The organism is Ketogulonicigenium vulgare WSH-001, assembly GCF_000223375.1.
GTDB lineage: Bacteria > Pseudomonadota > Alphaproteobacteria > Rhodobacterales > Rhodobacteraceae > Ketogulonicigenium > Ketogulonicigenium vulgare.
In genome coordinates this window covers 172,236-228,299 of record NC_017386.1, presented here as the reverse complement: position 1 = coordinate 228,299, position 56,064 = coordinate 172,236, and the positions used below count along the sequence as shown (strand labels likewise).

Genomic DNA, 56,064 nt, shown 5'->3' with positions numbered 1-56,064 from the left:
AACGCCTCAGCGCAAATCACGGCACGCCTTGCCTGCTGGTCGAGATCGGCGATTCCCGTCATGTGCGGGTGTTCGGCGATGACAGCCTGTTCGGCGGCATCCTAACGCGTCTGGGCCTCAGGAACGCCTGGGCCGAGGGCACGCAGTTTTCCTTTGCCGCGCCAGTGCCCATCGCCAGCCTTGCGCGGTTTACACAGGCGCGGATCATCACCGTCGGGGATATCCCGCCGCAGGTGACGCGCGGCCTTGGTGCCTCCGCGCTGTGGAACGCGCTGCCCGCGGTGCAAGCCGGCCGTGTCAGCCATCTGCCGGATATGAACGGCTTTGGCGGGCTGCCATCGGGCCTGTTCTTTGCCGATCGCCTGACCGCCGCACTCGAGGCGCAGCTATGAGCCTGCGTCCGCTTTATGCCGCCGTTGCGCTGGTGCTGGCGCTGTGGGCCGCTGTCTTTGCCGCCGCCCTGCCCCTGCCGCAGTGGCCGATGCTGCCATGGCGCGCAGGCGATATGAATATTGACCAGATCCTGCTGGCCTTTGGCCTGATGCCCCGCATGGCGGTCGCACTGCTGATCGGTGCGATGCTGGGCCTTGCGGGCGGGCTGATGCAGGCGGTGCTGCGCAACCCGCTGGCCGATCCGACCACCTTGGGCACATCCGCCGGTGCGCAACTGGCGATCATCGCGGCCAGCGTCTTTGCCCCCGGCCTTTTGGCGGGGGGTAGTCTGCCCATCGCGCTGGCGGGTGCGGGCGTCACCACCGCGCTGGTCATGATGCTGGGCGCGCGGCGCGGCTTTGCGCCGGTGACCATCACCATCGCCGGAATGCTGGTCGGGATGCTCGCCGCCGCCATCGGGACCGCTATCACGCTGGCCCAAGGGCATTATCTGCTGACGCTGGTGATCTGGAACGGCGGCGCGCTGACGCAAAACGACTGGTGGGTCTCTGCCCGCCTGCTGGCGATTTTCCTGCCCGCCCTTGCCGCTGCCCTGCTGCTGGCGCGCCCGCTGATGCTGCTGTCACTGGGCGAGGCGCAGGCCAAATCCCTCGGCCTTGGGCAGACGCCCTTGCGCTTTGGCACGATGCTGCTGGCCGTGATGCTGGCGGCCATTGTCGCGGCCGAGGTCGGCCTTGTCGGGTTCATCGGCCTTGCCGCCCCCGCTGCCGCCCGCGCCCTTGGCGCGCGCACCCTGCGCCAACGCCTCATGCTGGCCCCGGTTGCAGGCGCGGTGCTGTTGGCGCTGGCGGATGCGCTGCTGCTGAATGCGGCGGCGCTCGGCCTGCCCAGCTTGCCGACCGGCGCGCTGACCGGCCTCATTGGCGGGCCGCTGCTGCTGTGGCTGCTGCCCCGGATGCGCGCCAGCGTCCCCCAGCAGGCCGAGGATGCACGCGCGAGCGCCCCCCGCGCCGCCAATCCGCGTAAACTGCTGATCGCGCTGGCAATCCTGTCCGCCATCCTTGGCCTATGCGGGTTGATGCTGGGTCAAAGCCAAGATGGCTGGGGCATCCCGCCCATCGCCCTATGGCCCAACTTCCTGCCGATCCGCGCCACAACCCTGCTGGCCGCCGCCAGCGCAGGCGCGCTTTTGGCGGGCGCGGGCGCGATCTTGCAGCGGATGACCGCGAACCCGATGGCCGCCCCCGAAGTGCTGGGCGTCACCGGCGGCGCATCGCTGGGCTATGCGGCAGCGGTCTTCCTGATCGCGGGGCCGACGCCCCTGCATCTGGCCATCGGCACCACGCTGGGCGCGGCGCTGACGCTGGCGGCGCTGACCGCCTTTGCGCTACGCGCCGATATGGCCCCGGCGCGGCTGCTGCTGGCGGGCCTTGCGATCGGAGCCTTTGCCTCGGCGGTGCTGGCGGCGATCATGGCCTCGGACGACAGGCGGGCCTGGGCGATCCTGGGCTGGCTCGCGGGCAGCGCCACGCACGTGACGCCGGTGGGGGCCACCGCGCTGGCGATGCTCGCTGCCCTGCTGCTGGCGCTGCTGATCGCCGCGCAGCGCTGGTTGGATATCCTGCCGCTGGGGGCCGAGGTCTCGCGCGCCCTCGGCCTGCCGCTGTTGCCCCTGCGCCTTGGCCTTATTGCAGCGGCGGGTCTTGCCACCGGCGCCGCGACGATCTGGGTCGGGCCGGTCAGCTTTGTCGGGCTGATGGCGCCGCATCTGGCGCGCAGCCTTGGCCTTGTGCGACCACTGCCGTTTGTGATCGGTAGTTGGCTGCTGGGCGCGCTGCTGATGGCCATTGCCGCCTTTGGTGCGCGCACCGTCACCTATCCCTATGACCTGCCGCTGGGCCTGTTCGCGACGCTGATCGGCGCGCCGTGGCTGTTCATCCTCCTGCTGCGAAAGGCCTGATCATGCGCCTGTTTTCCGTTCAGAACCTGACTTATGATGTGCCAAACCGCCGCCTGATCGACGGGCTGAATGTCGCAATCCAGCCCGCCCGCGTCACCGCGCTGATCGGCCGGAACGGCTCGAGCAAATCGACGCTGCTGAAGCTGATCGCCGGACAGACGACCCCCAGCGGCGGCACGATCACCTATCGCGACCGCCCGCTGGCCAGTATCCCGCCCCGCCAGCTTGCGCGCGAGCTGGCCTATCTGCCGCAGGTCACGCCCCCCGCCGACGGGATGCAACTCGAGGAACTGGTCGCCCTTGGCCGCTATCCGTGGCGCGGCGCGCTGGGGCGGTTCCGCCCCGAAGATCACGCGGCGGTCGCGGATGCCATCACCCGCTGCGGCCTGACGCATCTGCGCGGCCAGCTGATCGACACGATGTCGGGCGGCGAGCGTCAGCGCGCATGGATTGCCATGATGCTGGCGCAAGGGGCCGAGACCCTGCTGCTGGACGAGCCGATCTCGGCCCTCGATATCGCGCATCAGGTCGAGGTCCTTGGCCTTTTGCAACGCATGAGCCGCGAGACCGGCATGTCCGTTATTATCGTCCTGCACGATGTGAATATGGTCGCGCGCTATTGCGATCATGTCATAGCCCTGGCGGGCGGCAAGCTGGTGCTGGATGCGCCCACCGCCGATCTGATGACGCCGGACGCGCTGCATGCTATTTACGGCCTGCCGATGCAGGTCAGCCAGCAAAGCGGCACGGCCTTTGCCCTGCCGGTCTGAATGATGATGAACGCACCTATGATCACCGCTTTGGGCCGCCTTGGCCCCGTCACCTGGCGCGAGCTGCAAAGCTTTGCCGGCGCGCTGTCCGAATTCTGTGCCGTTCAGGTGCTGCCCGACCGCCAGATCCGCAGCGATGTGCATGCAGGCGGCCTGCATCTGCAATGGTCGGATGGCACCGCCCGCGTCCGGATCGAGGCCCCCTCCCCCGCCAGCGCGCAGAACCTGCGCGATATGCTGGCCTATATGCTGGATAACGTGCGCGAAGGGCTGGCCGCTGATCTGCGCTGGCTGCAAAATGTGCCGCAGGCGGGCGCATTGCCGCCCACCTTTCGCTTTGCCACCGTAATGGACAGCCAGCGCATAACCCCGCGTTTTCAACGTATCCGCCTTGCCGCCAAAGATATCGCCTATCTGACCCAAGGCGGTCTGCATATCCGCCTGCTGCAACCCAAAGTCGCCGCAGATCCGCGCTGGCCCAGCCTTGGCGCGAATGGCCGCACGATCTGGCCGGGCGGCGATCATCTGCATATGCCGGTCTATACGATGCGCGCGATTGACGATGCTGCGGGCTGGATCGACGTCGATATCTATCTGCATGGCAACGGCCCGACCTGCCTATGGGCGAAAACCGCGCGCGCCGGCACAAGGATCGGCATCACTGGGCCGGGCGGCGGCGGGCTATCTGACAACGCGCATCTGATCCTTGGCGGCGATGAAACCGCCCTGCCCGCCATCGCCCGTATGCTCGAAGCCGCGCCCGCCCATGCCACCGGTCAGGCGATGATCGAGGTTGCGTACAAAGCCGAAATCCAGCCCATCGCCGCGCCCGCAGGTGTCGCGCTGACATGGCTGATCCGCGGCAACGGCCCCGCGCTTGCCACAGCCTTTGCGCGTGCTGCAAAGGCCGCCTTAGATACGAACCCAGAGGCCGAAATCTTCTTTGGCGGCGAAAAATCCATCGCGCAACAGCTGCGCGAAAACCTACGCGCCCCGCATGGCAAACTGCCCGCAAATGCCAGTATCGCCGCCTATTGGTCGTGATTTTGCTTGCCTGAACGGCAGGCTTCCTCAATACTTACGCTAAAATAAGCAATGATCGCCAAAAGGCGTAAGTAACGAGGCAGCAGTCGTGACAGATCAAACCCCTATGCGTGCGCGCATTGACCAGCTTGTCGGCGCCCATGCCGCCTTGCTGTCGCAGCGCCTGATGGAACATCGCGCCCAGCTTTTTCCCCCCAACGCGTCAAAACACCTGCGCAGCTTTTCATCGGGCGAAGTGGCGCAGCTTTTGGGCGTCAAGGATGCTTACTTGCGCCGCCTGTCGCTGGACGGTCGCGGCCCGCAGCCCGAGACGACGGCGAATGGCCGCCGCATGTATTCCTCGGCCGATATCATGGCCTTGCGCGAATTCCTCGAGGCTGGGGCCAAGACGCCCGGCTCTTACTTGCCCGGCCGGCGCAGCCATGCGGATGGCAGCCGCGACCATTTGCAGGTCATCACCGTCATCAATTTCAAAGGCGGCTCGGGCAAGACCACGACCGCCGCGCATCTGGCGCAGAAATGCGCGCTGGACGGCTATCGCGTCCTTGGCATCGACCTTGACCCGCAGGCGTCTTTCTCTGCGCTGCACGGCTTTCAGCCCGAATTCGATCTGCAAGACGGCGGCACATTATATGACGCCATCCGCTATGATAATCCCGTGCCGCTGCGCGCGCTGATCCGGCCCAGCTATTTCACCAATCTCGACATCGTGCCGGGCAACCTCGAACTGATGGAGTTCGAACACGACACCCCCCGCGCCCTGTCGGAAAACAACACCGAGAACCTGTTCTTCACTCGCATTGCCGAGGCGATTGCCACCGTCGAGGCCGATTACGATCTGGTCATCATCGACTGCCCGCCGCAGCTTGGCTTTCTAACCATGGCCGCGCTGTCCAGCGCAACGGCCGTGCTGGTCACGGTTCATCCGCAAATGCTTGATCTGATGAGCATGTGCCAATTCCTGCTGATGACATCCAACCTTTTGGGCGTGGTCGCGGATGCGGGCGGCAATATGAATTACGACTGGCTACGCTATCTGGTGACGCGATACGAGCCCGGCGACGGGCCACAAAACCAGATGGTCGGCTTTATGCGCAGCCTGTTTGGCGATCACGTTTTGAACCATACCGCGTTGAAATCCACCGCAATTTCAGACGCGGGCCTGACGAAACAGACCCTATACGAGGTCGAGAAAAGCGAATTCACCCGCGCCACCTATGAACGCGCGATGGAAAGTCTGAACGCCGTCAATGGCGAGATCGAAGACCTTATTCAGGCCGCATGGGGCCGCAAGGAGCCGCGCTGATGGCACGTAAAAACATCCTCGAAGGTCTGATGACCCCCAAGGCAGAACCCCCCGCCGCGGCCCCCGAGATCGCCCGCCCCCGTTCCAGCGCGGGTGCGATTGGTGCGGTCTCGCGATCCATCGCCGATCTGAAATCCCGCGCCATGCTGGACATCGACCCATTCGAAATTGACGCGGGCGGCTTTCAGGATCGGCTGGGCTTCAGCAATGCCGATGACGCCGCGCTGCTGGAATCCTTGCGCGAATACGGCCAACAGGTGCCCATTCTGGTGCGCCCGCATCCCGACCGTCCCGGCCGCTATCAGATCGTCTACGGCCGCCGCCGCGTGCTGGCGATGCGCGATCTTGGCCTGCCGGTCAAGGCGCTGGTGCGCGAGCTGGACGACAGCGGTTTGATCATGGCCCAGGGTCAGGAAAACACCGCGCGGCGCGAGTTGTCCTTTATCGAAAAGGCGAATTTCGCGCTGCAGATGCAACAGGCCGGCTTTTCCCGCAAGCTGATCTGCGATGCGCTGTCTATTGATAAGACGCTGATTTCGCGGATGCTTTCAGTGGCCGAGCGCATTCCGAACGAAGTGATCCGCGTCATCGGCCCCGCCACAAGCATCGGCCGCGACCGCTGGCTCTATGTGGCGGACCTCTATGAAAAGGCCATCGCCGCGGGCATGCCCGAGGAGGAACCGCTGCTGTTCTGCCAAACCGATGTCTCCGAAGAACGGTTCGAGGCCGTGCTGTCCTATCTGACCAGCCGTGCCCTGAATCTGGTGCCGCAGAAAGAGAAAAAGAACGCTGAAGAACCGCCGATCATCAGTGCCGAGGGCCGCAAACTCGCCACGCTGACCCGCCCCGGTCGCAGCCTTGTCCTGACCATGCCGCAGGGCGATTTCGCCGAATGGCTCGCGGATGAATTGCCCCTGCTGCACAAGAAATGGCAGGCCGCGATGAAAAGTTGACAGCTGTCAACTTTGCCTGAAATTTGCCAAAGCCGCCTCGCCATCCGCGCAGGCGGCTTTGATTTTTGCAAGGGTCTCGGGCGCCAGCGCGTCCCGCTTTGATCCGCCGCGCCGTATCAGATGCGCGGCCTCTGCGCGCCAGCCTGCGGGCGCACCGCCTGCGATGAACGTGCCAAGCTGCGCAAGCGGGCCGTCCGGCGCATCCAGCAGCGCCTCATATCTCAGGACCATGACCCGGTCCTGCGGCAGATCTTGCACGGCGCTTGTGCCGCGCACCATCATTTGCGACCAGAACGCCGCGACATCAACCGGATCTGGCGGCGTATCCAAAATGCGCTGCAACGGGAAAGCCCCACCCATCGCCTGCACCAGCGGCCAAATCCGTCCGCGTCCGTAATGACCGCTGGGATGCATCAGATCGAGGCCAAGATGCTGCAGCCACCGCCACATGAAAACCGCCAAGCGCGTCGCCGGATAATCCGCCATCGACAGCACCGTATCGACGCCATCGCGCGCCAGCAGCACAAAGCGGACCTGCGGGAACATCGCGCGCAAGGTGCCCGCCGCCAGCAACGACCCGCCAGAGCGTTCAACCCAAGCCGTGCGATCAAAGCCGCGCGCCAGATCGCCAAACAGCCGCGTGTAATGCGTGCCAATATCGGCACGCGAATAGCGCGGCACATCGCGGCCAAGGCGCTGAAACAGCGCATCGGGATCATCCGTCAGCTGCGGCAATGTGATTTGCAGCAGCGGCGGGCAGTTATAGGGATCATAGGCGCCGCCTTGGTACAGGAATTCCTGCGGTGCCACGCGCGGATTGCCGACCATGCTGCCAACGCGCGTCGGCGTGGATAGCCCGCGCCAGAACCGCGCGCCGCTGATCTGGCCGTGCGGGAAAGCGGCCGGGCCAGCGGTGGCAAAAACCTCGGACAGGCTGAGGACCTGCGGATGCAGCGCCAGCATCCGCGACACCAGTGTTGAGCCGCAGCGGGCGGACCCCAGAATAAAGGTCTGACGCATCACGCGCCAAGCCGCGCCAGCATCGCATCCAGCGCCGCCAGCGCCAGATCCTCGGCGCTTTGGCGTGTGACCAGATCCAGCCGCCGGTCGATATCCAGCGCAATCGCACCATGGATCGCGGCATAGATCTGTTCCGCATGCCGCAGCGCGGTGGCGTCATCCAACGCCGGCGCATAGGCGCGCAGCATCGCCGCGATGCTTTCCATCAGACTGCTGATACTGTCGGTGAACCACGGCGGAAATTCCTCGCGCTCGCGCAGGCCGCCAAAAAACGCGTACCACAACGCCCGGTTTTCACGCATAAAAGCGATGTATCCCAGCAGCATGGCGCGCAGGCCAGCCTCGGGCGCCTCGGCGGTGCCGTGATGTGCCAGCATCTTTGCCAGTTGCGCAATCGTGTCGCGGTTCACCTCGATCAGCAGATCCGACATGGAATCGAACACGGTATAGATCGAGGCGGGCGTATAGCCGATATCGCGGGCGATCGCGCGGGCCGACAGGCCAGCAATCCCGTCTTGCGCCAGAATGTGACGCGCGGCGGCAAGGATCGTGGCTTGCAGCGCTTCGCGGGATTGGCGGCGGGGGCGTGGCATATGCGCTCCTATTGAACGGTGTTTATTTACTCTTGACGAAGATCGCGGCTTTGGTCAAGTGTTTGCGAACAGTGTTCATAAAGGTGCTGCATGTTGGATATGACGACCACCGGGGCGGGGCTAAACGGCTTTCGCATTTTGGGAACAGGGCGCTATCTGCCGCAAAACAAAGTGACTTCGGCGCAGATCGACCAGCGTCTGAACTGGCCCGAGGGCACGGTCGCCGCACGATTCGGCCTGACCAGCCGCCATGTGGCGGGGGCGGGCGAAAGCACATCCGAAATGGCCGCCGCAGCGGCGCGGGATGCGCTGCAAGCCGCAGGGCGTGAGGCCAGCGACCTCGATCTGATCATCGGCGGCTGCGGCGTGATGGAGCAGGCCATCCCCTCGACCGCCGTGCTGGTGCAGGATCGCCTTGGACTGGGCCGTTCGGGCATCGCGGCCTTTGATGTGAATGCGACCTGTTTGGGGTTCGTGCAGGCGATGGATGTGGCGGCGATGTATATCGCAATGGGGCGCGCGCGGCATGTGCTGGTCTTTGCATCGGATATCGCCTCGGTCGGCCTTGATTGGAATGTGCCCGACACCGCCTGCATCTTTGGCGATGGCGCGGCGGCGGTCGTGCTGGGCATAGGCGAGGCGGGCATTTTGGCCAGCCGCATGGAGACTTACGGAGAGGGCAGGGGGGCCTGCGTCCTTGCGGGCGGCGGCACCGGATATGCCAGCCTGCCCCCCGCGGCACAGGCCAGCGCCCTTTATTTCCAGATGGACGGCCCGCAGGCCTGGCGCCATGCCGCGCGCCGCCTGCCACGGTTCACGGCACGGCTGCTGGACAGCGCCGGTGTTGAAATGTCTGATATCGCCTGCATTATTCCGCATCAGGCCAGCGGCGGCGCACTGGATCATGGCCTCGCGCGCCTTGGCCTGCCTGCGGAAAAGGTCGTGCGCACCTATACTGAATGCGGCAACCAGATCGCCAGCTCGATCCCGAATGCGCTGCATCATGCGGTTGCGGCAGGAAGGCTACAGCGCGGCGATCTGGCGCTGCTGATCGGCACATCGGCGGGTCTGTCGATTGGCGGCATGGTGGTGCGTTACTGATGGCGCGGGTTCTGGTCACCGGCGCGACGGGCTGCCTTGGGCATGAGATTGCGCTGCAATTGCTGGCCGAGGGCGATCAGGTCGTGGCGCTGGGGCGCAATGCGCAGTTCGGTGCAGGGCTGGCGGCGGCGGGCGCGCAGTTCATCGTGGGCGATCTGACCCAGGGGCCGCCCCCGCTGCAGGGCATCGACGTGGTGCATCATTGCGCCGCGCTGTCATCCGCCTGGGGCACCGAGGCCGCCTTTCGCGCCACCAATGTCACCGCGACGACCCAACTTTTGCACGCCGCGCGCGCGGCAGGGGTGGGGCGGTTCGTTTTCACCTCGTCCCCCAGCATCTATGCCGATGGCACCGACCGCTTTGATCTGGCCGAGGACGCGCCGCTGCCCGCCATTTTCGCCAGCCTCTATGCGGCGTCCAAGGCCGAGGCCGAGGCGCAGGTGCTGGCCGCAAATAGCGCCGCCATGCCCTGCGTCGCGCTGCGCCCGCGCGGGATTTACGGACGCGGCGACCGGTCACTGCTGCCGCGCCTGCTGGCGGCCATGCGGCGGGGCAGGGTGCCGATGATCGACGGCGGGCAGGCACAGATCGACCTGACCCATGTCAGCGACGCGGCGCGGGCGCAAATTCTGGCGGGCCGCGCGGATGGTATCGGTGGCCGCGTGTTCAACGTGACGTCGGGTGTCGCCTATACTTTCACGGAACTTGTTGATGTTGCGGCGCGTTTGATGGGGCTAAACCCGCGCCGGATCGCGCTGCCTTATGGCGTCGCGATGGGGGTTGCGGGGGTGCTCGAGGGGTTTCACCACCTGTTTTTGCCGCAGGTCGAGCCGATCCTGACGCGGCAGGCGGTGGCCTCGCTGGGTAAAAGTTTAACGCTGGATATCAGCGCCGCACGGGCCGCTCTTGGCTATGTGCCGCGCGTGGAACTGACTGAGGGGATGCGCGATTATGTCGCTTGATCTGGTGCCTATGCGCGTTGGCTTTTGCCGCGCGCCCGCCTTGGCCAGCCGCCGTGATGCGGGGCTGATGCCAATGGAATTCCCCGCTGGGGCCGCGCTGATCCGCCATCCGGATCAAGGGGATATCCTGTTCGACACCGGATATGGCGTTGCGTTCTGGCAATCGACGCGGTGTTTTCCGGAAATGCTGTATCGCGCCACCACCCCCGCCGTGCTGCCCGTGACCGAGGAGCTGTGCAGCCAGATCGATGTGCCGCCCGCGCTGGTGATCCTGTCGCATCTGCATGCCGACCACGTCGCGGGTCTGTTCGATTTGCCCGTGATGGCGCCGGTGCTGACCTCGCGCGCGGCATGGGTGGCGATGGCCAAAGGCGGGCCGATTGCCACTTTGCGCCGTGGCTGCCCCGAGCTGCTGCGCCGCCGCCTGCTGAAACTCTCGCCCCGGTTTATCGAGGATAGCGCAACCGTGCCGACCCCGGCGGGGTTTGGCGCGCTTGCGGGGCCGTTTTACGATATTATGGGCGATGGCAGCCTGCTGGCGGTGCCGCTGCCGGGACATGGCGATGGGCAATTCGGTGTGTTCATCCCCGCCAGCCGCGACTTCCTGATCGCCGATGCGGCGTGGAGCCGCGCCGCCCTGCGCGACAACATGCCTCCGCCGTGGCTGGTGTTGGCGCAACTGGGCGATGCGGATGAATATATGCACACGTTCAATGCGTTGCGTACCATCATGGCCGCGCGACCCGATGTGCGGATGTGGCCGTCGCATTGCACCGAGGCCTTTGGATGACGCCCGCCGCCGCCTTTGCCGCGATCCGCTGGGGCAGGGGGTTCCGCACGCGCGCCGCGGTTGAGGCGCATCAGGCGCGCGGGCTCGCGCGGCTGCGGCGCGATATCATGCCGCGCGCGCCGTTCTATGCCCCCTTCGCCGACCGCCCGATGGATGAATGGCCGCTGATGAGCAAGCCCGCGTTGATGGCGGATTTCTGCACGATCAACACGCGCGGCATCAGCCTTGATCAGGCACTCGAGACCGCCCGCCGCGCCGAGGAAAGCCGCGACTTCTCGCCCCTGATCGGCGATGTGGCGGTGGGCCTGTCGACCGGCACTTCGGGGCAGCGCGGGCTGTTCCTGACCAGCCCATATGAGCGCCGCCTATGGGCCGCTGTCATGTGCGGGCGGTTCTGGCCGCGTCCACTGCTGGCGCGCCAGCGCATCGCCTTCTTTCTGCGCGCGAATAACGCGCTTTATGAAAGCCTGAACAACCCCTTGGTGCGGTTCGCATTTTTCGATCTGCTGGCGGGGGTTACCGATCACTTACCGCGCCTTGCCCAGACCCATCCCACCGTGCTGATCGCCCCCGCGCAGGTGCTGCGCCACCTTGCGCTGGCGCAGATCAGAGGCGATTTGAACATCGCGCCCCAGCGCATCATATCCGTCGCCGAGGTGCTGTCCCCCGAGGATGCCGCCCTGATCACCACCGCATTCAGGCGCGCCCCCGATCAGGTCTATCAATGCACCGAAGGGGTGCTGGCCTATACCTGCCCGCATGGCAGCCTGCACTTGAACGAACGCTTCGTGCATTTCGATCGCAAAGTGCTGGACGCCGCAACCGGGGCCTTTTCCCCCATCATCACCGATTTCACGCGCGAAAGCCTGCCGATCCTGCGCTATGCCCTGGATGATGTGCTGGTGCCCGATCCCGCGCCTTGCGCCTGTGGCTGCGCCACCACACGGATCGCACGGATCGAGGGGCGCTGCGATGACATGCTGTTCTGGGAAGGGCAGGGGGGGCGGCGCATGGTGCCATCCGATGTGATCCGGCAGGCTGTCGCAACCGCGCAGGTCCAAGTGCGCGATTACCGCGCCCGCCAGACCGGCAGCCACCTGCTAGAGATCTGGCTGGACACGGGCGATATGCGCGGTGCCACACAGCAGGTCAGCGCCGCCCTGAACCAATCGGCCGCACGTCTGCAAGCGCGCCTGCCAGAGCTGCGCTTTCATGCGGGGCTGCCGCCGCCGGATGGGCCAAAGCTGCGCCGAGTGCGGGCCATATCCTGACGGGTGAAAATCTGCTATAATGGCGCTATATCCGGCCCATTTTGCAGTTTAGCGCGAGGAAGAACATGTCTATCGCCAAAAACACCATCTGCCTCTGGTTCGACAAGGATGCCGAAGCGGCGGCCAATTTCTATGCCTCTGTCTTTCCGGACACCACGGTGGACAGCGTCCAGCGCGCGCCGGGCGACAATCCATCCGGCAAAAAGGGCGAGGTGCTGGTGGTGAATTTCACCGTCATGGGCGTGCCCTGCATGGGCCTGAACGGCGGCCCGGTGTTCAAACAGGACGAGGCGTTCTCGTTCCAGATCCTGACCGAGGATCAGGCCGAAACCGACCTGTATTGGAACGCCATTGTCGGCAATGGCGGGCAGGAAAGTGAATGCGGCTGGTGCAAGGACAGGTGGGGCGTCTCGTGGCAGATCACCCCCCGCACCCTGACCGAGGCGATGATGGCAGGCGGCGAGGAAGCCGCCCGCGCCTTTGCCGCGATGATGACCATGCAAAAGATAGATGTTGCGGCCATCGACGCGGCAAGGCGGGGTTAGGGTTTAGCTGCGCAGTGAGGCGGCCAGATGGCGACAGGCCCGCACGGTCAGCGCCATCAGCGTCAGCGTCGTGCCGGTGACACCGCTGCTGACAAAGGCCGAGGCGTCGGTGACATACAGATTGGGCACATCCCACGACTGGTTATGCGCATTCAGCACCGAATCCGCAGCGCTGTCGCCCATGCGCGCACCGCCCGTTTCATGGATCGCAGCGCCCATGATCATCGTGCGGCCAAACCACTGGCGGAACACCATGCGGCTAAAGGGATCAGCCTCGGGGTAGGCGCCCTTGCCGAATTCCTGCAGACCCAGCGGCGAGCCGATGAATTCGAACGCGCCGCCCGCACCCTCGACCGTCTCTTGCAGCGCATCGATCTGGCCGCGCAGGTTCTTGCGATCCTCATCGCCCATGACGCAGCGAATATGCGCCACGGGAATGCCCCATGCATCGCGCTTTGCCCGGTCCAGCGTGATGCGGTTATCGGCGCTGGGTTGCATCATGCCAAAGCCAAAGAACGACATGCGGGCGGGCTTGCCGTCGGTGCCATAGCGACCAATCGACCCCTGAAAGCAATAATCGCCGCGCGGCTTTGCGCTGTGGTCAAAGCGCGGAATAAAGATCCCGCCCGAGGGGTTGTAGAATTCATCCGCAGGCGCCGCCGTATCCTTGAACGTGCCGGTGGCGGCGGGAACCTCGCCCACCGCAAGGCAGGGCAGTTGATCCATGAAATACCGCCCCAGCGTGCCCGAGCTGTTGCCCAGCCCGTTCGGATGCTGCGCATTGGAAGAATTCAGCAGCAGCCGCACGCTTTCAATGGCCGAGGCGCACAGGACAACCGCCTTGGCGCTGACATGCTGGCGGGCCTTTGTGGCGGCGTCGATATATTCGACACCGCTGGCCAAACCTGTGGCGGGATCGGTCACGACGCGCGCAACCACCGCATTGTTGACAACTGTCAACAATCCGCTGTCCAGCGCGGTTTGCAGCTGTTTTGGCATCCGTTCAGGCGCGATATAGCGCCATGTCGTCACACGGCGACCGGGGAATTTGCGCTCGACCGTGGCTTTGAAATCCTCCTCGGGGGGGGAATATTGCGCCTGATGCGCGTAACTGCCATCGGGAAAGGTCTCGATCCCCTCGGTGCGGCCATAAAGGCCAAGGGTTTCCTCGACCTCGGTGTAATAGGGGGCCAGATCCGCGTAGGAAATCGGCCAGTCCTTGCCCTTGCCGGTGCGGGTCTGGGTGCGGAAATCGTCATCCGTCCAGCGCAGCAACACGCGGCCAAAACTGTGCAAACGGCCACCCGTTTGGCGGCCACGTATCCACAGGAAGGGCGCGTCTTTGGGGGTGGTGTAGGGGTTCTTGCGGTCGTTGACAAAGAAATGCGCCACGCGCTGCGCGAAAAACGCGGCGCGGGCCTGCACGCCCTGACCGCGCAATGTGGCGCGGGCGCGTTCCCAGATATTGATATCGGACACCGGCGATTTCTTGGCCGGATCAAAGTCCTTGGCACCGATCGCGGGGCCTGCCTCGAGGATCAGGGTTTTCAGCCCCTGTGCGGTCAATTCCCGGGCGGCGAACGAGCCCGCCGCGCCCGAGCCAACGACGATGACGTCGTAAGTTGCGTTGGTCATGATACGTCCTAATTCTGGCTTAAAGCCGGTCGCCCTGCGCATCGAACAGCGAGGCATGGGCGGTGTCGAAAGTGGCGCCGATGGTTTGGCCGGGCTGCAAATCGCTATCGCCCATCACACGCAGCGACATTTGCTGACCGGCGCAATCGAACCAGACGACCGTATCGGCGCCCATCGGCTCGACCACCGTCACCGTGCCGGACAGCGTTGTGCCACCGGGGGTAATATGTTCGGGGCGGATGCCCAATGTCGCGGGACCTGCGGGCAAGCTGCGGCGAAGTGGCACCGACAGCGCGCCGCTGGTGAACTGGCCATCCGCGGTGATCTGGCCGCTGATGAAATTCATCGCGGGCGCACCGATAAAGCCCGCAACGAACAGGTTGGCGGGGCGGTGATAGACCTCGGCCGGGGTGGCAAGCTGCTGGATCACGCCGTCGCGCATGATGGCGATCCGATCAGCCAAGGTCATCGCCTCGGTCTGGTCGTGGGTGACATAGATCATGGTGTTGCCCAGCGATTGGTGCAGCTTTTTGATCTCGATCCGCAGCTCGTTACGCAGTTTGGCGTCCAAATTCGACAGCGGCTCGTCGAACAAGAACACATCCACCTCGCGCACCAGCGCGCGGCCGATGGCGACGCGCTGACGCTGGCCGCCCGATAGCTCGGCGGGTTTGCGGTGCAAGAGCTGGTCGAGGTGCAGCAGCTTCGAGGCATGTTCGAGGCGGCGGGCGATCTCGTCCTTGGCCATGCCTGCAACGCGCAGGCCAAAGGTCAGGTTCTTTTCGACGCTCATGCGCGGGTAAAGGGCATAGGATTGGAACACCATACCGATGCCGCGATCCTTGGGTTCAGCCCAGGTGACATTCTTGCCCGAGATATGGATCTGGCCGCCCGCGACATCGTTCAGCCCCGCAATGGCGTTCAGCAGCGTCGATTTTCCGCAGCCCGATGGCCCAAGCAGCACCAGAAATTCGCGCGGCGCGATTTCAAGGTTCAGGCCGTTGATGACGGTGGCATTGCCGTAGCGGATTTGCAGATCCTGCACCGAGACGGCCGAAGGGGTAATGGGGGTCATGGTCTATCCCTTGACTGCACCGGCGGCGATTCCACGCACGAACCAGCGACCGGAGAGGAAATAAATCGACAGCGGCACCAGCGCCGTCAGCATGGTCGCAGCCATATCGACGTTATAGGCGCGCGAGCCGGTGGTCGTATTGACGATATTGTTCAACTGCACCGTCATGGGCAGATTGTCGGGGCCGGCGAACACAAGGCCCAGCAGGAAGTCGTTCCAGATGCCGGTGAATTGCAGCATCGCGGCCACCACCACCATCGGGACGGACATCGGCAGCATGATCTCGAAAAAGATGCGCCAAAAGCCCGCGCCGTCGATCCGGGCGGCTTTGAACAGCTCGACCGGCAGGGTGATGAAATAGTTGCGAAACAGCAGCGTCACCAGCGGCAGGCCGAACAGCACATGCACCAGCACGATGCCCGGCAGGCTGTTATACAGCGAGACCGAAGCCAGCGCCCGCACCATCGGGTAAAGAAAGATCTGATAGGGCACGAGCGCCCCCGCCATCAGCAGCGCGAACAGGATCTTGCCGCCCTTTGGTTGCCAAAAGGACAGGGCATAGCCGTTCAGCGCGCCCAGCATGACCGAAATCGCAACCGCAGGCACGGTGATCTGGATCGAGTTCCAAAAGCCCGCCTGCACGCCGTTACAGATGGTGCCCGCGCAGGCCCCCGACCATGCCGTGGCCCAAGCTGAAAAGTTCAGGCTGGCGGGCAGGGCAAAGATGCGGGCAAGGCGGATTTCCTCGTCCGTTTTCAGCGAGGTGATCAGCATCACGAACAACGGCAGTGCGAAAAACGCCACCATCGAGATGAGGAACAGGTAAAGGCCGATGCGACCAATGGTGATTTTGCGCGGGGCGGGGCCGCTTTGGATAGGGCTCATAGCTGACCTGCGCGGCGTTTGGCGGTGATATAGGCGGCATAGCGGAACGGCGCGACGACCAGTACCACGGACAGCAGCAGAACGACCGCCGCTGCGGTGGCAAGGCCAAGGTTCTGGCGCTGGAACATATTATCCATGATGAATTTGGCGGGCACTTCGGTCGAGGAGCCGGGGCCCCCCTTGGTCAGCGCGATCACCAGATCATAGGTTTTGATCACCCCCATCGACAGCAATGTGGCGGCCGCGGCCATCGCCGGGCCAAGCTGCGGCAGGATGATCGACAGATAGACACGCCACACGGGGATGCCGTCGATACGGGCGGCGCGCCATTGCTCGGCGTCAATCCCGCGCATACCGGCCAGCGCCAGCACCATCACAAGGCCCGAACCTTGCCAGATACCCGCCAGCACCACGGCATAGATCGCCATCGTGCGGTTTGTCACCCAGTCAAAGCGGAAGTTTTCCCAGCCCATGCCTTGGAACGTCGGCTGAATGCCCAGCGTCGGGTTCATCAGCCACTGCCAGATCAGGCCCGTGACCACAAAGGACATGGCATAGGGATACAGGAACAGCGTGCGAAAGGCGCTTTCAAACCGGACGCGACGATCCAGCGCTGCGGCCAGCAAGAACCCCAGCACAAGGCAGCCAAACACGTAAAGCACGCCGAAAATCACCAGATTTTGCAGCGCGAGGTTCCATTTCGACGTGTCGAACAGCCGTTGGTACTGCGCAAAACCCGCCCAGTCCCAGCTGGGCAATAGCCGCGAATTGGTGAACGAGAGCGCGACCGTCCATGCCATCGTGCCCAGATAGACCACGATGACCGTCAGCCACGTCGGTGAAAGCGCCAATTGCGCAGCGCGAAGGCGCCATTTGCCAAATCGCATCGCCGATCCTTTGGAAAACAGGGCGGCCCGCCGTGCAGTTGCGCGGCGGGCCGGGGTTGATTAACGGCGGAAGATATCCGCAAGGTCCTCGGCCGCGGATGCCGCGTCATAGGACGGGTCAGCGAAATATTCGCCAACAAAATCCGTGAATTGGCCGACCATATCGGGGGTGACGGTGATCGCATGTTCGGGCACGAACAGGCCGTCGTTCATCATCGTCATCGCCTGCTGTGCGCAGACATCCAGCGCCGAGGTATCGACATCGGTGCGCACGGGGATCGAGCCTTTGGCCTGCGCGAAAGCAACCTGCACAGCAGGGTCGGTGGCGACCTCGGCCATCAGCAGTTGGGCCGCGTCCTGCGCCGCATCGCCGGTCTTCATCATCAAGAAGCCGTCCGCGACGAACAGCATACCGGTCGAGGCCGGCGCCAGCGCGCAGCCGTAATCCTGACCTGCAATCAGGCCCGCATTGGCGAATTCGCCCTTGGCCCAATCGCCCATGAACTGCACGCCCGCCTGGCCCTGAATGACCATATTGGTCGCATCATTCCAGTTGCGGCCCGCCGCGCCCGCATCCACATAATCACGCAGGCGGCCAAAGATCTCCAGCGCAGTGACGATGGCGTCCGAGGTCAGAACCGCCTCGTCGCCCTCTTGGAAGATTTTCAGGAAGTCTTCGTTGCCGACTTGCGACAGCAGCACCATGTTGAAAACCTTGGCCTCTTGCCAGGCTTGGCCGCCCCAGGCGATCGGCGTGATGCCAGCGGCTTGCAGCGTGTCCATCGCGGCAAAGAATTCGTCCCATGTGGTTGGCGCGGCGGTAATGCCGTTCGCTTCGAACACCGGCATCGAATAGAACATCCAGCTTTCGCCGTGGATGCCGACGGGGGCGAGGAAAATTTCCCCATTATACGAGATCGAATCGAGCACCGACGGCGCCATGACGCCCGCCCAGTTCTGCGCATCGGCGACGGATTGCAGGCTATTGGCCAGACCGGATTCGACCAGCTCGGCCGCGTCCAAGCCCAGCACCGACTGGCGCACGGTGGGCGGATCGCCCGCGATGACTCGGTTCTGGAACGCTGCATTCGCGTTTTCAAAACCGGCGATCGAGGCGGTTTCCCATGTGCCGCCGCGCGCTTCGAATTCGGTGCGGATCGCCTCGACCGCAAGGGCCTCGCCGCCCGATGTCCACGAGGTAAAGACCTCGGCCGGCAGGTCCTGTGCACGCGCGAGGCTGGCCGACAGGGCCAGTGCGGATGCGGCGATCAGCAGTGTATTGGTTTTCATTCGTCTCTCCTGTTGGGCTGCCCGTTCGGGGCGGTTTTTACTTATGAAAGGGTCGGCAAAAGCGATTGGCGCACCAATGTCAGGCCCTGCGCGATATCGGCGACGGGATTGGCCGAGGCGTCGAGCTCCAAAATCGCCCAACCCCGGAAGTCGCGCCGCTGCAGCAGACGCGCCCAGGCGGGCCAATCGACGCGGCCGGTGCCCAGCGGGCAGAACCACGGGCGGTGCGCATCGTGGATATGCTGGTCGATCACCGTATCGCGCGGCATCGGGCCAAGGGCGTCTTTCCAATGGGCGATGATCATGCGGTCGTGGTGGCGGTCGACCAATTGGACCGGATCGCCGCCCGCCAGAATGATATGCGCGGTATCGGGGCACAGATGGACATAGGCCGGATCGGTCAGCAGCAGCATCAGATCGACATCGCGGGGCGCGGCGAACAGGGAATGCGCCTCGGTATGCAGGGCAAGCCTGACGCCATATTGCGAGATGGCGGCCCCGAGGCGGTTGAGAAAGCCTGCGATCTTATCCGCCTGCGCCAGATCAAAGAACTGCGCGGAGCGAGTTTCGGGACTGGCGCGCAGGGGCAGGCCAACCACCATGATATCGGCACCGCAGGCGGCAAGGAATTGGGCATAGCTTTCGGCGCGGGCGGTCAGATGTGCCTCGACCGCGGGGTCGGTGATATCGCCGGCGGGCTCCATCTCGGCGAAAAAGCCGCTGCAGATTTGCAGGCCGCGCGATTGCACCTCGTGTTGAAAGGCCTCGCGGGTGCCAAAGGCGCGGATCGCACCCTCCCACGACAGGGGGGCAAAGGTCAGCTCGATCCCGGTGACGCCAGCGGCCTGCGCGGCATCCAGCAGCTTTGTCCAAAAGGCGGTCGGGTCAGCCTCGGCCAATGTCAGGATGTCATCATGGGTCGATACGCCCCAAAAACCGGGGTGAAAGAACGTGATCAGATCGACACCAAAGTTCAGCCGCTGCATCGGGCACCTTTCGCGTAAGAGACCGGCATCTGCGCCGAATCTATATTGGCAAACGTTTGCCATTCTTACGCAAACGTTTGCCAAGCACGCAATCATTGCGTTACATAAGATTGTTCCGGTCGGTGCCCCGCCAAGGATCGGGCATTTATTTGCCTAATTTCTGTGCGCATGAGGCCGTGATGGATCAAGATCACCCACAGTCGACCCTTGAAAGCGGTGCCGAGACCGGCACCGTTCTGATGCGCGATGTGGCCGAGCTGGCGGGGGTCGCCATCTCGACCGTCAGCCGGGCGCTGACACAGCCGGATCGGGTCAGCAAAAAGACCCGGGACCGGATTATGGCCGCGGCGGCGCAGATCGGCTATACGCCCAATGCCGTTGCGCAGAACCTGCGCCGGGGCAGCTCGCGCATGATGATGATCGTGTTGCCGGGGCCGCTGATGGGGGGCGCATCGCAAATCGTTCCCGCCGTGCTAGAGGGCGTCGCCGCCGCACTGACCGCCGAAGGATTCAATCTGATGGTCGCCAACCTTGATCGCAGCGAAGCGGTCGAGCGGCATATTCTGGACCTGGCCTATGGCGGTACGATTGCGGGGGCGCTGACGCTGGCCTCGTTCCTGCCGGCACAGGGGGCGCGCAGCCTGACCGCAGCAGGTCTGCCACTGGTCGGGATCTTGCAAGATGTATCGGATCAAGGCGTGCCAAGCGTGGTGACCAACGACCGCGCCGCGATGGCGGCGGCAGTGCAGCAATTGCTGGATCTGGGTCATCGCCGCTTTATGTATATCGCCGCGCCGCCCGGCAACTACCACGAATACCAGCGCTTTGGCGGCGTGCTGGACGCGCTGCGCGAGGCAGGGCTGGACGCCCGCGCGGTCACACGGGTCGAGGCGGGCGATAGTTTCCTGATGGGGCTGCAAGCGGGCGCCATCGCGGCAGAGCGCTTTGCCGCCATGGCGCCGCAGGGCCGTCCCACCGCCATTTTGGGCAGCTCGGATGATGCCGCCATCGCCTTTATCGGCGCGGCCGCGCGCCTTGGGCTGCGGGTGCCGGAGGATGTCTCGGTCGTGGGGTTTGACGGATCGGCGGTCGGCGCGCATACCATTCCGCCCCTGACCACCATCGCCCAGCCCGCGCGCGCGATGGGCGAGCGCGCCGCCTATATGTTGCTGGAACAGGCGCGCGGCGGCGCGCTGCCGCCGCTGGTCACGCTGGATAGCCGGTTGATCCTGCGCGGCAGCATTGCGGCGGCGCCCGCCATCTAGATCAGCGGTCCAGCACCCGTCCGATTTCGCGCAGGATCTGGTCGATCATCTCTTGGCTGACGGTGCGCCCGCCCTCAAGCCGGATGGTCCAACCATTTTGGCCCATCTGGGTTTTGACGGTATGGCCCGAGGGCAGCACCAATCCCTGTCCTTCGTCCTTGCGTGGCCGCCCGCCTTTGCGGCTATCGGTGGCGGGCGTGTCGGCGTGATCCAGCAGCGCGGCGATCAAACGGGCCTCATCCTCGGCACTTGCGGCGACGCGGCTGCCGATCGCGTCGCGCAGGCGCGCCTCGCCGCCATCGCGCAGGATCTGCGCCAGACGGAGCCCCTCGCGCTCCTTGATCTGATCGGGAAAGCGCAGAAGGTCGCCGAGTTCCTCGAATATCAGCGCGAACGAACGGATCTTTGACCGCTTTGCCTTTGACGCGACGGGGAACAGGGCGTTCACCGCAGCCTCGACATTGGTAAAGGCGCCCTGCTGTGCGGCGATTACGGCGATGCGGCCACGCTCGTAATGGCTGAGGTTCGAGCGGATCTCGTTCTCTTCGACCATCGCGGCAAATGTGCCGCCCATAGCGGCGGGGTCGCGCAGTACGGCCTTGATCTGGTCATAAGCGGGGTCGCGGTGGCGCGCTTGCAACGCGCGCAGCGCCATCAGGCGGCGATAGCCGGACAGCAGGCCATATCCGCCGCCCTCCAGCGGAAAAACCTCGACCGGCAGGCGCAGGCCGTTCTTTGCGATCGAGGATTGCAGCTCGTCCAGCTCGTCCGCGTCCAACGCCACGCGGTCGCGCACCAGCACATCGGCGTCGATCTGATCCAGCGGCAGCTCGATCATCACCAGGCCCTTGTCCTGCGCGATGCGCAAGGCCGCCGCATCAACGCGGTCGCGGGCGGCGGTGATGCGGTCGTCAACACTCAGCGCAGAGCCTGCGGCGGCGGCCTCGGCCGCGACCTGGGCGATGGGGACGGCGGGGCGCGCGGCGGTGGGGCGGCTTTGGGAAAACTCAGCCTCGATCCGTTGCAGCTCTTCGCTGCTTGGCATGCCAAGGGTGCGGCGTTTGGCCATGGCTTACTCCTTTTGCGCGCGGGCCATCTGCTGGTCGCGCCACCAGGTGCCCAAAATCACTTCTTTCACCTCTGCCCAGGTGCGGTCGAATGTCTCGCGCCCGCGCACATAGGTGTCGCGGTTGAAATCGCGATAGTCGATCTCGTAAATGCCCGAGACTTGCTCGCCCGCTTGGCCGACCATCACCGTCATTTCCTGCCGGTAGGTGGTCATGAAGTCGCCAAAATAGGCCTGAATGATATTGCCAAGGTCGGTCTGCTGCGCCGGGTCGAACCGCGTCACCAGCGCCCGCACAGCGTCCCATTCAAAGCGCATCTCGGGCAGGCCATCGGCGCGGCGGTTGCGGTTCTCGCCCTCCTCGATCGAGGCGAAGGTGGAATAGATCATGTCGAAAAAGCGGCCGGTCGAGTCGAATTCAAGAAAGCTCGCGCCCAAAGGCACCAGCAGAATATCCGCCGCCGCCAGCGCGTTGATCGTCAGATACCCCAGCGCAGGCGGTGTATCGAGCAAGATGATATCATAATCATCCAAGAAACCGCCCTCTTGCAGCGCATTGGTCAACGCATCCCACAGCGCCCAAGACCGCAGTTGCATCCGCCAGACCGGCACCTGAAACTCGGCCCAATAGAGGTTCAATTGCGCGCCGATCAGGTCGATATTCGGCCAATGGGTGCGTTTCACAAGGTTTCGCGGCGAAACCTTGAGCGCCTCGGCCAGCGTCTCGTCGAACGGATGCGGGGTCAAGCCCTGCGCGGCGCGGATATGGTTCTCTTCTTGCAAGCGCAGGGCATAGTCGCGGGCGATCAGGGGAAAGACGGTTTCCCATTCATCCTCGATCTGGCAGCCCATGATCGAGGTCATCGAGCCCTGGCTATCAAGGTCGATCACCAGCACGCGGTAACCATCCAGCGCGGCGGACATGGCCAGATGCGCGGCGGTGCTGGTTTTGCCAACGCCCCCTTTGAAATTGGCGACGGCGACGACTTTGGCGGGCAGACCTTCGGGGCGCCACGCCTTGTATTCGCGGTCTTTTGCGCCTTCTTTCGCGAAATGGTCGCGCAGGATCAGCACATCATCCAAGGTGAACCATTTCGAGCCCGCCTCGCCCTCGCCCTGAGGCAGATCGGGGTTTTGGCGCAAGACGCGCCGCAAATGGGCCGAGTTCACCGGCAGCAGATATTTGCAGACTTCCCAGGTCGAAAACTTGCGCAGGCGCTTTTGCCCATCGGGGGCATAGCCGCGCCGCGCCAGATCATCGCGGCCGCGCGCGGCAAAGGTCGCCGCCTTGGCAAAACGCGCGGTGTCGATGGGCTGCGCAAGTTTTGCAGCAGCGCGTTCAGGATCAATATTGTAATAAGGCGGCAGCCCGGCTTTGGCTGAGGGTGGAGGGGGTTTTGCCATGTGAACGCCCTTGTCCGCTATTCCTAAGGATATCGCCCAATATATGGCACATCACGCGACAAAAAGGAAATACGCTGAAGCCAAGCAATATCCATAAAAAGCAGCAGCGTTTGTTTGAGAATATTTAGAATCTTTAAGAGTCTTTACGGTCAAATTATGCGCGTGATTTCAGACGCATAGATAGTATTAGGTGCCAATATACAGGGGCAGTGGTGCCAGAATACGGGATATAAGGTGCCCTATTGCGGGGTAAAGGGCGCCGATTCGCAGGGAAACCGGGTGGGCCTGCCCGTGGAACAAGCGATTTCTGCCCGTTTTGCGGCTATTTTCACGACATAGCGGCAATCTGCGCGAATCCGGCAAAGCGTGCCCCTGTATTTGGATACCTTTCCTGCAACGTGCGTTGCGTTAAGTATCCGTATACGGGACGCGCATATAGGTTTCCGCAAAAGGATTGTCTCTGGGAACCTTTTGTCACATCAATAGGGAAGGCGATTCCTTTGAGAGCGGAACAGATGGCACGCGGCGAGATCGCAGATATTCCAAAGGATCAGTTGACGGGCCCGCTGCGGCGCGGCGAGGTGAAAAAGCACGTCGCGGCGATTCATATTTCGGGGAAATTGTCGCTGCTGCAGCGCAAGCTGTCGAATGTGCTGCTGCTGAACGCCTATGACACGCTGACCACGGCGACGCGCCACCAGATTGATGCGCGCACGTTGTGCATGATGATCGGCTATAATTCCAACGATATCGAGACGCTGAAAGCGGCGCTGCGCGGATTGGCCGAGACGGTCGCCGAATGGGACATGCTGGATGCCGAGGGGCAGCAGGAATGGGGCGTGTCGGCCATGCTGTCCTATGCGCGGCTGCGCGGCGGGGTCTGCGAATATGCCTATTCGCCCGCGCTGGCGGAAAAGCTGAACGACCCCAAGGTTTTCGCGCTGATCAATCTGAACATTCAGCGGCGGTTCAATTCGGGCCATGCGCTGGCGCTTTATGAGAACTGCTATCGGTTCGTGCGCACGGGATCGACCGGCTGGTGGTCGATTGATCTGTTCCGGCGGCTGATGGGGGTGGCGGACAGCCCCTATTATGACGAGTTCAAGCATCTGAACGCCAAGATCATCAAGCCCGCCGTGGCCGAGGTGAACAAGACGTCCAATATCATCGTGACGCCCGATCTGCGCAAAATGGGCCGCACGGTGACCGAGATCCGGTTTTTGATTCAGGTGAACCCGCAGTTGTCGATCCTCGATCTGGATGACGGCGAGGGGCTGCGCAACACCGATACCTATGCACGGCTGCGCGGGCTTGGCGCGTCGGATCGCCTCGCACGGCAGTGGATCGCGGAATATGGGCAGGGCCATGTGCAGGAAAAGCTGGATTATGTCGCGGGCCAAAGCGATGTGCGCAACGCGGTCGGCTATCTGACCCGCATCTTGGCTGAGGGCGCACCGGCGTCCGAGTTTCGCAGCGAAACCCCGGCCAAGCCATTGACCGGCCGCGCGCGTCGGTTGGAGATCATTCGTGATCTGGCGGCCGCGCGCACGCCAACGCAGCGCGATGCCGACAAACGGCTATTCGTCGCGCGCCTAGATGGGGCGGCACGCGACGATTTTGAACGCCATGGCTGGATGTCCGCCCTCAATGCCGAGGCGATTGCCGCCTTTTGGCGTGACTTGGCACCCGAGGCGTTTGAGGCGGATTAATCGTCCCAACGCGGGCCTTGCAGGCGGTCGCCGGTGGCGGGGTCCAGATGCGCCTCGACGCGGAAGCCTTGGGCGTCGATCATTTTCACCTCATAGACGCCGTCGTCACGCTCGACTTCGTAAAGGGTATAGCCTTCGCCTTCCAGCTTTGCGGCAAGGGCGGCGACGCTCATCCATTGGCCGTCGGCTGGACGGGTTTGGGTTTGGGCAACGGCGGCACCCGCGCCAAGGATCAGGGCGGTGACTGCGGCATATTTCATCAGGGTTTTCATATCGTATCCTCTTGGGGTTGGTCGTGATACGAATCGATCTAGCATAAGCAGGCTGACGCCCGCCTGACGCGGCCTGTCAGGGAAAAGTCAGGGCGGATCGGGCATAAGGGGCGCATGAAACATCTAATCCTTCCCTTTGTGTGCCTGCTTGCGCTGCCGGCCGCTGCCGATAGTGACCAAGATCGCGCCCGCGACGCCCTGGCGCGCGGCGAGATCCTGCCCCTGTCGACCATCCTTGCGCGGATCGAGGCGGATGTTGCGGGCCGCGTGATCGAGGTGGATTACGATGAGGATGACGGTCGCTTCATTTACGAGATCGAGATGCTGCTGTTCGACGGGCGTCTGTTGGAGCTTGAGATCGATGCGCAGACCGGCGTTATCATCGATAGCGAATACGAGGATGACGACTGATGCGCGCCCTTTGTGTCGAGGATGATGCCGCCATTGCCGCCGATGTGGCGGCGGCGCTGACGCAGGCGGGCTTTCTGGTCGATCACGCGGCGGATGGCGAGGCGGCGTGGTTTCTGGGCGATACTGAGGAATACGATCTGATCGTGCTGGATTTGGGCTTGCCGCAACTGGACGGCATGACGGTGTTGCGCCGCTGGCGCGCGGGCGGGCGGGTGATGCCGGTGCTGATCCTGACCGCGCGCGGCACCTGGCAGGAACGCGTCGAGGGGATCGACGCGGGCGCGGATGATTATCTGCCAAAGCCGTTTCAGATGGCTGAACTTGTGTCGCGCGCGCGGGCGCTGGTGCGTCGCGCAGGCGGGCAGGCCGCGCCGCGCATCGCGGCAGGCGCGCTCGAGGTGGACACGACGCGGATGGAGGTGCGGCTGAACGGCGCGCAAGTCTTTGTTACTGCTTTGGAATATCGCATTTTGTCATTGCTGGCATTGAACCAGAGCCGCGCCGTGCCTGCGGTGGAACTGCTGGAACATCTTTACGGCGATGACGACACCAAAGAGGTGAATGCGCTAGAGGCCGCGATCGCGCGGCTGCGCCGCAAGCTTGGCCCCGGCATTTTGAATACGCGGCGCGGCTTTGGCTATTACCTGCAGACCGACGCATGAGGGCGATCTCGCTGGGTCTTCGGCTGGCGCTGTTGGGGCTGGTCTGCATTACGCTGGCGCTGGGGGTGGCTTTTGTCGGCCTGTCATCGCTGTTCAACAGCCATGTCGAACGCCGGGCCGAGGCCGAGCTGACCGTGCATTTCGATCAATTGCTGGGGGGGCTGACTGTGGCAGGCGCGGGCGTCACGGCTGGCGCGCCACTGTCTGATCCGCGATTTCAGCGGGTTTACGGCGGGCTCTATTGGCAGATTGATACTGCGGACGGGCAAAGCCGGTCACGCTCGTTATGGGATGGGGTGCTGGAAACGGGCAAGGGCACGGGGCCGTCCTTCACGCGCATCTCTGGCCCGCAGGGCGAGGATTTGTTGGCCCGCAGTCAACAGATCGCGCTGCCCGCCGCGTTGGGGGGCGGGGCGGCGCGGGTTGTGGTTGCGATGGATGCGGCCAGTATCGATGCAGCTGGGCAGGAATTCATCCGCGATATGCTGCCCTATCTGCTGGTGTTGGAACTGGTTCTGATCGCGGCGGGTGTGGCGCAGATTTACCTTGGGCTGCGGCCGTTGCAGGCGTTACGCACCCGCGTTGGGCATCTGCGGCGCGGTAAGGCGGCGCGGATGGGCGCTGGTTGGCCGTCCGAGGTTCAGCCCCTGGCGGCCGAGGTGGATGCGCTGCTGGACCAGCATGAGCAAGAGGTGCGCCTTGCGCAGCATCGTGCCAGCGACCTTGCGCATGGGTTGAAAACCCCGTTGCAGGCGCTGCTGGGCGAGGCCGCGCGTCTGGATGCCAGCGGCCAAGGGCAAGCCGCCCGCAGCATCAATGATCTGGTGGCGCGGATGCGGCGTCAGGTTGATTTCGAACTGATGCGCACCCGTGCACAGCGCGGCACAAGCGATCTGCGCAAGGTCGCGCAGGGCGTGCTGTCAGTGCTGGCCCGCGTGCCCGAGGCCGAGACTTTGGTGTTGGAAAATACAATCCCTGCAGATCTGACCGTTGCCCTGCCGCCCGAGGAGCTGGCCGAACTGCTGGGCGCGATCACCGAAAACGCCGTGCGCCATGCTGCGGCCGAGGTTTTGCTGCAGGCCAAAGCGGTGGGCGATCAGATCGCCATTACCATCTGCGACGACGGCCCCGGCCTGCCCGACGATCAGCGCGAACGTCTGCTGTCACGCGGCGCGCGGCTGGATGAAAGCGGCGAGGGCAGCGGCCTTGGCCTTGCCATCGCCCAAAGCATTATCGCGCGCCGGGGCGGCAGGCTGGATCTGTCGAACCGCCCGGGTGGCGGGCTATCTGTGCGCCTGACCTTGCCAATCCGTCAAAGCCGATAGGTTTTCTTGGCAAGGCCATAGGTCAGATCCTGCATCAGCCCCGCCGCCTCATCCAGATCCAGCCGGTGGTCGGCCACCAGATCGGCAAGGAAAGCCGCATCGACACGGCGGGCGACGTCATGGCGCGCGGGGATCGAGGGGAAGGCGCGGGTGTCGTCGTTAAAGCCGACGGTATTATAAAAACCGGCGGTCTCTGTGACCATCTGGCGATAGCGGCGCATCCCCTCGGCACTGTCGTGGAACCACCATGCCGGGCCAAGGCGCAGCGCGGGATAGGCACCCGCCAGGGGCGCGAGTTCCCGCGTGTAGTTGCTTTCGTCCAATGTAAACAGGATGATAGTCACCGAGGGATCAAGGCCGACCACATCCAGCAACGGCTGCAGCTCCGCCGTGAATGATGCGCGCGCGGGAATATCAAACCCTTTGTCGCGGCCAAAGCGCTGGAAAATCCCCGCAGCATGATTGCGCGATGAGCCGACATGCAATTGCATCACCAGCCCGTCGTCGCGGCTCATCTTGGCCATCTCGGTCAGCATCTGGGCGCGCAGCAGCGCGCGGTCAGCGGCGTCAGCGCGTCCCGTGCGGATACGGCCATACAGCGCGGCGGCACTGGCTGCATCCAGATTGGCGGTTTGCGCGCTGGGGTGGCCGTGGTCGGATGCGGTTGCGCCATGGGTTTTGAAAAAGGCGCGGCGGGCGCGGTGAGCGTCCAGATAGCCCTGCCATGTGCCGGTGTCACAGCCGGTCAGATCGCCGAATGTATCAAGGTTTGCGGCAAAGCCCTCGAAATCGGGATCGGTCACGGAATCGGGGCGATAGGTGGTGACAACGCGACCGTTCCAACCGCTGTCCTTGATCATCTGGTGCCAGCGCAGATCATCCAGCGCGCTCTCAGTCGTCGAGATCACCTCGATATTAAAGCGCTGGAACAGGGCGCGCGGGCGAAATTCCGGCTGGGTCAGGCTTTCGTTGATCGTGTCGAAGTAAAGGTCGGCATTCGCGGGGGTCAGGCGGTCCTGCATCCCGAACAGCGTCTGAAAGGTGTGATCCATCCACAGCCGCGTCGGCGTGCCCGCGAACAGGTGGTAATGCGCTGCGAAGAGCTGCCAGATTTTGCGCGGATCGCGGGCGTATGCGCCGCCGTCCAGCGGTGCGACGCCCAGATCCTCAAGCTTGACGCCTTGGCTGACCAGCATCCGCAGCACGTAATGGTCAGGCACCAGCAGCAGGTCCGAGGCGTTGGTAAAGGCCGCATCCTCGGCATACCAGCGCGGGTCGGTATGGCCGTGCGGGCTGATGATCGGCACGTTCTGCACCGATTGGAACAGATCGCGTGCGATATCGCGGCTGGCGGGATTGGCAGGGAACAGGCGGTCGGGATGCAGCAGGCTCATGCATTTGCCCCTTTCAAAGCGTATTGGATCGCGGCGGCGGGGCCGCCTTCGATGATGCGGGCGACATGGGGGGCGGTCTGCGGGATCAGATCGCGCAGAAAATCATCCATCGGCCCGAAAATCTGGGTGAGGCCAAGGACGCGCGCGGTTGCCTGCGCAGGCGATTGGCCTTGTGCGGCGGTTTGCAGCAGCGCGGCCTGCGGATCGGCGATCGTATCGCCGCGCTGCATCATATAGGCGATCCAACCGGCAAGACTGAGGGTCAACAGCGGCGAGGCCAGACCTTTGCCCGCGCGCGCCCGCAGCGGCGCGATAATGCGCTGCGGCAGTTTTTGGCTGCCATCCATCGCGATCTGGGCCGTGCGGTGGTGCAGGCTGGGGTTCGCGAACCGTGCCACCAGCGCGGCGCAGTAATCACCCAGGTCGATTCCGGGCACATCCAGCGTCGGGCGGATTTCATCTGCCATCATGCGGGGGATCATCGCACCCAGCAGCGGATCGCGGATCGCCTGCGCGACCTCCTCGTGACCCAAAAGCTGCCCCAGATAGGCGAGGGTCGAGTGGCTGCCGTTCAGCAAGCGCAGTTTCATCAACTCGAACGGGGCGACATCGGCGACCAGCTGCGCGCCGGCCCTGTCAAAGGCGGGGCGACCGGCGGCGAAGTGATCCTCGATCACCCATTGATGAAAGGGTTCGGTCACGATGGGCCAGGCGTCCTCCACCCCAAGGCGGGCGGCGATGGCGGCGCGGTCGGCATCGGTGGTGGCGGGCACGATGCGGTCGACCATGGTCGAGGGGAAGGTGACATGCGCCGCGATCCAATCGGCCAAAGCAGGGTCAACCCGCCGCGCAAATCCGGTAATAGCGGCGCGGGCAATCTCGCCATTGCCTTGCAGGTTGTCGCAGGACAGGACGGTGACAGGCCCCGCGCCGCCCGCGCGCCGCGCGGCAAGGGCGGCGGTGATGACGCCCGGCACCGAGCGAGGGGAGGCGGGGTTTTGCAGATCCGCCACCACATCGGGGTGATCGGCGCGCAATGCGCCGCTGGCGGGATCGTGGCAATAGCCTTTTTCGGTCACGGTCAGGGAAAAGATGCGAATCTCGGGCGCGGCCATGCGGGCGATCAGCGGAGCGACATCCGCTGAGGCGTCGATAATCTCGCGGATGGCACCGATGATGCGCAACTGCTCGCCCGCGCCATCGCGGGCCGAGACGGTATAAAGCCCGTCCTGCGGCTCGAGCGCGACCTTCGTGTCGGGGCGGCGCAGGCTGGCGCCGATAATGCCCCAATGGGGATCATCCGCCAGCAGCGTATCGACATAAACCGCCATATGGCCGCGATGAAATGCGCCGATGCCCAGATGGACGATGCCGTTTGTCACCTGCGCCCGGTCGTATCCGGGCACCGCAATATCTGCGGGCAGGGCGCCCGGCCCTTTTGAACTTAGCCCCTTTGCACTTAACCGTTCCATATTCCCCCCTCCGTCTGCCCGCGATCAGGCCAAAGCGTGCATGACGCCGCGCAGCTCGGCCATGCCTTTCAGGCGACCCACCGCAGGATAACCGGCGCGCGCCCCCCGCGCGGCATCGGTCAATAGATCTTGGCCGTGATCGGGGCGGAAGGGAATCTGCCAATCGCTGCGACCGGCCGTTTGGCGCTGTTTTTGCTGCGCCAGCAGCGCGCGCACCACCGCGACCATATCGACATCGCCGCCCAGATGGGTGTCTTCCAGAAATCCGGTCGGCACGCCCGCGCGGTGGCGGGTGACATTGCGCAGGTGGACAAAGGAAATCCGGTGCCCCAGCCGTTCGACAAATCCCGGCAGATCCACATCATCGCGCGACCCAAGCGAGCCGGTGCAAAAGGTGATCCCGTTCGCGGGGCTATCGACGGCCTCGATCATCAGGCGATAGTCTTCCTCGGTCGAGGCAACTTTGGGCAGACCCAGCAGCGAAAAGGGCGGATCATCGGGGTGACAGCACAGGCGCAGACCCAGCCTTTCAGCATGGGGGACGACTTCTTGCAGGAAATCAACCAGATGGCGGCGCAGGCCCGCATTCGACATGCCGGCATATTGCGTCAACTGCTGGCGCAATGTGTCGACCGTCCAGGATTCCATCGCGCCCGCAAGGCCCGCCACAATCGCATCGGCCAGCGCCGCGCGCTGGGTGTCATTCATCGCGGCGCCGATTTTGGCCGCATCCGCCAGCACATCGGCGGGATAATCGCCCGCGGCCCCATCGCGGCGCAGGATATCAGTGTCGAAATAGGCGAATTCCGCCAGATCGAACATCATCGCCGTGCCGCCGTTGTCCAGCACATGCCGATGCGCGGTGCGCGTCCAATCCAGGATCGGCATAAAGTTATAGCAGACGACCTCCAGCCCCTCGGCCGCAAGGTGTTCAAGGCTGGTCTTCCAATTCGCGATATCTTCGCGCCAGCGGCCGGTCTGGGTCTTGATCGCCTCGGTCACGGGCAGGCTTTCGACCACATCCCATGTCAGGCCGGTTGCGCTGCCATCGGGGTTGGTTTGCACGTTTTGTTTCAGCGCGCGAATGGCATCACGCGTCCAAACTTCGCCGGGGGTGATGTGATAAAGGGATGTGACGATCCCCTCGGCCTCGGCCTGGCGGGCGTCTTGCAGGGTGACTTTGTCCTCGGGCCCGAACCAGCGCCACGTTTGACGCATCAGTGTCTTTTGCACGTCGATCTCCTTAGCTTGGCCTTGGACCCATGTGCGGTGATTGCACGGTGGACATGGCTGGAATACTAGAATACCTATATAACAAAATGCGGCCCGACAAGCCAAATTGCGCGGGCCAAATTGAGCGACACTGCAAGAGGGAGAAGGTCATGATCGGGATCGGATTGGTCGGGGTGGGGATGGTTGCCGGTATTCATGCCCGCGCCCTAGAGGAGCTGCGCGATATCGCCCAAGTGCGCGGTGTCTTTGACCGCGACCCACTGCGGCTCGAGGCGTTTTGCAACCAGTGGAACCTGCCGATTGCCGCCAGTTTTGAGGCGATGCTGGCGCAGCCCGATATCGACATGCTGATCGTGCTGACCCCGCCCAATGCGCGTAAATCTATCGTGACGGCGGCAGCGGCGGCGGGGAAACACGTGCTGATGGAAAAACCGGTCGAGCGGGATTCGGCGGCCGGTGCCGAACTGGTCGCTATCGCCGCGCGGGGCGGCATCACCCTTGGCGTTGTGTTCCAGCACCGGTTCCGCGCGGCGTCCGAAAAGCTGCGCGAACTGATCGCGGGCGGCACGCTGGGCGATCTGGGCATCGCGCAGGTGAATGTGCCGTGGTGGCGCGCGCAAAGCTATTATGACGAGCCGGGTCGCGGCACCTATGCCCGCGATGGCGGCGGCGTTTTGATCAATCAGGCGATCCATACGCTGGATCTGCTGCAAAGCTATACCGGCCCCGTGGCCGAGGTCAGCGCCCTGATGGGCACGTCCAAACTGCACAATATGGAGGCCGAGGATTTCGTCGGCGCGGGCCTCAGGTTCGAAAACGGTGCGCTGGGGTCGATCATGGCGACAACCGCCGCCTTTCCGGGCGGGGCCGAAAGCATAGAGCTCGGCTTTACCCATGCCGCCGTGCATCTGGCCTCGGGCGTGCTGACCGTGCGTTACCACGACGAGCGGGTGGAAAGCTTTGGCGAGGAGGCGAATACCGGCGGCGGTGCCGATCCGATGGCCTTCCCGTTCGACTGGCATATGGAAGCGCAGCGCGATTTCATTACCGCGATTGCGGATGGCCGCGCCCCGCGCGTCACCGTGGCCGAGGGGCTGCTGGTGCATAGACTGATCGACGCGCTGGTGCTGTCCTCGCGCGAGGGGCGGCGCGTCAGCCTGTCGGAGTTGGCCGATGCTTAACCGTGATGTCGTGATCGGCGTGATCGGCATTGATCACCGCCATATCTATGGGATGCTCGAGGGGATGCTGGCCACCGGCGCGCGGGCCAAGGGCTGGTGGACGGATGGCGATCCCGCGCCGCTGGCGGGTTTCGTGAAACGCTTTCCGGATCTGCCTCGCGTTACCGCCCGCCAAGCGCTGCTGGATGACCCCGAGATTAACCTGATCCTGATCGCCGCCCCGCCGCAGACCCGCGCGGCTCTGGCGATCGCGGCGATGGAGCACGGCAAGGATGTGATGCTGGACAAGCCCGGCGTCATTTCCGCGCAGGAATTGGAACAGGTGACGGCGGTGGTTCAGGCCACCGGGCGCATCTGGTCGGTGGATTTCTCCGAACGCTACGAGGTGCCCTCGGTGCTGAAGGCACTCGAGCTGGTGCAAGGCGGCGCGATCGGAACCTTGGTTCAGACGTTGGCGATGGGCCCGCATCGTCTGAACCGCCAGACACGGCCCGATTGGTTCTTTGATCGGGCGCTATACGGTGGGATTCTGGGCGATATCGGCACGCATCAGATCGACCAGTTCCTGACCTTTGCCGGGGCGGATGACGCGCAGATCATCAGCGCCAGCGCGGCCAATTACGCCAATCCCGGCGATCCGGATTTTCAGGATTTTGGCGAGATGCTGTTGCAGGCGGGCGATGTGCGCGGCTATGCGCGGATGGATTGGTACACGCCCGACGCGCTGCCCAACTGGGGCGATGGCCGCCTGACCCTGCTGGGCACCCAAGGTTATATCGAGCTGCGCAAATATGTCGATGTCGCGGGACGTGCGGGCACGGATCATCTGTTTTGGGTCAGCCATAGCGCGGTGACGCATATCGACTGTTCCGATGTGCCGCTGACCTATTTCCGCGATCTGGGGCAGGATGTGCTGACGCGCGGCACGGCGGCAGGGACGTTCCAGCATACGCATACGGTGACGCGCCTTGCGCTGCAGGCGCAGGCGATGGCGGATGCGAAGGGGGTCAAATAATGCAACATTTCAGTCCAGATCACGCCCGTAATCCGCTGACGCGCCTGCAGAAATTCGCGGTCGATTACGAGTTTCCGGTGGTGTTCACCCGCCGCCTGTTCCGCCCCGGCAATCCCGCGCTGTTGCAGGTCTTGGGCGATGCGGCGCAGGCGCAACGCCTGCTGATTTTCGTTGATAGCGGCGTGATGGCCGCGCGCCCCGCGCTGCCGGGCGAGATTGCAAGCTTTGTCGCAAGCCACCCCCTGCAAGTGGAACTGGCCGCCCCGCCCATCGTGATGGACGGCGGCGAAGGGGTAAAGCAGGGCCTGACCCATGTGCTGGACATGCAGCAGGCCATGGTCGAACACGGCATCGACCGCCATTCCTATGTGGTGGCGATTGGCGGCGGGGCTTTTCTTGATGCGGTGGGGCTGGCGGCGGCAACCGCGCATCGCGGCATCCGCCATATCCGCGTGCCGACCACTGTTTTGTCGCAAAACGATTCCGGTGTGGGCGTGAAAAACGGCGTCAATCTGCATGGGGCGAAAAACTACTTTGGCACATTCGCGCCGCCTTTTGCCGTGCTGAACGACCTCGATTTCATCGACATTCTGCCCGACCGCGAAAAGCGGGCCGGTATGGCCGAGGCGGTGAAAGTTGCGCTGATCCGCGACCGTGCCTTTTTCGAATGGCTGGAATCAGCGGCGGGTGACCTTGCCGCATTTCACCCCGATGCGATGGATTACATGATCCGTCGCTGTGCCGAGCTGCATATGCATCAGATCGGTCAAGGCGGCGATCCGTTCGAGCGCGGCACCGCGCGCCCGTTGGATTTCGGTCATTGGGCCGCGCACCGGCTGGAAATCATGAGCGGTTTCACCCTGCGCCACGGCGAGGCGGTGGCCATCGGCATGGCGCTGGATTGCCTTTATGCGGTGCGCGTGGGGCTGCTCCGCCGCCCGCAGGCGGATCGCGCGCTGGCGCTGCTGCGGGCGCTGGGGTTCACGCTGGAGCATCCGCTGCTGGCGAATACCGATGTGCTAATGGCGGGGCTGGTCGAATTTCAGGAACATCTGGGCGGCGAGTTGACCATCACTCTGCTGAAAGCCATCGGCAAGGGGGTCGAGGTGCATCATATCGACCACGCCGCCATGATCGCCGCGGCGCATGATTTAGCGGGCGGCGCGGCATGAAGATCGGCGGCGCGCATCTGACCTATTGCAGCAATATCCACCCCGCCGAAAGCTGGCCCGAGACCTTTGCCGCGCTCAGCCATCACATCCCCCCGATCAAGGCGCAGGTCGCGCCCGATGCGCCCTTTGGCATCGGGCTGCGCCTGTCGGCCCGCGCGGCGGCCGAGCTTGCGGGTGGCGATGCGCTGGACGAATTCCGCGCCTATCTGCGCGATGCGAATGCCTATGTCTTTACGATCAATGGCTTTCCTTACGGCGATTTTCACGGCACGCGGGTCAAGGAACAGGTCTATGCCCCCGATTGGCAAAGCGCGGATCGGCTGACCTATACCAATCGCCTTGCCGATATTCTTGCCGCCCTGCTGCCCGATGATGTCGAGACCGGCAGCATCAGCACTGTTCCGGGCAGTTTCGCGCCTTGGGCCAAGGGAAACGAGGCCGCGATGGCCGAGGGGTTGATCACTGCCACCGCCCATCTGGTGGCGCTGCGCGCCCGCACCGGCAAGACCATCACCCTGGCGCTGGAACCCGAGCCGTGGTGCTTCTTGGAAACCGTGGCCGAGGCGGTGGCGTTCTTTAGAGCCCATCTGCATAGCGATGCCGCCGCCTATCGCCTTGCCGCGCTCTCTGGCCTGACGGTCACCGATGCCGCCACCGCGCTGCGCCGCCATTTGGGCCTGTGCTATGACGTCTGTCACGCCGCGCTGGCCTATGAGGATGCGGCGGGCAGCGTCAAAGCGCTGCAGCGGGCGGGGATCGGGATTTTCAAACTGCAACTCAGTTCTGCCCTGCGGTTTGCGGCGATCACGCCGGACAGCGCCGCGCGCCTGCGGCCCTTTGACGAGCCGACCTACCTGCATCAGGTGATCGAGCGTGCCGAGGGTGGCAGCGCCCGCAAATGGCCTGACCTCGGTGCTGCTCTGGCCGAGATTGACAGCGCGATGGGTCGCGAATGGCGCGTGCATTTCCATGTGCCGCTGTTCCTGCCGCAGATGGACGGGTTCGACACCACGCAGGACATGCTGCGGCAGATATTGGCGCTGCACCGTAGCGCGGGCATCTCGGCGCATCTCGAGGTCGAGACCTATACTTGGGATGTGCTGCCCGCCGCCTATCGCAACCAGCCACTGCCCGATGCCATCGCGCGCGAATTGAATTGGGTGCGGGCGGAGCTGCAAGCATGAAACTCAATACTGCCTTGAAACTGGGGCGGGTGTCGAACCTGCCGACGGTGATGACCAATGCCTTGGCAGGCGTCGCGCTATCGGGGGCGTCGGCGGGGGGCGGGCAGATCGCGCTGCTGATCGCGGCGGCGGCGCTGGCCTATATCGCGGGGATGTTTTTGAACGATGCGTTCGATGCGCCCTATGACGCGCTGCATCAGCCCTATCGCCCGATCCCGGCGGGTCTTGCGCTGCGGCCCGAGGTATTCGGCTGGGGCTTTGCGCTGCTGGCGGGGGGGTTGGGCTGTTTGCGGTCGCAGGGATGGCCGGCGGGCAGATGGTTTCTGCCGGCGCGGTGGGTGCGGGCCTTGCGGGTGTGATCGTGCTGTATAATGCGCGGCATAAGGAAAACGCCTTTGGTCCGGTGCTGATGGGTGGGTGCCGTTTGCTGGTCTATGTCGGTGCGGCCATCGCGCTGACCGCCACGCCTGCACCTATCCTGTGGCTGGGGGCGGCGCTGCTGATGGCCCATGTGATGGGGCTGACCTACCTCGCCAAGGCCGAGGGTGCGGGTCAAATCTGGCCGCTGGCCGCCCTCGCCGCCGCACCCCTTTGGGGGCTGTGGATGGCGGTGCAGATGCCGGTGTTGCTGCCCTTTGTCCTCGCCTTGATCGCAGCGGTGCTGACAGGTCTGCATTTCGCGCGCCGCCGCCAGTTTGGCCGCGCCATCCCGACGCTGATCGCCGCCATCGCGCTGCTGGATGCCATGCTGATCGCCAGCGTGGGTCAGACGGGCCTCGCGCTGCTTGCGGCGCTCGGTTTCCCGCTGACCCTGTGGTTGCAAAAATGGGTGCGCGGCACCTAAGCGAAGATGTGATCCAGCACGAAGGCCTTGAACGCGGTCGATGCCATCGGGCCCTCTGGCAGCAGATCGGCGCGGGTCGAGATCACCAGCGGGCCGTCCTCGGGGCGGTCGGTCAGGCGGCCATGCGATCCCTTGACCAGATCGCTGCGATGGGTCGAGATGATGTCGAGCAGCCCCCGCATCCCCAGTTTGCGCTTGGCGATTTTCCAGATGATCTGCGCCTTGGCCGCGCGCAGGGCGGGGTCGACGAACAGCTCGACCGGATCATAGCCGGGCTTGCGGTGGATATCGACGGTGGCGGCGTAATCGGGGGCCTTGGCCTCGTCCAGCCAATAGTAATAGCTGAACCAGCGATCCGGCGCGCTGATCGCGACGAGTTCCCCAGCGCGCGGGTGGTCAAGGCCGAGGGCGGCTGTGTCGGCGGTGACGCTTTCCACCCCATCAAGACCGCGCACCAATTCGGCGACAGCCTCGATATCCGCCGCATCCCTGACATAGATATGCGCGATCTGGTGGTCGACCATGGCAAAGGCGCGGGATGCGCCCAGGTCGATCATCTCGCGCCCCATCTCGTCGCGCCAGGCGATCATGCCCGCCTCGCGCAGGGCGCGGTTGATGTGGATGGCATCGCGGACGGGGGTGATCCCGTATTCCGACACGATGATCACGGCGCGGCCCTGCGCCTGCGCCTCTGCAATCAGCGGGGCAATGGCGGCATCAACCTCGCGCAGTGCGCGCTGGATATCGGGGTTTGCCAGATCCGGCCCCAGCCGCTGCAGGTCGTAATCGAGGTGCGGAATATAGGCCAAGGTCAGCGTCGGATCGCGGCTGTCCATCACATGCCGCGTCGCGCCCACGATCCAGTTGGTCGAGGCGATGCTGGCCGTCGGCCCCCAGTAGTTGAACAGCGGAAAAGGCCCAAGGTGGGCGTTCAGCTCGTCCCTGAGTGCGCCGGGCTGGGTGTAATGGTCGGGCACTTTGCGGCCATCGGCGGGATACATCGGGCGCGGCGTTGCCGACCAATCGGCGCTGGTCTGCATATTATACCACCAGAACATCTTTGCGCAGGTGAAACCCGCGTCGCGCTTTTTGCCTGCGTCCCAGATCGTCTCGCCCGACAGCAGGGTCTCGGACTGTTTCCACAGCGCGACCTCATAGGTGTCGCGAAACAGCCAGCCATTGGCAACGGCACCATGCACGGCGGGTAATTCCCCTGTCATCAGCGTGGCTTGCACGGTGCAGGTCACGGCCGGCACAACTGTTTGCAGCGGGCGCATCCCGCCCGCCTCAGCCAGCCGCGCGATATTGGGCGTGTGTTCGCCGACCATAGCCGGTGTCAGCCCGACAACCAGCAGCACCAATGCGTTTTCCATCTCTCGCCTCTTCCCAAGATCAATATGGGGATACTAGTATACTTAAAAACGGGAGGTCTAGTCATGACGAAGGATGCTTGCACCTTGCTTGCGGGGTGGTTGCAGGCGCGGGGGGTGCCTGTTGACAGCTTGCAGGGCGGCGGTAGCCTTGATTTTGCGCTGGCAAAGCAGGGCAGGCGTCTGGGCAAAGCGCCCCTTGCGCTGACGGATCAAGAGCTTGCGGCGGCGGATCATCTGCTGGCGGGGTGGCGGCCTGCGGACTGGACGCTGGCCGATGCCGGGCGGGCCTATCTGCTGCTGAGTGGCGGCGCGGATGGCGCGCAGATGCAGGCGCTTTGCCGCACGGCGGATGGCGGCGCGCTGATCAGCCTTTATCGCGCGGCGCCCTTGCTGCCTTATGATGCCGCGCTGGACTGGCAGTTGGGCGAGGGCCTGCGCAGTTCCATCCGCGAGGTGTTCGAGGCGATCGCCCATCATTCACCGCTGCCGCAGCGGCGGTTCGATGAACACCGCTGGAACCATATGGTGCTGAAAGCGCTGTTCATCTCATCCTCGCTGACGCCCATCGTGGGCCTAGACGCGCGGCGAAACCCTGCGCTGGCGGATACGCTGTTCGACCATATTGCCGAGCGCCGCGCGGCGGGGCGGGCGGTGGATGTGCAGGTCTGGCGCTGTGTCGCCCCCTATCTGCACGGTACCCGCCGCGATCTGCTGGCGCCGCTGCAGGGCAGTCAGGCGGCGCGTTTGGCCCAGCAAGAATACGACATCCCCGGCAGTGTCAGCGCTGCCGATTGGGCCCATTTGATCTGACGTCTTGGAGGAAGACATGTTCATTGATTCGCACGCCCATATGATCTCGCGCACGACGGATGATTATCAGGCAATGGCCGCCGCCGGTGTCGTCGCGCTGATCGAGCCTTCGTTCTGGATCGGCCAGCCACGCACCCATGTTGGCACCTATATCGACTATCTGTCGCATATCGTCAGTTTCGAACGCTTTCGCGCGGCGCAATTCGGTATCCGTCATTACTGCACCATCGGCCTGAACTCCAAAGAGGCGAACAACCCTGAACTGGCCGAAGGCGTGATGGAGATCCTGCCCGCTTTCGCGATGAAAGAGGGTGTCGTCGCGATTGGCGAGATTGGCTATGACGAACAAACGCCTTTGGAAGACAAATACTTTCGTGCGCAGCTGGAGCTGGCCAAGGATCTGGGCCTGCCGGTCATGGTCCACACGCCCCATCGCGACAAGAAAAAGGGGACGTTGCGCTCGATGGATGTCTGCCGCGAACACGGGATCGCGCCCGATATGGTGGTGATCGACCATAACAACGAGGAAACGGTCGAGGATGTCATCAGCCGCGGCTATTGGGCGGCGTTTTCGATCTATCCCTCGACCAAGATGGGCAATATGCGCATGGTCGAGCTGCTCAAACGCTATGGCGGCGCGCAGGTCATTTTGGATTCCGCGACCGATTGGGGCATTTCCGACCCGCTGGCCGTGCCGAAAACCGCAGCGTTGGCGCGGCAATATGGCGTTGCCGAGGAGGCGATCCGCAAAGTGACCTATGCCAATGCGCTCGAGGTTTATGGTCGCTCGGGGCAGATGCTGGAAAGCGACTGGATCGATGGGATGCAGATTGACCAGACCCAGCTGCACGAGGGCAATTCCATCTTGCGCGGTGGCCGCGAGGCGCTGATCGGCGCTGCGCCGCGCAATAATCTGGTGATTGAGTAGAACGGATGCAGGAAAAGCTTGCGCTTTGAGGCGACTCGAATTCTAGTATCCTAGTTATCACATTCTGAGGAGGGTGTTGTGAAACTCAAATACGCAATCAGAGGTCTGATTCTGGCAAGCGCTGCGCCGATTGCCGTCATGGCCACGCCGGTCTTTGCACAATCGAGCGAAATGTCCCATCTGGGCATCCCGGTTGATCGCATTGGCCTTGTTGCCTTTACCATCCGCGATCAGATCGCGGCAGATGCACGCGGCGCGGTGGAGGCTGTCGCGGCCTGCGGTATTCCGAATATCGAATTCTCATTCTCGAACTTTGATGGCGGCGTCGCGAGTTTTCAGGGGATTCCTGTCAGCGACATCGTCACCATGTCGAGCGAGCTTGGCTTTGCCGTCCCCTCGCTGGGGGTCAGCGGTGCTGATCTGACCGATCGTCTGGATCAGGTCATCGCCGCCGCGCAGGCCGTGGGCGCAAGCTATGTCCGCATCAGCGGGGCCCGCCCGGCCGAAGGCGCGACCCAGACCGAGGCGGAATATCTTGCCTTTGCGGAAATTCTGAACAACGCCGGCGGCCCGCTGAACGAAGCGGGGATCATGCCGCTTTACCACAACCACGGTTGGGAATTCGAGGCGCTGGCCGATGGGCGCACCGGTATGGATGTGCTGTTTGCCGAAACGAATCCCGAAACCGTCGGATTCGAGCTGGATCTGTATTGGACCGAGGTTGGCGGCGGCAATGCGCTGGATCTGATCGCGGCGAACCCCGGTCGCTTCCCGGCGTTCCACGTCAAGGACGCGCAGACCGTCACCACAGACGGCGTCGAGACGACCACCTTTGCGACCGTCGGCCAAGGCTTTATCGACTTTGGCACCATCCTTGCGCAGGCAGAGGTGGCCGGGGCCGAGTATTTCTTTATCGAAAATGACCAGCCGCAACCCGATGGCATCACCTCGGCTTGCGAAAGCTATGCCTATATCACCGGTACGCCGTAAGATTGCGGCACGCCTTAAAATCTGCCGCAGCCGCCCCGCAGGGGGCGGCTGCAACCGTCTTAGATGATGTCCAACGCCGAGCGGACATGTTTGTCCATATATTGCGCCGCCAATTCGGGCTCGCCCTTTTCCAGCGCGGCCATAATGTCCAGGTGTTCGCGGTAAGCCACCGCCGCGCGTCCGGGGATCGCGCTTTGCAGGCTGAGGCGTGCGCGGTCGACATGGGTTTTATTCGACAGAATCAGGCGCCAGGCCTCGGGCACGCCAGCGGTTTCGGCCAGTTGGGCGTGAAAGGCCTCGTCCACCTCGAAAAAGCCGATGTAATCATCGCGCGAGCTGAAATCCTCTTGCGCGGCAAGGATGCGGCGGAAGGGCTTTGGATCAAATTGCGGCAGCTCGGCCAGACGCCGCACCACCGCCGTTTCCAGCGCGCTGCGACAAAAAACGGCCGAGACGATCTTTTCCGGATCGACGGGTGCGACGATAGACCCCACCTGCGGGCGGGTCTCGATCAGCCCTTCTTTGGCCATCTGTTGCAAAGCTGCACGCAGCGGCGTGCGGCTAACGCCTAGAATCTCAGCAAACTTGGCCTCGTAAATCGGGGTTCCGGGGGCAAGGCTGTTTTGCACCACCAGCTTTCGCATCACATCATAGATCTGCGGTCCCATGACCCGGCTGAAGTCAATCTGCAGTCCCTCAAGCGCTGTGCGGTAGATTTCTTCAATCTCTTTAACGCCTTCTGGTCGTCTGACCATCATTCAACCCTTCTGTCGCATGGTGCGTGCTAGCATAATGCCCTGCGCGATTTATTGCAAAAAGCCGAAAATCAGGGATTGCAGCACGCGCTTTCAGATGTAAACATACAGTAATGGTATGCTAGTATTCAAGTTCAGTGTGATGGAGGTCGCACTCAACTTCAGACTTCATTCTGGGAGGAATGACATGAAGACACGCAGCACAGCCTTTAGCGCGATTATTGCGGCCGCCGTCTTTGCCGGTGGCGCGCAGGCGCAGGATTGGACGCCGAACGGTGTCATCAACATTATCGTGCCCTGGGGGGCAGGGGGCGCGACCGATCAGGTGACGCGCGTGACCGCGCCGCTGCTGTCGCAGGCCCTGGGCGTCGACGTCGTTGTCGTCAACCAGCCCGGTGCCTCGGGCGCGATCGGCACGCAGGGCGTGCTGGATGCCGCCCGCGACGGACAGACCCTGCTGGCCACCGGTATCGCCGATGCGGCAACCTATGCCGTCACCGGCCTGATCGAGGGCAGCACCATCGACGACTGGCATCTTTACCTCAGCGTTGCGAACGTGCCGGTGATCAGCGTGCCTGCGAACAGCCCCTATCAGGATTTCGGTCAACTGCTGGAAGCCCTGCGCAGCGAAGGGCGCGGCATCAGCGTTGCGACCGCGGGCGTCAGCTCGGCCGGTGGCACGGCGATTGCCACTTTGGCCGCCGCTGGCGATTTCGAATATAACCTTGTGGCCTATGAAGGCGGCGGCCCCGCCACCATCGCCGCCGCCTCGGGCGAGACGGCGATGACCTCGCAGCTTGCGGGCGAGCAGGCCGAATTGATCCGTGGTGGCCGTCTGCGGCCGCTGGCGGTTCTGTCGGAAACACCGCTGGTCATTGGCGGCGCCGATCCGATCCCGCCGGTCACCGACTGGCTGCCCGAAACCCGCATCGCCTATAATTACTTTGGCATTCTGGTGCCCAAAGGCGTGCCGGACGAGGTCGTGGCCCGCCTTGACCAGATCTGGGCCGAGACGGTCATGCCCTCGACCGAGCTGCAGGCCTATGCCGAAACCGCCGGTGCGCTGCACAGCCCGGCCTATGGCGCCGAGGCGCGCGAGATGGTCTCGGCCACGGTGGTCGCGCAATCCTGTGCGGCAGTGGCACGCGGGGATGCGGTCAATGATCCCAGCGTGATCGGCGTGGATTGCGCACTGGGGATCGAAACCGGCCGCCCCTAACGCTTTTGCGTAACGCTTTGCGCTGAGGGCGATCACGCCCTCGGCGTATCCAGCACAGGATCATGGATATGACCCCCGACGACAAAGCGCAGGCCGGTCAACGCCGCGCAGACCTTTTACTTGCAATCTTTTTCACGCTGCTTGGCCTTGCGGTCAGCTATTTCGCGTTCATCATGCCCGACCTTGCACAGCGCCGCATTCATTCCGCGACCGCGCCCGGTGTTGTGCCGCTGATGCTGGGGATCGTGCTGACCGTGCTGGGGGCGCTGCTGACGTTGCGCGCCGCGCGGCTGATGGGGCCGGGCAGTTGGGCGGATTTCTTTGCCATCTTCCGCACCCGTGCCAGTTTGCGCGTGTTTGCCGCGCTGGTGATGATCCTGATCTATACGCTGGTGATGATCGGCCGGATGCCGTTCTGGGCGTCGTCCGGGATCTTTATGTTTGCCTTCGTTCTGATGATGGAGGGCTATCTGGCCCGCCCGCGTCCCCCGATGGGCCGCGTCTTTATGTGGGCCGCGATCACCGCGGTCGGCTCGTCAGCGGCGATTTATTATCTGTTCGCCGAACTCTTCCTCGTCAGATTGCCATAGGTGCATCATGTTTTCCGGACTTGCGATGCTGGGTCAGGGGATTGCCACATTCCTGACTTTCGAAGGACTTTTCAATATCATGTGGGCGACCCTGCTGGGGATCGCCATCGGGATTCTGCCGGGGCTGACGGCGACGATGGGCGTCGCGCTTTTGGTGTCGCTGACCTATGGGATGGCGCCGGAACAGGCGATCCTGACGCTGATGTGCGTTTACTTAGGCGCGATTTTCGGCGGCTCGCGCACGGCGATCTTGCTCAATATCCCGGGCACCCCCGCCAGCGCCGCCACGACACTGGACGGCTATCCACTGGCGCAGCAGGGCCGCGCGGGTCTGGCGATGGGCCTTGCCACCACCGCATCGGCGCTTGGCACGCTGGTCGGGGTCATCTTTCTGGCGCTGCTGGCACCCCTGTTGTCCGAGGCCGCGCTGAAATTCGGCAGCTATGAATATTTCTGGCTGGCGGCGTTCGGAGTGGTGATTTCGGGCCAGATCAGCGGCAGCGACTCGCCGCTGAAAGGTTACATCTCGGGTATTTTGGGCCTGTTGATCGCGATGGTCGGGATGGAGGCGCTGCACGCCTATCAGCGGTTCACGTTTGGCATGCGCGAGCTGTCGGGCGGCATCAACCTGATCCCGGCCATGGTTGGCGCATTCGGCATGGCCGAAATCCTGTCACAGATGAAGGCGCGCAACACCATCCGTCTTGATCCGGTGAATGACCGCGTGATCCCGAAAATGGGCGAGCTGTTCACCCATTGGCGCACGATCATCCGGTCGGGCCTGATCGGCACCGGTGTCGGCATCGTGCCCGGCGTCGGCGAAGATGTGGCCGCATGGACATCCTATGCTGCGGCGAAAAAGCTGTCGAAACACCCCGAGGAATACGGCAAAGGCAGCCATGAAGGGCTGATCGCTGCGGAAACCGGTAATAACTCGGTTGTCTCGGCGGCGATGATCCCGACGCTGACGCTGGCCATTCCCGGCTCTGCCGCCGCCGCTGTGCTGATCGCCGCGATGTATATCCACGGTATCAAACCCGGCCCGATGCTGATGATCGAAAACCCGCTTTTCGTCTATCAGGTCGTCGCCATGCTGCTGCTTGCGACCTTTGCCAACCTGTTCTTTGGCCTGTCGCTGACCAATCTTTTCAACAATATCGCCCGCATCCCGCAAGAGCGTCTGATGGCCGTGATCGCAGTGCTTTGCGTGGTTGGCTCGTTCGCGATCTCGCAGCGGATGTTCGACGTCTGGGTGATGCTTGGGTTTGGGATCTTTGGTTTTGTCCTGCGCGAGTTGAAGTTCCCCATCGCGCCCATGGTGCTGGGCATCGTCCTTGGCCCGCTGCTGGATACGAATTTGCGCCGCGGTCTGGGCCTGTCGAACGGTGATCTGACGCCCTTCTTTACGCGTCCCATCAGCCTTGTGCTGTTCTTGATCATCCTGCTGGCGGTGCTGATGAGCATCCCGGCCTTTGGACGCATGATGTCGAAAATCTTTAGACGCCCCGCAAAGGCAACGGGTGCAAGCAAACCTTTCGAAGGAAAGGAATAAACCCGCGAGAGGCGGGCAACGCTACGACCAAACGTGAAAGGATACTCCCATGTTCCACGGCTTTCTCAACGCTGCGGGTTCAAAGGTTGCGGCCCTGTCGCTGGTGATTTTTGCGGCCCCGCTGGCCGCCCAGGATCTGCAGCCGCTGCCCTTTACCAAGGCTCAGTCCATCGGCGGCGGCGCGAATTACCAGAACCTCTGCGCCGCCTGCCATGGCGCGCAACTCGAGGGGTTCGCCGCGCCGCCGCTGTCGGGCGACACCTTTGGCTGGCTGGATCGTCCGGCCTCGGAATACCACGCCTATTTGCAAGCGACGATGCCAGCAAATGCCATCGGTACCCTGACCGATGCGCAAGTGTCGACCATCATGGCCTTTATGGCCGAGCAAAACGGTATGACCCCCGGCGATACGCCGATCCCGCTGACGGCGGCCGAACTTGAACCCTTTAAGTTCGGGCAATAGCCGCCCCCATCAAGGAAGATCATCATGACACGACATAGCCTGTGCCGCGCCGCACTACTGGCCAGTTCTGCCCTGCTGGCCGCGCCTGCCTTTGCCCAGGATTGGCCCCCGGCCTTTCAGCCGCTTCCCGATTTCTACGGCTATATGACGCCCGAAGAGTCGATGGACACCTTTTATCTGCCCCCCGGCTATCAGCTAGAGCAGATCGCGACCGAGCCGCTTTTGGGCGACGGCATCGTCATGCAATGGGACTACCAAGGCCGGCTGTGGGTGGTTGAAACCACCTTTATGCTGAACCTGGATGAGCTGACCTCGGCCACGCCCGGCAGCTCGATCGTGATCCTCGAGGATACGGACGGCGATGGCGTTTTGGACAGCCGCAAGGTCTTTGCCGAGGGGCTGGTGCTGCCGCGTGCGCTGCTGATTTTGGAGCCCGGCAAGGTGATTGTGGGCGAGGCGCCCAATATCTGGCTGCTTGAGGATACCGACGGCGATGACGTCGCCGATGTGAAAACAGCGCTGACCGAGGGGAATTACGGCGGGCTTGGCGGCTCGATCGAACATAACCCCAACGGCATGTTCTGGAACATCGATAACCGGATCTACAACGCCTACCTTGACGAGGTCTATCGCTGGAACGGCGAGGGTTTTGACGTCGAGCGCGGCATTTCCATCACCCAATGGGGCGTGGCCGCCGATGATCAGGGCCGTCTGCTGCGTCAGGGCAATTCTGCCGCGCCGTCGATGAGCTTTGTCCCCGACACCTATTATGGCCGCAGCACGATCTTTACCCGCAATCGCGGCAACCATGAATGGGTCGGTGGCCCCAGCCGCGACGCGAACCGCGTCTGGCCGATCCGCCCGACTCCCGGCATCAACCGCGGCTATGTCGATGGTATGCTGGACGAGCGCGGTGCGCTGATCGAACTGACGGCTGCGGGCGGCCTTGCCACCTATCGCGGCACCGCCCTTGCGCCCGAGGATTATGGCAGCGTTTTCGTGCCCGAGCCTGCCGCCCATCTGCTGACGATGAGCCGCCTGTTCGACACCGGCACCGGCATGCATCTGCGCAAAGCCTATGAGGGCGCCGATTTCCTGACCTCGACCGAGGAGCGCTTTCGCCCGGTTTTTGCCGCGACGGGGCCGGATGGGGCGCTTTATGTCCTCGATCTCTATCATGGCATCGTGCAGGACGCGGTCTATATCACCAACTACCTGAACGACTGGATCGAGACGCATGATCTGGACGAGACGCATGGCGCGAATGGCCGTGTCTATCGCCTGAGCCACGAATCTGGCACGGCCAGCGAAGTGATGGATCTGGCCGCGCTGTCGACCGATGATCTGGTTGCGCTTTTGGCCCATGACAACGGCTGGCACCGCGACCATTCCCAGCGTCTGATCGTCGTGCAGCAAAAGCAAGATGCGGTGCCCGCGCTGCGCGCGCTGTTCAGTGACAGCCCCTCGGCGCTTGGCCGTCTGCATGCGCTGTGGACGCTGGACGGTCTGGGCGCGGTGGATACGGAAATCGCGCTGGCGGCGCTTGCCTCCAGCGACCGCGATATCCGCGCCGCCGGTCTGCGCGTGTCCGAGGCGCTGATGGCCAGCGGCGATCAGCAGGTCACCGACGCTTTCCTTGGTCTGATCGGCAACACCAATAATGACTGGCAGGTGCAATATCAGCTGGCGGCGTCCTCGGGCGCGCTGGATGATGCGCATCGTCTGGACGCGATGATCGACATTATCGCGGCTTATGGCGCGAATTACATCGCGCTGGATGCGGTGCTGTCGGGCGTGCCCGATGCGGATGTGCCCGCACTGATCGCCGCCCTTTTTGCAGTGGAAGCCCCGAATACCGGCATCGCCAATGCGATCACAACCGCCGTCACGGGTCTGACGCGCGTCGGCACGGCGGAGGAAGTCGCCGCCCTGTTCGACCAGATCGCCGCGCCAGAGCGTGCGCCGTGGCAGCGCAACGCGGCCATCACCGGCCTTGAAGTCGTGCTGGCCGGTGCCGCAGACCCAGGTCTTGCGCCGCCCCTGCCGCGCGCGCCCACCGGATCGTGGACGGTCGATGACCTTGGTACGCCGCATTATGCCGCGTTCCGCGAGGCCGTGGGCACCGCCGATGCCGAACAGGCCGCGATCTATGCCGCACAGCGCGCGGCGAATGCGCCGCCGCGCCCGACTTCGGCACTGGAAACGGTCGATGGGGTGCCGATGCTGTCCCTTGCGGCAGAGCCCACCGCCCTGCTGGCACTGACCGAGGATGCCACCCTTGCCACCCGCGTCACCGGACTGACCTATCTGGTGACCTGGCCGGGTAAGGACCAGTAAACAGACGGGCCGCAGGCAACGCGCCTGCGGCCCTTCCTCTGCCTTGTCATTGTCGCCACCCGTTCCTAACATCCGCCGCGACACAGCGGATCAACAGGAGCGGACAATGACCGGCTATACCCCCCCGAAAGTCTGGACATGGCAGGCAGGCAATGGCGGCGCTTTCGCGTCGATCAACCGCCCCATCGCTGGCGCGACGCATGACAAAGAACTGCCCATCGGCGCGCATCCGTTTCAACTGTATTCGCTGGGCACGCCGAACGGTCAAAAAGTCACGATCCTGTTCGAGGAGCTGCTGGCCGCAGGCCATACCGGCGCCGAATATGACGCCTGGCTGATCGAGATCGGCAAGGGCGAGCAGTTCGGTTCTGATTTCGTCGCGATCAACCCCAATTCCAAGATCCCCGCGCTGATGGACCGCAGTGGCGATCAGCCGATCCGCATTTTCGAATCCGGCGCGATCTTGATGCATCTGGCCGAGAAGTTCGCAGCCTTCCTGCCCACCGATCCCGCCGCGCGGGCCGAGACCTTGTCCTGGCTGTTCTGGCAGATGGGCTCGGCCCCTTTTGTCGGCGGCGGTTTTGGCCATTTCTATGCCTATGCGCCGGAAAAGATCGAATATGCGATCAACCGCTATGCGATGGAGACCAAGCGTCAGTTGGACGTGCTTGACCGTCAACTGGCGGATCGCCCCTTTATTGCCGGTGACAGCTATACGATTGCCGATATGGCGATCCTGCCATGGTATGGCGGCCTTGTGCGCGGGCTGGCCTATGACGCCGCCGCATTCTTGTCGGTGCAGGATTACACCCATGTCCAACGCTGGGCCGCCGATCTATATGCCCGCCCTGCGGTTAAACGCGGCGTGATGGTCAATCGCGCGCCGGGCGATCCGTCCACCACCCTGCGCGAGCGTCACGCCGCCAGTGATTTTGACGGCAAAGCCCTGTGACCACGGGACAAGGGTTTGCAACGAAACACCGCTGTAGATATGGCTTCGCCCTGTGGAACTGAGGAAGAAAGACGCGCTGGTTATGGATATTGAACAACACGGGGCCTTTGCCATCACGCCAAACCCGGCGCCGCTTTCGCATGATGCGCGCGCCGCCCAGATGGAAAACCCGGCCTGGGGTCGCGTCTTTACCGATCACATGGCAACCCTCCGCTATAGCCGCGACAAGGGCTGGCACGATGCCAAGATCGAGGCGCTCAAGCCCCTGCAACTGCATGCCAGCGCCGTCAGCCTGCATTACGGGGTCGAGATTTTTGAAGGGCTGAAAGCCTATCGCCTGCCTGATGGCGGTGCGCAACTGTTTCGCCCTGACGCGAATGCCCGCCGCTTTGCCAATTCCGCCAAGCGTCTGGTGATGCCCGAACTGCCGGTGGATCTGTTTGTGGAATCCGTGCGCGCGCTCTCGCAGATCGACCGCGATTGGATTCCGACCGCCGATGGCGCGTCACTTTATCTGCGCCCGTTCATGATCGGCACCGAGGAAACCTTTGCGACCAATCCTTCGGGCGCGTTCCTCTATTGCGTCGCCGCCGCGCCGGTTGGCGCGTTCTTTTCGGGCGGCGCACAGGCCATCAAGCTGTGGGTGTGCGAGGATTACACCCGCGCGGCGATTGGCGGCACCGGCGAGACGAAATGCGGCGGCAATTACGCAGCCGGCCTGCCCGCACAGGCCGAGGCTTTGCGCCAAGGCTGCAATCAGGTCATCTTCCTCGACGCGATTGAACGGCGTTGGGTCGAGGAGCTGGGCGCGATGAACGTGTTCTTTGTGTTCGATGACGGCACGCTGCAAACGCCGCCGCTGACCGGCACCATCCTGCCGGGCGTGACCCGCGACAGTATCATCACCCTTGCGCGCGATATGGGGTATCAGGTGAACGAGGCGCCCTATGCGATGGACCAGTGGATGGCGGATGCCAAAAGCGGCCGTCTGGTCGAGGCGTTTTCCTGTGGCACCGCCGCCGTTGTCGCCCCGATCAGCGAGATCAAGGGCAACAATCACAATTTCCAGATCGGCGACGGCACCCCTGGTGCGATTACGACCCGGATCAAAACCGCGCTGACCGATATCCAGTTCGGCCGTGCGCCTGATCCGCATGGCTGGTGTCAGCGGTTGTTCTGACGGCTAAAGCCCTCTTGCGGATCGCGGTCGCAAGAGGGCTTTTATAAAATTTGCATTTGAAATGCATAATTGAGCGTGCCACTGTCGGGCCAGACAGCCAAGGAACGCCCGATGCATTATGATCTTCCCTATTCCTCGCGCCGCAGCCCCGTGCTGGGGCGCAATGTGGTTGCGACCTCGCAGCCCTTGGCGGCGCAGGCGGGGTTGCAGATGTTGCAGCAGGGCGGCACGGCGGCGGATGCGGCCATTGCCGCGGCGATGGTGCTGACGGTGGTCGAGCCGACCGGCTGCGGCGTTGGATCGGATGCATTCGCGCTGGTCTGGGACGGGCAGGCGCTGCAGGGGCTGAATGCCTCGGGGCGCGCGCCTGCGGCGTGGACACCGGACTATTTCACCCAAAAGGGCGGCATTGCGCCGCTGGGATGGGATGCGGTGACGGTGCCTGGTGTCGTCTCGGGGTGGATCGCGCTGCATGGCGCGCATGGGCGCTTGCCGCTGGAGGTCATTGCAGCGCCCGCGATCCGCTATGCGCGCGATGGCTTTGCCGTCTCGCCGGTGATCGCGACCCTTTGGGCCAATGGCGCGCGCCGCCTGAAAGACCAGCCGGGCTTTGCTGCCGAATTCATGCCCGGTGGCGCCGCCCCCAAAGCCGGCCAAGTGGTGCGCCGCCCCGCGCTGGCCGCCACGCTGGAAGATATTGTCGCCACGCGCGGTGAAAGTTTCTATCGCGGGGCCTTGGCGCAAAAGATCGTGGATCACGCGCAGGCGCATGGCGGGGCGATGACGCTGGCCGATCTGGATGCGCATCGCGCCGATTGGGTGGAGCCCATGTCGCAGCGCTTTCGCGGCGCCGCCGTGCAGGAAATCCCGCCAAACGGGCAGGGCCTTGCGACGCTGATCGCGCTGGGTCTGCTGGACGGTTTGCCGTTCGAGGCGCAGGGCGTCGACAGTGTCGAGACGACCCATCTGATGATCGAGGCGACAAAGCTGGCGCTGGCCGATGCGGATCGCTTCATCGCCGATGTGGATGCGATGGAATTCGACCCGGCGGCGCTGCTCGAGCCGGCTTATCTTGCCGCGCGCCGCGCGCTGATCGACCCGCACTCTGCGGGCCTGCCCGGTCACGGCGCGCCGCGCCCCGGCGGTACCGTCTATCTGACAGTGGCCGATGCCGAGGGGCGGATGGTCTCGTTCATCCAGTCGAATTATATGGGCTTTGGATCGGGTGTCGTGGTCGATGGCACCGGCATCAGCCTGCAAAACCGCGGCGCGGGGTTCAATGTGACGGCGGGCCATCCGAACTGTGTCGCGCCGGGCAAACGCCCGTTCCATACGATTATTCCGGGCTTTGCCACCACAGCGGACGGCAGCGCACCGCTGATGTCCTTTGGCGTCATGGGCGGGCCGATGCAGGCGCAGGGCCATTTGCAAATGGCGGTGCGCGTATTGGCCTATGGTCAAAACCCGCAAGCCGCCGCCGATGCGCCGCGCTGGCGTGTGGTCGAGGGGCGCCAAGTCGCCGTCGAATCCACATTCCCGCCAGAGCTGGTCGCGGGGCTGCGCGCGCTGGGGCATGACATTATCATTGAAAGCCCCGATGCTGTCTTCGGCTTTGGCGGCGCGCAGCTGATCGTTGTGGGCGAGGAAGGCTATGTCGCAGGCTCGGACCCCCGCAAAGACGGACAAGCCGTGGCGTTTTAAAATGGAAATCACCGTCACCCCTGCTGTTGATTTGATTGATGTCGCGCGCGCGATCCGCGTCACGGGCCTGCCCGCCGGGGCCGAGGTGGTGATCCGCGCGACATCGACCCGCGCGGGTGGCAGCCAATGGCAAGCCGAGGCGCGTTTTCGCAGCGGGCCCGATGGGATGGTCGATACCGCCCGCGACGCGCCGCTGGATGGCAGCTATGGCAGCGCCTCTGCAATGGGGCTGATCTGGTCGCAGGTGCAAATTGCGCCGCCGGCGACCGAGGCCACTGGCGCAGCCTCGGTCGCAGATGTGGTCACAAGCCTTACGGCGACGACTGATGATGGGCAGGCCACGGCACAGATGCGCCAAATTCTGATGCCCGCAGGCGTCACCCGTCACGAGGTTCACGAGGATGGTATCGTCGGTGTGCTGTATCTGCCGGCAGGTGCGGGGCCCCATCCGGCTGTGATGGTGCAGAACGGCTCGGGCGGCGGCATGAACGAGCCGCGCGCCGCGTTATATGCCGCGCGGGGCTATGCGGCCTTTGCCCTTGCGGTATTCAACGCGCCGGGGCGTCCACGCTATATCAATGACTTGCCGCTGGAATACTTTCGCGATGCGCTGGATTGGATGCGCGCGCGGATCAAACCTGCGGATGATTTCGTCGCTATCACCGGCCAGTCGCGCGGCGGCGAGGCGGTGTTGCTGATCGCGGCGACCTATCCTGACCGGGTCTCGGCCACGATGGCCTATGTGCCTGCGTCCTGCCTTCACAGCGCGCAAAGCGCGGGTGATCCCGCGCGCGGGCGGCTGGCCCCGACATGGACGCTGGATGGCAGGCCGCTGCCGCATCTGTGGGACGGCAACCGCACCGGCACTTATGCCCCCTATCTGGACGGGCCGGAACCCAAGCGCCATGAATATGCCACCTTAACCGCGATGGCCGACCATGAGGCCTATCTGCGCGCCCGCATTCGGGTCGAGGATATCACCACCCCCGTCCTGCTGATCCACGGCACTGATGATGGCTGGTGGCCGACGGACTATCACTGCGATCTGGTCGAGCAAACAATGCGCGCCGCCGGTCGTCAGGTCGAGCGGATGCGCTTTCAGGACGCGGGCCATGCCATCGTCTTTCCCTATGTCCCCGCGACAGACATTGTGATCAAACATCCGGTTTCAGGCGTCGTGTCCACGAATGGCGGCACGGCTGCCGCCAATGCGCAGGCGAATGAACAGGTCTGGCCGGGCGTGCTGGATTTCCTGCGCCGCGCGCGGGGGCGGTGATGATCCGTGTGCGGATTGATACGGCCTGCGGCGCGGTGGTGGTCGCAGTGGATGACGCTGCGGCGCCGCTCTCATCCGCCGCTTTTTTGTCCTATGTCGACCAAGGCTTGCTGGCAGGCACAACGATCTATCGCATCGTGACGGCGCAGAACCAGCCGGAGGGCACGACCCATCCGATCGAGGTGATCCAATGGGGACGTACCTTTGACGAGATCAGCCCCCTTGCACCCATCGCGCATGAGGGCACGGATCAGACCGGCCTCAGCCATCGGCGCGGCACGCTGTCGATGGCGCGGCGGGCGATTGGCACAGCCGGTCATGCCTATGTCTTTTGCATGGGCGGCGATCTGGCGTCGCTGGATGAACATGGTGGCCGCAACCCCGATGGCCATGGCTTTGCCGCTTTTGGAGAGGTGATCGGCGGCTGGGATGTTCTTTCCGCAATCTTTGCCCGCGCAGAGGCAATCGAGCGGATCGCGCATCGCATCGCGATCCTATCCGCCGCGCGGATCTAGCCTTTGATGATGTCTTCGGCGCAGACATAGCCCCAGGCCATGAACGGCCCAAGGGTTGTACCGGCGCCGACGCCGCGCGTGCCGATCGGGTTCGCCATCGCCGCCCCCGCACAATACAGCCCCGCAATCACGCTGCCGTCAGCGCGCAGGGCGCGGCCGCGGGCATCGGTGCGCGGGCCGCCCTTGGTTGTCATGATCGAGGGATTGAATTTGATCGCGATAAAGGGGGCCTTGGTGATGGCCTCTAGCCCCGCGCGTTTGCGCTTGTCGGCTTTTTGATGCGCGCGGGTCTTGCCGCGTCCGAAATCGGCATCAAGGCCGGTCTGCGCAAACTGGTTATAACGGGCGACGGTTTGCTGCAGCGCCTCGGCGTCGATGCCAATTTTCGCCGCCAATGCGGCTAATGTCGGGGCCTTGACCATCCAGCCGGGCACGTTGCGCGCAAAAAACTGCACCAGCGGCAGCTTTTTCAGATAGCGCGCATCCGTGATGACAAAGGCTGGCAATTCAATGGGTTGATTGGTGCGTGCATCGCGCTGCACCAATGCCTCGCCCAGGTTCACCTGCAATTCGTCCCAAAACCGCTGACCGTGCCGATTAACGACAATGGCGTTTTCCTCGGCATGATAGGGTACGGGCATACCATGGATCGCCCCTTCATAGCGGCGCGGGATTGCGGCGGTGACATTGGCCTGATCCATATGATCCAGCACCGCGCCAACAGCGGCGGCCATTTGGTGTCCGTCGCCGGTATTACCAGCGGAAGACCCCAGAAATTGCACCGGGCCGGGGAAAAATTCCGACAGCATCTGTGCGTTCCACTCAAACCCGCCGGTTGCGATCAGCGTGCCGCGCCGGGCGTGGATGGCGATGCGGCGACCGTTGCGCCGCACCCATGCCCCGATGACACGGCCGTCCTTGACGATCAGCTCCTCTGCCGCCGTGCGCGTATGCAAGGTGACCCCCGCCTTTTTGCAGCCCGCGACCATTCCCACCATCAGCCCGGTGCCCTTGCCCGCCGATAGGGTCAGGACCCGCTGCAAAAGGCGTGGAAGCAGGTGCAGCGTGGTCGCGATCGGCTTGTGATACAGATCGGTTTCCAGCACCTCGTGATAGGTGAAAACCTCGGGCAGGGTCGAGCCGCGCACCCGCAGCGCATCGCGCCCCGCCCGCAGGCGGCTGATCGGCAAAACAGACAGCATCCGACCTTGCGCGCGGGCGCCGCTGATATCCATATAGGGGTCAGGCTCGCCGGTCAGGCGAAAGCGTAGCGGCGTTTTATCCTCTAACATCCGCAGCATACGTGGGCCGGCTTGCAAAATCGCGCGCCAGTGATCGGGATAGTCAAATCCGGGCGGCGCGATCGCTTTCACATAGTCAAAGGCCGCATCAAGATCGTCCGCGATCCCGGCCGCGGCGGCCAGATGGTTGCCCGCAACCCAGATGCCGCCCGCAGACATCGCGCTTGTGCCGCCCAGCCGATTGGTTTTCTCGCAGACCGTCACCTGCAGGCCTGCATCTGCCGCATGAAGCGCCGCCGTCAGCGCCGCGCAGCCCGAACCCAGCACCAACAGGTCCACCACATCGTCCGGCAGAGGGTCTTTGGCGGGGGTGGAAGGGGGCATCGGACTGTCCATCACTCGTAAAATGTCAATTAACGGTATGAAATATGCATTTGAATTGAGTGCAAGAAGAGAGTTGTCGATTCCGCCGCAGCAGACTAAGATTCTATCAAAATAGTCAGTCGGAGACCGGCGTGCAGCCTATCGAAGCAACCGATCAATCCGCAGATACCCATGGCCGCATTCTGGTGGCGGCAACGATCACCTTTGCCGAACGCGGGTTCGAGGGGGCGACCCTAAAAGAAATCACCGACAGGGCCGGGGCGAATATCGCGGCGGTAAACTATTACTTTCGCAGCAAGGACGAGCTGTTCCGGCATGTTTTGCGCCGCCTGCTGGAAAAGGTGAATGCCGCACGCGCGCTTGCGCTGCAAGAATACGAAGCCGCTGTTCTGGCCGGCGAGCAGCCCGCCCTTTATACGTTGCTCGAGGCGATGATCCGGCCGATGGTGCAATTGGGAACCGGCGCGGGCGAGGGTGTCGCCCATCTGAGCCTGCTATTGCAGGCGCGGTTCAGCCCCTCGGCCCCTGATGATATTTCGTTTCCAGACAATGACTTAATCCACGAACGGTTCATTGACGCGCTGGGTCGAATGCTGCCGCATCTCTCGCGCAAGGAAATTATCTGGCGCTATGATTGCACGCGCGGCGCGATGATGTTCGTGCTGGCAGATCTGTCGCCCAGCATCCACCGCATCGTCCGCCTTGCCGAAACCCAGCGCGACG

53 protein-coding genes (2 of these 53 running past the window's edge) are annotated in these 56,064 nt (G+C 63.6%); 36 read left to right on the top strand and 17 right to left on the bottom strand.

Translation table 11 applies throughout. The features are described 5' to 3' along the window. The 6 genes from KVU_RS14855 to repB form a co-directional block, all read left to right on the top strand. Positions 1-392, top strand: partial view of an iron-siderophore ABC transporter substrate-binding protein gene (locus tag KVU_RS14855; protein WP_254660356.1) — the end only. Its footprint begins 430 nt before the window's first position; only the last 392 of its 822 coding nucleotides appear in the window; its start codon lies off the left edge, out of view; the stop codon is at positions 390-392. After that, positions 389-2,353, top strand: coding sequence for a Fe(3+)-hydroxamate ABC transporter permease FhuB (fhuB, locus tag KVU_RS14850; protein ID WP_013368580.1), 1,965 nt, complete (start codon positions 389-391; stop codon positions 2,351-2,353). Before KVU_RS14855 ends, fhuB begins: the two co-directional genes overlap by 4 nt. A gap of 2 nt (positions 2,354-2,355) precedes the next feature. Further along, complete coding sequence (locus KVU_RS14845; protein ID WP_013368579.1) at positions 2,356-3,123, top strand: ABC transporter ATP-binding protein; 768 nt, start codon at positions 2,356-2,358, stop codon at positions 3,121-3,123. 3 nt (positions 3,124-3,126) lie between these two features. Continuing rightward, on the top strand, positions 3,127-4,167 hold the full coding sequence (locus tag KVU_RS14840) for a siderophore-interacting protein (RefSeq protein ID WP_236953171.1): 1,041 nt from the start codon (positions 3,127-3,129) through the stop codon (positions 4,165-4,167). Positions 4,168-4,273: 106 nt separating this feature from the next. After that, positions 4,274-5,473 carry a plasmid partitioning protein RepA gene (repA, locus tag KVU_RS14835; RefSeq protein WP_014538280.1) on the top strand — a complete coding sequence of 400 codons (1,200 nt, stop codon included), beginning with the start codon at positions 4,274-4,276 and terminating at the stop codon, positions 5,471-5,473. Further along, positions 5,473-6,426, top strand: coding sequence for a plasmid partitioning protein RepB (gene repB / locus KVU_RS14830; RefSeq protein ID WP_014538279.1), 954 nt, complete (start codon positions 5,473-5,475; stop codon positions 6,424-6,426). Before repA ends, repB begins: the two co-directional genes overlap by 1 nt. A gap of 6 nt (positions 6,427-6,432) precedes the next feature. Here the strand turns inward: repB and KVU_RS14825 are convergent, their stop codons facing one another. After that, a complete protein-coding gene (locus KVU_RS14825; RefSeq protein ID WP_013368575.1) occupies positions 6,433-7,446 on the bottom strand; it encodes a sulfotransferase family protein in 1,014 nt (337 codons plus the stop codon). Then, a complete protein-coding gene (locus KVU_RS14820) occupies positions 7,446-8,039 on the bottom strand; it encodes a TetR/AcrR family transcriptional regulator (protein ID WP_013368574.1) in 594 nt (197 codons plus the stop codon). The genes KVU_RS14825 and KVU_RS14820 overlap by 1 nt, the downstream gene beginning before the upstream one ends. A gap of 90 nt (positions 8,040-8,129) precedes the next feature. Between KVU_RS14820 and KVU_RS14815 the strand changes: the two genes are divergently transcribed. From KVU_RS14815 to KVU_RS14795, 5 genes are all read left to right on the top strand, one after another. Then, positions 8,130-9,140 (top strand): 3-oxoacyl-[acyl-carrier-protein] synthase III C-terminal domain-containing protein, encoded by a 1,011-nt coding sequence (locus KVU_RS14815; protein WP_013368573.1) that lies wholly within the window; start codon positions 8,130-8,132, stop codon positions 9,138-9,140. Further along, positions 9,140-10,102, top strand: a complete 963-nt coding sequence (locus tag KVU_RS14810) for an NAD-dependent epimerase/dehydratase family protein (protein ID WP_013368572.1) — start codon at positions 9,140-9,142, stop codon at positions 10,100-10,102. The genes KVU_RS14815 and KVU_RS14810 overlap by 1 nt, the downstream gene beginning before the upstream one ends. Next, positions 10,092-10,892 carry an MBL fold metallo-hydrolase gene (locus KVU_RS14805; RefSeq protein ID WP_013368571.1) on the top strand — a complete coding sequence of 267 codons (801 nt, stop codon included), beginning with the start codon at positions 10,092-10,094 and terminating at the stop codon, positions 10,890-10,892. The genes KVU_RS14810 and KVU_RS14805 overlap by 11 nt, the downstream gene beginning before the upstream one ends. Continuing rightward, complete coding sequence (locus KVU_RS14800; RefSeq protein ID WP_013368570.1) at positions 10,889-12,163, top strand: F390 synthetase-related protein; 1,275 nt, start codon at positions 10,889-10,891, stop codon at positions 12,161-12,163. Before KVU_RS14805 ends, KVU_RS14800 begins: the two co-directional genes overlap by 4 nt. 65 nt (positions 12,164-12,228) lie before the next feature. Next, a complete protein-coding gene (locus KVU_RS14795; protein ID WP_013368569.1) occupies positions 12,229-12,708 on the top strand; it encodes a VOC family protein in 480 nt (159 codons plus the stop codon). 3 nt (positions 12,709-12,711) lie between these two features. Here the strand turns inward: KVU_RS14795 and KVU_RS14790 are convergent, their stop codons facing one another. Genes KVU_RS14790 through KVU_RS14765 form a run of 6 tightly spaced genes read right to left on the bottom strand, consistent with a single transcriptional unit; the run spans position 12,712 to position 19,466 of the window. Beyond that, positions 12,712-14,343, bottom strand: coding sequence for a GMC oxidoreductase (locus KVU_RS14790; protein ID WP_013368568.1), 1,632 nt, complete (start codon positions 14,341-14,343; stop codon positions 12,712-12,714). Between the two features lie 19 nt (positions 14,344-14,362). Next, positions 14,363-15,418: an ABC transporter ATP-binding protein gene (locus KVU_RS14785; RefSeq protein ID WP_013368567.1), complete on the bottom strand. Its 1,056-nt coding sequence runs from the start codon at positions 15,416-15,418 to the stop codon at positions 14,363-14,365. A 3-nt stretch (positions 15,419-15,421) separates the two neighbouring features. Continuing rightward, positions 15,422-16,303: a carbohydrate ABC transporter permease gene (locus KVU_RS14780; protein WP_013368566.1), complete on the bottom strand. Its 882-nt coding sequence runs from the start codon at positions 16,301-16,303 to the stop codon at positions 15,422-15,424. After that, positions 16,300-17,190 carry a carbohydrate ABC transporter permease gene (locus KVU_RS14775; protein WP_014538277.1) on the bottom strand — a complete coding sequence of 297 codons (891 nt, stop codon included), beginning with the start codon at positions 17,188-17,190 and terminating at the stop codon, positions 16,300-16,302. Before KVU_RS14775 ends, KVU_RS14780 begins: the two co-directional genes overlap by 4 nt. 60 nt (positions 17,191-17,250) lie before the next feature. Then, positions 17,251-18,480, bottom strand: coding sequence for an ABC transporter substrate-binding protein (locus KVU_RS14770; protein ID WP_013368564.1), 1,230 nt, complete (start codon positions 18,478-18,480; stop codon positions 17,251-17,253). Positions 18,481-18,521: 41 nt separating this feature from the next. Then, positions 18,522-19,466 carry a sugar phosphate isomerase/epimerase family protein gene (locus KVU_RS14765; RefSeq protein WP_013368563.1) on the bottom strand — a complete coding sequence of 315 codons (945 nt, stop codon included), beginning with the start codon at positions 19,464-19,466 and terminating at the stop codon, positions 18,522-18,524. Between the two features lie 179 nt (positions 19,467-19,645). Here KVU_RS14765 and KVU_RS14760 point away from each other — a divergent pair, with 179 nt between their 5' ends. Beyond that, positions 19,646-20,731, top strand: coding sequence for a LacI family DNA-binding transcriptional regulator (locus KVU_RS14760; RefSeq protein WP_013368562.1), 1,086 nt, complete (start codon positions 19,646-19,648; stop codon positions 20,729-20,731). Between the two features lies 1 nt (position 20,732). On the opposite strand, the gene KVU_RS14755 is transcribed toward KVU_RS14760, so the two are convergent. Together KVU_RS14755 and KVU_RS14750 are read right to left on the bottom strand one after the other, a co-directional pair. Continuing rightward, entirely contained in the window at positions 20,733-21,800 is a 1,068-nt protein-coding gene (locus KVU_RS14755) for a ParB/RepB/Spo0J family partition protein (protein WP_013368561.1), read from the bottom strand. Positions 21,801-21,803: 3 nt separating this feature from the next. Continuing rightward, a complete protein-coding gene (locus KVU_RS14750) occupies positions 21,804-23,201 on the bottom strand; it encodes an AAA family ATPase (protein WP_013368560.1) in 1,398 nt (465 codons plus the stop codon). 515 nt (positions 23,202-23,716) lie between these two features. Here KVU_RS14750 and KVU_RS14745 point away from each other — a divergent pair. Next, entirely contained in the window at positions 23,717-24,910 is a 1,194-nt protein-coding gene (locus tag KVU_RS14745; RefSeq protein ID WP_013368559.1) for a replication initiation protein, read from the top strand. Here the strand turns inward: KVU_RS14745 and KVU_RS14740 are convergent. Beyond that, positions 24,907-25,182 (bottom strand): PepSY domain-containing protein, encoded by a 276-nt coding sequence (locus KVU_RS14740; RefSeq protein ID WP_014538276.1) that lies wholly within the window; start codon positions 25,180-25,182, stop codon positions 24,907-24,909. The two genes, KVU_RS14745 and KVU_RS14740, sit on opposite strands and share 4 nt — an antisense overlap. Before the next feature lie 114 nt (positions 25,183-25,296). Here KVU_RS14740 and KVU_RS14735 point away from each other — a divergent pair, with 114 nt between their 5' ends. From KVU_RS14735 to KVU_RS14725, 3 genes are read left to right on the top strand one after another with little or no spacing between them, the layout of a single operon-like run. Continuing rightward, a complete protein-coding gene (locus KVU_RS14735; protein WP_013368558.1) occupies positions 25,297-25,593 on the top strand; it encodes a PepSY domain-containing protein in 297 nt (98 codons plus the stop codon). Further along, positions 25,593-26,255 (top strand): response regulator transcription factor, encoded by a 663-nt coding sequence (locus tag KVU_RS14730; protein ID WP_013368557.1) that lies wholly within the window; start codon positions 25,593-25,595, stop codon positions 26,253-26,255. The genes KVU_RS14735 and KVU_RS14730 overlap by 1 nt, the downstream gene beginning before the upstream one ends. Then, on the top strand, positions 26,252-27,580 hold the full coding sequence (locus KVU_RS14725) for a sensor histidine kinase (protein ID WP_013368556.1): 1,329 nt from the start codon (positions 26,252-26,254) through the stop codon (positions 27,578-27,580). The genes KVU_RS14730 and KVU_RS14725 overlap by 4 nt, the downstream gene beginning before the upstream one ends. Here the strand turns inward: KVU_RS14725 and uxaC are convergent. From uxaC to uxuA, 3 genes are read right to left on the bottom strand one after another with little or no spacing between them, the layout of a single operon-like run. Continuing rightward, the gene (gene uxaC / locus KVU_RS14720) at positions 27,568-28,974 is read right to left on the bottom strand and encodes a glucuronate isomerase (protein ID WP_013368555.1); all 1,407 of its coding nucleotides are present in this window, start codon (positions 28,972-28,974) and stop codon (positions 27,568-27,570) included. The two genes, KVU_RS14725 and uxaC, sit on opposite strands and share 13 nt — an antisense overlap. Next, the gene (locus KVU_RS14715; protein WP_014538275.1) at positions 28,971-30,446 is read right to left on the bottom strand and encodes a mannitol dehydrogenase family protein; all 1,476 of its coding nucleotides are present in this window, start codon (positions 30,444-30,446) and stop codon (positions 28,971-28,973) included. Before KVU_RS14715 ends, uxaC begins: the two co-directional genes overlap by 4 nt. 24 nt (positions 30,447-30,470) lie before the next feature. Next, positions 30,471-31,664 (bottom strand): mannonate dehydratase, encoded by a 1,194-nt coding sequence (gene uxuA, locus KVU_RS14710; protein ID WP_044008248.1) that lies wholly within the window; start codon positions 31,662-31,664, stop codon positions 30,471-30,473. 164 nt (positions 31,665-31,828) lie between these two features. Here uxuA and KVU_RS14705 point away from each other — a divergent pair, with 164 nt between their 5' ends. From KVU_RS14705 to KVU_RS16310, 6 genes are read left to right on the top strand one after another with little or no spacing between them, the layout of a single operon-like run. Continuing rightward, positions 31,829-32,860, top strand: coding sequence for a Gfo/Idh/MocA family protein (locus tag KVU_RS14705; RefSeq protein ID WP_013368551.1), 1,032 nt, complete (start codon positions 31,829-31,831; stop codon positions 32,858-32,860). Continuing rightward, positions 32,853-33,875, top strand: a complete 1,023-nt coding sequence (locus KVU_RS14700; protein ID WP_013368550.1) for a Gfo/Idh/MocA family protein — start codon at positions 32,853-32,855, stop codon at positions 33,873-33,875. Before KVU_RS14705 ends, KVU_RS14700 begins: the two co-directional genes overlap by 8 nt. Continuing rightward, positions 33,875-35,047, top strand: coding sequence for a 3-dehydroquinate synthase (locus tag KVU_RS14695; protein WP_013368549.1), 1,173 nt, complete (start codon positions 33,875-33,877; stop codon positions 35,045-35,047). The genes KVU_RS14700 and KVU_RS14695 overlap by 1 nt, the downstream gene beginning before the upstream one ends. After that, positions 35,044-36,231 (top strand): metabolite traffic protein EboE, encoded by a 1,188-nt coding sequence (gene eboE, locus KVU_RS14690; protein WP_013368548.1) that lies wholly within the window; start codon positions 35,044-35,046, stop codon positions 36,229-36,231. The genes KVU_RS14695 and eboE overlap by 4 nt, the downstream gene beginning before the upstream one ends. Further along, positions 36,228-36,590 (top strand): UbiA family prenyltransferase, encoded by a 363-nt coding sequence (locus KVU_RS16315; protein WP_014538274.1) that lies wholly within the window; start codon positions 36,228-36,230, stop codon positions 36,588-36,590. Before eboE ends, KVU_RS16315 begins: the two co-directional genes overlap by 4 nt. Then, entirely contained in the window at positions 36,548-37,075 is a 528-nt protein-coding gene (locus KVU_RS16310; RefSeq protein WP_197516511.1) for a UbiA prenyltransferase family protein, read from the top strand. Before KVU_RS16315 ends, KVU_RS16310 begins: the two co-directional genes overlap by 43 nt. Here the strand turns inward: KVU_RS16310 and KVU_RS14680 are convergent. Further along, positions 37,072-38,448 (bottom strand): alkaline phosphatase family protein, encoded by a 1,377-nt coding sequence (locus tag KVU_RS14680; protein WP_013368546.1) that lies wholly within the window; start codon positions 38,446-38,448, stop codon positions 37,072-37,074. The genes KVU_RS16310 and KVU_RS14680 overlap by 4 nt on opposite strands. A 63-nt stretch (positions 38,449-38,511) precedes the next feature. Here KVU_RS14680 and KVU_RS14675 point away from each other — a divergent pair, with 63 nt between their 5' ends. The 3 genes from KVU_RS14675 to KVU_RS14665 all read left to right on the top strand — a co-directional run bounded on the left by KVU_RS14675 (position 38,512) and on the right by KVU_RS14665 (position 41,176). Further along, a complete protein-coding gene (locus tag KVU_RS14675) occupies positions 38,512-39,258 on the top strand; it encodes an EboA domain-containing protein (protein WP_014538272.1) in 747 nt (248 codons plus the stop codon). 16 nt (positions 39,259-39,274) lie between these two features. Next, the gene (locus KVU_RS14670; protein ID WP_013368544.1) at positions 39,275-40,186 is read left to right on the top strand and encodes a TatD family hydrolase; all 912 of its coding nucleotides are present in this window, start codon (positions 39,275-39,277) and stop codon (positions 40,184-40,186) included. A 78-nt stretch (positions 40,187-40,264) separates the two neighbouring features. Beyond that, entirely contained in the window at positions 40,265-41,176 is a 912-nt protein-coding gene (locus KVU_RS14665) for a sugar phosphate isomerase/epimerase family protein (RefSeq protein ID WP_013368543.1), read from the top strand. A 59-nt stretch (positions 41,177-41,235) separates the two neighbouring features. Here KVU_RS14665 and KVU_RS14660 read toward each other — a convergent pair whose 3' ends face one another. Next, positions 41,236-41,934 (bottom strand): GntR family transcriptional regulator, encoded by a 699-nt coding sequence (locus KVU_RS14660; protein WP_013368542.1) that lies wholly within the window; start codon positions 41,932-41,934, stop codon positions 41,236-41,238. 184 nt (positions 41,935-42,118) lie between these two features. Between KVU_RS14660 and KVU_RS14655 the strand changes: the two genes are divergently transcribed. From KVU_RS14655 to KVU_RS14610, 10 genes are all read left to right on the top strand, one after another. Continuing rightward, a complete protein-coding gene (locus tag KVU_RS14655; RefSeq protein WP_013368541.1) occupies positions 42,119-43,150 on the top strand; it encodes a Bug family tripartite tricarboxylate transporter substrate binding protein in 1,032 nt (343 codons plus the stop codon). Positions 43,151-43,218: 68 nt separating this feature from the next. Continuing rightward, the gene (locus tag KVU_RS14650; RefSeq protein WP_014538271.1) at positions 43,219-43,740 is read left to right on the top strand and encodes a tripartite tricarboxylate transporter TctB family protein; all 522 of its coding nucleotides are present in this window, start codon (positions 43,219-43,221) and stop codon (positions 43,738-43,740) included. Positions 43,741-43,747: 7 nt separating this feature from the next. After that, complete coding sequence (locus tag KVU_RS14645; RefSeq protein ID WP_013368539.1) at positions 43,748-45,292, top strand: tripartite tricarboxylate transporter permease; 1,545 nt, start codon at positions 43,748-43,750, stop codon at positions 45,290-45,292. A gap of 49 nt (positions 45,293-45,341) precedes the next feature. Then, complete coding sequence (locus KVU_RS14640) at positions 45,342-45,755, top strand: c-type cytochrome (RefSeq protein ID WP_013368538.1); 414 nt, start codon at positions 45,342-45,344, stop codon at positions 45,753-45,755. 24 nt (positions 45,756-45,779) lie between these two features. Continuing rightward, complete coding sequence (locus KVU_RS14635; RefSeq protein ID WP_013368537.1) at positions 45,780-48,092, top strand: DUF7133 domain-containing protein; 2,313 nt, start codon at positions 45,780-45,782, stop codon at positions 48,090-48,092. A gap of 106 nt (positions 48,093-48,198) precedes the next feature. Then, positions 48,199-49,044, top strand: coding sequence for a glutathione-dependent disulfide-bond oxidoreductase (yghU, locus tag KVU_RS14630; protein WP_013368536.1), 846 nt, complete (start codon positions 48,199-48,201; stop codon positions 49,042-49,044). A gap of 82 nt (positions 49,045-49,126) precedes the next feature. Beyond that, on the top strand, positions 49,127-50,224 hold the full coding sequence (locus tag KVU_RS14625; protein ID WP_014538270.1) for a branched-chain amino acid aminotransferase: 1,098 nt from the start codon (positions 49,127-49,129) through the stop codon (positions 50,222-50,224). Between the two features lie 111 nt (positions 50,225-50,335). Next, positions 50,336-51,925 carry a gamma-glutamyltransferase family protein gene (locus KVU_RS14620; protein ID WP_013368533.1) on the top strand — a complete coding sequence of 530 codons (1,590 nt, stop codon included), beginning with the start codon at positions 50,336-50,338 and terminating at the stop codon, positions 51,923-51,925. Next, entirely contained in the window at positions 51,876-53,201 is a 1,326-nt protein-coding gene (locus KVU_RS14615; protein WP_014538269.1) for an acyl-CoA thioester hydrolase/BAAT C-terminal domain-containing protein, read from the top strand. The genes KVU_RS14620 and KVU_RS14615 overlap by 50 nt, the downstream gene beginning before the upstream one ends. After that, entirely contained in the window at positions 53,201-53,716 is a 516-nt protein-coding gene (locus KVU_RS14610; protein WP_014538268.1) for a peptidylprolyl isomerase, read from the top strand. Before KVU_RS14615 ends, KVU_RS14610 begins: the two co-directional genes overlap by 1 nt. Here KVU_RS14610 and KVU_RS14605 read toward each other — a convergent pair. Continuing rightward, complete coding sequence (locus KVU_RS14605; RefSeq protein WP_013368529.1) at positions 53,713-55,341, bottom strand: FAD-dependent oxidoreductase; 1,629 nt, start codon at positions 55,339-55,341, stop codon at positions 53,713-53,715. The two genes, KVU_RS14610 and KVU_RS14605, sit on opposite strands and share 4 nt — an antisense overlap. Positions 55,342-55,472: 131 nt before the next feature. Between KVU_RS14605 and KVU_RS14600 the strand changes: the two genes are divergently transcribed. Next, positions 55,473-56,064 carry the 5' portion of a TetR/AcrR family transcriptional regulator gene (locus tag KVU_RS14600; protein ID WP_013368528.1) on the top strand. It continues 92 nt past the right edge of the window, so only the first 592 of its 684 coding nucleotides appear in the window; the start codon lies at positions 55,473-55,475; the stop codon falls past the right edge of the window.

What these genes read in the sequence shown, in the direction of transcription:
- fhuB (WP_013368580.1), top strand. Translation starts at nt 389, where the DNA reads ATGAGCCTGCGTCCGCTTTATGCCGCCGTTGCGCTGGTGCTGGCGCTG.
- KVU_RS14845 (WP_013368579.1), top strand. Translation starts at nt 2,356, where the DNA reads ATGCGCCTGTTTTCCGTTCAGAACCTGACTTATGATGTGCCAAACCGC.
- KVU_RS14840 (WP_236953171.1), top strand. Translation starts at nt 3,127, where the DNA reads ATGATGAACGCACCTATGATCACCGCTTTGGGCCGCCTTGGCCCCGTC.
- repA (WP_014538280.1), top strand. Translation starts at nt 4,274, where the DNA reads ATGCGTGCGCGCATTGACCAGCTTGTCGGCGCCCATGCCGCCTTGCTG.
- repB (WP_014538279.1), top strand. Translation starts at nt 5,473, where the DNA reads ATGGCACGTAAAAACATCCTCGAAGGTCTGATGACCCCCAAGGCAGAA.
- KVU_RS14825 (WP_013368575.1), bottom strand. Translation starts at nt 7,446, where the DNA reads ATGCGTCAGACCTTTATTCTGGGGTCCGCCCGCTGCGGCTCAACACTG.
- KVU_RS14820 (WP_013368574.1), bottom strand. Translation starts at nt 8,039, where the DNA reads ATGCCACGCCCCCGCCGCCAATCCCGCGAAGCGCTGCAAGCCACGATC.
- KVU_RS14815 (WP_013368573.1), top strand. Translation starts at nt 8,130, where the DNA reads ATGTTGGATATGACGACCACCGGGGCGGGGCTAAACGGCTTTCGCATT.
- KVU_RS14810 (WP_013368572.1), top strand. Translation starts at nt 9,140, where the DNA reads ATGGCGCGGGTTCTGGTCACCGGCGCGACGGGCTGCCTTGGGCATGAG.
- KVU_RS14805 (WP_013368571.1), top strand. Translation starts at nt 10,092, where the DNA reads ATGTCGCTTGATCTGGTGCCTATGCGCGTTGGCTTTTGCCGCGCGCCC.
- KVU_RS14800 (WP_013368570.1), top strand. Translation starts at nt 10,889, where the DNA reads ATGACGCCCGCCGCCGCCTTTGCCGCGATCCGCTGGGGCAGGGGGTTC.
- KVU_RS14795 (WP_013368569.1), top strand. Translation starts at nt 12,229, where the DNA reads ATGTCTATCGCCAAAAACACCATCTGCCTCTGGTTCGACAAGGATGCC.
- KVU_RS14790 (WP_013368568.1), bottom strand. Translation starts at nt 14,343, where the DNA reads ATGACCAACGCAACTTACGACGTCATCGTCGTTGGCTCGGGCGCGGCG.
- KVU_RS14785 (WP_013368567.1), bottom strand. Translation starts at nt 15,418, where the DNA reads ATGACCCCCATTACCCCTTCGGCCGTCTCGGTGCAGGATCTGCAAATC.
- KVU_RS14780 (WP_013368566.1), bottom strand. Translation starts at nt 16,303, where the DNA reads ATGAGCCCTATCCAAAGCGGCCCCGCCCCGCGCAAAATCACCATTGGT.
- KVU_RS14775 (WP_014538277.1), bottom strand. Translation starts at nt 17,190, where the DNA reads ATGCGATTTGGCAAATGGCGCCTTCGCGCTGCGCAATTGGCGCTTTCA.
- KVU_RS14770 (WP_013368564.1), bottom strand. Translation starts at nt 18,480, where the DNA reads ATGAAAACCAATACACTGCTGATCGCCGCATCCGCACTGGCCCTGTCG.
- KVU_RS14765 (WP_013368563.1), bottom strand. Translation starts at nt 19,466, where the DNA reads ATGCAGCGGCTGAACTTTGGTGTCGATCTGATCACGTTCTTTCACCCC.
- KVU_RS14760 (WP_013368562.1), top strand. Translation starts at nt 19,646, where the DNA reads ATGGATCAAGATCACCCACAGTCGACCCTTGAAAGCGGTGCCGAGACC.
- KVU_RS14755 (WP_013368561.1), bottom strand. Translation starts at nt 21,800, where the DNA reads ATGGCCAAACGCCGCACCCTTGGCATGCCAAGCAGCGAAGAGCTGCAA.
- KVU_RS14750 (WP_013368560.1), bottom strand. Translation starts at nt 23,201, where the DNA reads ATGGCAAAACCCCCTCCACCCTCAGCCAAAGCCGGGCTGCCGCCTTAT.
- KVU_RS14745 (WP_013368559.1), top strand. Translation starts at nt 23,717, where the DNA reads ATGGCACGCGGCGAGATCGCAGATATTCCAAAGGATCAGTTGACGGGC.
- KVU_RS14740 (WP_014538276.1), bottom strand. Translation starts at nt 25,182, where the DNA reads ATGAAAACCCTGATGAAATATGCCGCAGTCACCGCCCTGATCCTTGGC.
- KVU_RS14735 (WP_013368558.1), top strand. Translation starts at nt 25,297, where the DNA reads ATGAAACATCTAATCCTTCCCTTTGTGTGCCTGCTTGCGCTGCCGGCC.
- KVU_RS14730 (WP_013368557.1), top strand. Translation starts at nt 25,593, where the DNA reads ATGCGCGCCCTTTGTGTCGAGGATGATGCCGCCATTGCCGCCGATGTG.
- KVU_RS14725 (WP_013368556.1), top strand. Translation starts at nt 26,252, where the DNA reads ATGAGGGCGATCTCGCTGGGTCTTCGGCTGGCGCTGTTGGGGCTGGTC.
- uxaC (WP_013368555.1), bottom strand. Translation starts at nt 28,974, where the DNA reads ATGAGCCTGCTGCATCCCGACCGCCTGTTCCCTGCCAATCCCGCCAGC.
- KVU_RS14715 (WP_014538275.1), bottom strand. Translation starts at nt 30,446, where the DNA reads ATGGAACGGTTAAGTGCAAAGGGGCTAAGTTCAAAAGGGCCGGGCGCC.
- uxuA (WP_044008248.1), bottom strand. Translation starts at nt 31,664, where the DNA reads ATGCGTCAAACGTGGCGCTGGTTCGGGCCCGAGGACAAAGTCACCCTG.
- KVU_RS14705 (WP_013368551.1), top strand. Translation starts at nt 31,829, where the DNA reads ATGATCGGGATCGGATTGGTCGGGGTGGGGATGGTTGCCGGTATTCAT.
- KVU_RS14700 (WP_013368550.1), top strand. Translation starts at nt 32,853, where the DNA reads ATGCTTAACCGTGATGTCGTGATCGGCGTGATCGGCATTGATCACCGC.
- KVU_RS14695 (WP_013368549.1), top strand. Translation starts at nt 33,875, where the DNA reads ATGCAACATTTCAGTCCAGATCACGCCCGTAATCCGCTGACGCGCCTG.
- eboE (WP_013368548.1), top strand. Translation starts at nt 35,044, where the DNA reads ATGAAGATCGGCGGCGCGCATCTGACCTATTGCAGCAATATCCACCCC.
- KVU_RS16315 (WP_014538274.1), top strand. Translation starts at nt 36,228, where the DNA reads ATGAAACTCAATACTGCCTTGAAACTGGGGCGGGTGTCGAACCTGCCG.
- KVU_RS16310 (WP_197516511.1), top strand. Translation starts at nt 36,548, where the DNA reads ATGGTTTCTGCCGGCGCGGTGGGTGCGGGCCTTGCGGGTGTGATCGTG.
- KVU_RS14680 (WP_013368546.1), bottom strand. Translation starts at nt 38,448, where the DNA reads ATGGAAAACGCATTGGTGCTGCTGGTTGTCGGGCTGACACCGGCTATG.
- KVU_RS14675 (WP_014538272.1), top strand. Translation starts at nt 38,512, where the DNA reads ATGACGAAGGATGCTTGCACCTTGCTTGCGGGGTGGTTGCAGGCGCGG.
- KVU_RS14670 (WP_013368544.1), top strand. Translation starts at nt 39,275, where the DNA reads ATGTTCATTGATTCGCACGCCCATATGATCTCGCGCACGACGGATGAT.
- KVU_RS14660 (WP_013368542.1), bottom strand. Translation starts at nt 41,934, where the DNA reads ATGATGGTCAGACGACCAGAAGGCGTTAAAGAGATTGAAGAAATCTAC.
- KVU_RS14655 (WP_013368541.1), top strand. Translation starts at nt 42,119, where the DNA reads ATGAAGACACGCAGCACAGCCTTTAGCGCGATTATTGCGGCCGCCGTC.
- KVU_RS14650 (WP_014538271.1), top strand. Translation starts at nt 43,219, where the DNA reads ATGACCCCCGACGACAAAGCGCAGGCCGGTCAACGCCGCGCAGACCTT.
- KVU_RS14645 (WP_013368539.1), top strand. Translation starts at nt 43,748, where the DNA reads ATGTTTTCCGGACTTGCGATGCTGGGTCAGGGGATTGCCACATTCCTG.
- KVU_RS14640 (WP_013368538.1), top strand. Translation starts at nt 45,342, where the DNA reads ATGTTCCACGGCTTTCTCAACGCTGCGGGTTCAAAGGTTGCGGCCCTG.
- KVU_RS14635 (WP_013368537.1), top strand. Translation starts at nt 45,780, where the DNA reads ATGACACGACATAGCCTGTGCCGCGCCGCACTACTGGCCAGTTCTGCC.
- yghU (WP_013368536.1), top strand. Translation starts at nt 48,199, where the DNA reads ATGACCGGCTATACCCCCCCGAAAGTCTGGACATGGCAGGCAGGCAAT.
- KVU_RS14625 (WP_014538270.1), top strand. Translation starts at nt 49,127, where the DNA reads ATGGATATTGAACAACACGGGGCCTTTGCCATCACGCCAAACCCGGCG.
- KVU_RS14620 (WP_013368533.1), top strand. Translation starts at nt 50,336, where the DNA reads ATGCATTATGATCTTCCCTATTCCTCGCGCCGCAGCCCCGTGCTGGGG.
- KVU_RS14615 (WP_014538269.1), top strand. Translation starts at nt 51,876, where the DNA reads ATGTCGCAGGCTCGGACCCCCGCAAAGACGGACAAGCCGTGGCGTTTT.
- KVU_RS14610 (WP_014538268.1), top strand. Translation starts at nt 53,201, where the DNA reads ATGATCCGTGTGCGGATTGATACGGCCTGCGGCGCGGTGGTGGTCGCA.
- KVU_RS14605 (WP_013368529.1), bottom strand. Translation starts at nt 55,341, where the DNA reads ATGCCCCCTTCCACCCCCGCCAAAGACCCTCTGCCGGACGATGTGGTG.